This is a genomic window from Mesorhizobium sp. M0960 (assembly GCF_040319055.1).
Taxonomy (GTDB): domain Bacteria; phylum Pseudomonadota; class Alphaproteobacteria; order Rhizobiales; family Rhizobiaceae; genus Mesorhizobium.
The window spans coordinates 229,532-284,823 of sequence record NZ_JAMYNN010000005.1; the positions used below are offsets into that span (position 1 = coordinate 229,532).

At 63.5% G+C, this 55,292-nt stretch carries 57 protein-coding genes and 2 pseudogenes (2 of these 59 running past the window's edge); 35 read left to right on the forward strand and 24 right to left on the reverse strand.

Annotated elements, in window-relative coordinates; translation table 11 throughout:
• The 3 genes from NKH63_RS13435 to NKH63_RS13445 all read left to right on the forward strand — a co-directional run.
• Positions 1–843, forward strand: the final stretch of a protein-coding gene (locus tag NKH63_RS13435; protein ID WP_352484035.1) for a beta-galactosidase. The gene continues 1,299 nt to the left of window position 1, outside the view; 843 of the gene's 2,142 nt are visible here — the last part of the coding sequence; the start codon falls outside the window, past its left edge; it ends in the stop codon at positions 841–843.
• Positions 844–1,067: 224 nt separating this feature from the next.
• The gene (locus tag NKH63_RS13440) at positions 1,068–2,309 is read left to right on the forward strand and encodes an acyl-CoA dehydrogenase family protein (protein ID WP_352484065.1); all 1,242 of its coding nucleotides are present in this window, start codon (positions 1,068–1,070) and stop codon (positions 2,307–2,309) included.
• A gap of 7 nt (positions 2,310–2,316) precedes the next feature.
• Positions 2,317–3,333, forward strand: coding sequence for a phosphotransferase family protein (locus tag NKH63_RS13445; RefSeq protein WP_352484064.1), 1,017 nt, complete (start codon positions 2,317–2,319; stop codon positions 3,331–3,333).
• Positions 3,334–3,377: 44 nt separating this feature from the next.
• Here the strand turns inward: NKH63_RS13445 and ftsZ are convergent, their stop codons facing one another.
• Positions 3,378–4,385 carry a cell division protein FtsZ gene (gene ftsZ, locus NKH63_RS13450; RefSeq protein ID WP_352484034.1) on the reverse strand — a complete coding sequence of 336 codons (1,008 nt, stop codon included), beginning with the start codon at positions 4,383–4,385 and terminating at the stop codon, positions 3,378–3,380.
• Positions 4,386–4,595: 210 nt separating this feature from the next.
• Entirely contained in the window at positions 4,596–5,714 is a 1,119-nt protein-coding gene (locus NKH63_RS13455) for an NAD(P)/FAD-dependent oxidoreductase (protein ID WP_352484033.1), read from the reverse strand.
• A 167-nt stretch (positions 5,715–5,881) separates the two neighbouring features.
• Between NKH63_RS13455 and NKH63_RS13460 the strand changes: the two genes are divergently transcribed.
• Positions 5,882–7,258 carry an aspartate aminotransferase family protein gene (locus NKH63_RS13460; protein ID WP_352484032.1) on the forward strand — a complete coding sequence of 459 codons (1,377 nt, stop codon included), beginning with the start codon at positions 5,882–5,884 and terminating at the stop codon, positions 7,256–7,258.
• A 5-nt stretch (positions 7,259–7,263) separates the two neighbouring features.
• Here NKH63_RS13460 and NKH63_RS13465 read toward each other — a convergent pair whose 3' ends face one another.
• The 4 genes from NKH63_RS13465 to NKH63_RS13480 form a co-directional block, all read right to left on the reverse strand.
• Entirely contained in the window at positions 7,264–8,364 is a 1,101-nt protein-coding gene (locus tag NKH63_RS13465) for an alcohol dehydrogenase family protein (RefSeq protein ID WP_352484031.1), read from the reverse strand.
• A gap of 32 nt (positions 8,365–8,396) precedes the next feature.
• Positions 8,397–9,776: an aspartate aminotransferase family protein gene (locus tag NKH63_RS13470; protein WP_352484030.1), complete on the reverse strand. Its 1,380-nt coding sequence runs from the start codon at positions 9,774–9,776 to the stop codon at positions 8,397–8,399.
• A 35-nt stretch (positions 9,777–9,811) separates the two neighbouring features.
• A complete protein-coding gene (locus tag NKH63_RS13475; RefSeq protein WP_352484029.1) occupies positions 9,812–11,305 on the reverse strand; it encodes an NAD-dependent succinate-semialdehyde dehydrogenase in 1,494 nt (497 codons plus the stop codon).
• A 127-nt stretch (positions 11,306–11,432) separates the two neighbouring features.
• Positions 11,433–11,924, reverse strand: a complete 492-nt coding sequence (locus NKH63_RS13480; protein ID WP_352484028.1) for an Lrp/AsnC family transcriptional regulator — start codon at positions 11,922–11,924, stop codon at positions 11,433–11,435.
• Positions 11,925–12,006: 82 nt separating this feature from the next.
• On the opposite strand from NKH63_RS13480, the gene ehuR reads away from it, so the two are divergent.
• From ehuR to doeB, 10 genes are all read left to right on the forward strand, one after another.
• Positions 12,007–13,392: a MocR-like ectoine utilization transcription factor EhuR gene (gene ehuR / locus NKH63_RS13485; protein WP_352484027.1), complete on the forward strand. Its 1,386-nt coding sequence runs from the start codon at positions 12,007–12,009 to the stop codon at positions 13,390–13,392.
• 122 nt (positions 13,393–13,514) lie between these two features.
• The gene (gene ehuA, locus NKH63_RS13490) at positions 13,515–14,300 is read left to right on the forward strand and encodes an ectoine/hydroxyectoine ABC transporter ATP-binding protein EhuA (RefSeq protein WP_023720656.1); all 786 of its coding nucleotides are present in this window, start codon (positions 13,515–13,517) and stop codon (positions 14,298–14,300) included.
• Between the two features lie 65 nt (positions 14,301–14,365).
• Positions 14,366–15,217, forward strand: coding sequence for an ectoine/hydroxyectoine ABC transporter substrate-binding protein EhuB (gene ehuB, locus NKH63_RS13495; protein ID WP_352484026.1), 852 nt, complete (start codon positions 14,366–14,368; stop codon positions 15,215–15,217).
• Positions 15,218–15,405: 188 nt separating this feature from the next.
• Positions 15,406–16,065, forward strand: coding sequence for an ectoine/hydroxyectoine ABC transporter permease subunit EhuC (gene ehuC / locus NKH63_RS13500; RefSeq protein WP_023720654.1), 660 nt, complete (start codon positions 15,406–15,408; stop codon positions 16,063–16,065).
• 16 nt (positions 16,066–16,081) lie between these two features.
• On the forward strand, positions 16,082–16,741 hold the full coding sequence (gene ehuD, locus NKH63_RS13505) for an ectoine/hydroxyectoine ABC transporter permease subunit EhuD (RefSeq protein WP_023720653.1): 660 nt from the start codon (positions 16,082–16,084) through the stop codon (positions 16,739–16,741).
• Positions 16,738–17,511 (forward strand): ectoine utilization protein EutA, encoded by a 774-nt coding sequence (eutA, locus tag NKH63_RS13510; protein ID WP_352484025.1) that lies wholly within the window; start codon positions 16,738–16,740, stop codon positions 17,509–17,511. Before ehuD ends, eutA begins: the two co-directional genes overlap by 4 nt.
• Before the next feature lie 10 nt (positions 17,512–17,521).
• Positions 17,522–18,514 (forward strand): hydroxyectoine utilization dehydratase EutB, encoded by a 993-nt coding sequence (gene eutB, locus NKH63_RS13515; protein ID WP_352484024.1) that lies wholly within the window; start codon positions 17,522–17,524, stop codon positions 18,512–18,514.
• On the forward strand, positions 18,511–19,503 hold the full coding sequence (locus NKH63_RS13520; RefSeq protein WP_352484023.1) for a cyclodeaminase: 993 nt from the start codon (positions 18,511–18,513) through the stop codon (positions 19,501–19,503). Before eutB ends, NKH63_RS13520 begins: the two co-directional genes overlap by 4 nt.
• A gap of 38 nt (positions 19,504–19,541) precedes the next feature.
• Entirely contained in the window at positions 19,542–20,720 is a 1,179-nt protein-coding gene (gene doeA, locus NKH63_RS13525; RefSeq protein ID WP_352484022.1) for an ectoine hydrolase DoeA, read from the forward strand.
• Between the two features lie 5 nt (positions 20,721–20,725).
• Entirely contained in the window at positions 20,726–21,727 is a 1,002-nt protein-coding gene (gene doeB, locus NKH63_RS13530; protein WP_352484021.1) for a N(2)-acetyl-L-2,4-diaminobutanoate deacetylase DoeB, read from the forward strand.
• A gap of 2 nt (positions 21,728–21,729) precedes the next feature.
• Here the strand turns inward: doeB and NKH63_RS13535 are convergent, their stop codons facing one another.
• A complete protein-coding gene (locus tag NKH63_RS13535; RefSeq protein WP_352484063.1) occupies positions 21,730–22,389 on the reverse strand; it encodes a GntR family transcriptional regulator in 660 nt (219 codons plus the stop codon).
• Positions 22,390–22,711: 322 nt separating this feature from the next.
• On the opposite strand from NKH63_RS13535, the gene NKH63_RS13540 reads away from it, so the two are divergent.
• Genes NKH63_RS13540 through atzF form a run of 8 tightly spaced genes read left to right on the forward strand, consistent with a single transcriptional unit; the run spans position 22,712 to position 30,985 of the window.
• Entirely contained in the window at positions 22,712–23,839 is a 1,128-nt protein-coding gene (locus NKH63_RS13540; RefSeq protein ID WP_352484020.1) for a BMP family ABC transporter substrate-binding protein, read from the forward strand.
• Between the two features lie 20 nt (positions 23,840–23,859).
• On the forward strand, positions 23,860–24,984 hold the full coding sequence (locus NKH63_RS13545) for an ABC transporter permease (RefSeq protein ID WP_023720645.1): 1,125 nt from the start codon (positions 23,860–23,862) through the stop codon (positions 24,982–24,984).
• The gene (locus NKH63_RS13550) at positions 24,984–25,910 is read left to right on the forward strand and encodes an ABC transporter permease (protein ID WP_352484019.1); all 927 of its coding nucleotides are present in this window, start codon (positions 24,984–24,986) and stop codon (positions 25,908–25,910) included. The genes NKH63_RS13545 and NKH63_RS13550 overlap by 1 nt, the downstream gene beginning before the upstream one ends.
• Positions 25,911–25,924: 14 nt before the next feature.
• On the forward strand, positions 25,925–26,626 hold the full coding sequence (gene biuH, locus NKH63_RS13555; protein ID WP_023720643.1) for a biuret amidohydrolase: 702 nt from the start codon (positions 25,925–25,927) through the stop codon (positions 26,624–26,626).
• A gap of 10 nt (positions 26,627–26,636) precedes the next feature.
• Positions 26,637–28,169, forward strand: a complete 1,533-nt coding sequence (locus NKH63_RS13560; RefSeq protein ID WP_023720642.1) for an ABC transporter ATP-binding protein — start codon at positions 26,637–26,639, stop codon at positions 28,167–28,169.
• Positions 28,169–28,837, forward strand: a complete 669-nt coding sequence (locus tag NKH63_RS13565; protein WP_023720641.1) for a cysteine hydrolase family protein — start codon at positions 28,169–28,171, stop codon at positions 28,835–28,837. Before NKH63_RS13560 ends, NKH63_RS13565 begins: the two co-directional genes overlap by 1 nt.
• On the forward strand, positions 28,830–29,180 hold the full coding sequence (locus NKH63_RS13570) for a cupin domain-containing protein (RefSeq protein WP_352484017.1): 351 nt from the start codon (positions 28,830–28,832) through the stop codon (positions 29,178–29,180). The genes NKH63_RS13565 and NKH63_RS13570 overlap by 8 nt, the downstream gene beginning before the upstream one ends.
• Positions 29,177–30,985: an allophanate hydrolase gene (gene atzF, locus NKH63_RS13575; RefSeq protein ID WP_023720639.1), complete on the forward strand. Its 1,809-nt coding sequence runs from the start codon at positions 29,177–29,179 to the stop codon at positions 30,983–30,985. The genes NKH63_RS13570 and atzF overlap by 4 nt, the downstream gene beginning before the upstream one ends.
• Positions 30,986–30,990: 5 nt before the next feature.
• On the opposite strand, the gene NKH63_RS13580 is transcribed toward atzF, so the two are convergent.
• Positions 30,991–31,548 (reverse strand): cytochrome c, encoded by a 558-nt coding sequence (locus NKH63_RS13580; protein WP_023720638.1) that lies wholly within the window; start codon positions 31,546–31,548, stop codon positions 30,991–30,993.
• Positions 31,545–31,943 carry a Cu(I)-responsive transcriptional regulator gene (gene cueR, locus NKH63_RS13585; protein ID WP_031194477.1) on the reverse strand — a complete coding sequence of 133 codons (399 nt, stop codon included), beginning with the start codon at positions 31,941–31,943 and terminating at the stop codon, positions 31,545–31,547. Before cueR ends, NKH63_RS13580 begins: the two co-directional genes overlap by 4 nt.
• 263 nt (positions 31,944–32,206) lie before the next feature.
• Here cueR and NKH63_RS13590 point away from each other — a divergent pair, with 263 nt between their 5' ends.
• Genes NKH63_RS13590 through NKH63_RS13600 form a run of 3 tightly spaced genes read left to right on the forward strand, consistent with a single transcriptional unit; the run spans position 32,207 to position 35,201 of the window.
• Positions 32,207–33,274, forward strand: coding sequence for a type III polyketide synthase (locus tag NKH63_RS13590; RefSeq protein ID WP_023720636.1), 1,068 nt, complete (start codon positions 32,207–32,209; stop codon positions 33,272–33,274).
• Positions 33,271–33,984: a methyltransferase domain-containing protein gene (locus tag NKH63_RS13595; protein WP_023720635.1), complete on the forward strand. Its 714-nt coding sequence runs from the start codon at positions 33,271–33,273 to the stop codon at positions 33,982–33,984. The genes NKH63_RS13590 and NKH63_RS13595 overlap by 4 nt, the downstream gene beginning before the upstream one ends.
• A complete protein-coding gene (locus tag NKH63_RS13600; protein WP_352484016.1) occupies positions 33,981–35,201 on the forward strand; it encodes an NAD(P)/FAD-dependent oxidoreductase in 1,221 nt (406 codons plus the stop codon). The genes NKH63_RS13595 and NKH63_RS13600 overlap by 4 nt, the downstream gene beginning before the upstream one ends.
• A gap of 123 nt (positions 35,202–35,324) precedes the next feature.
• On the opposite strand, the gene NKH63_RS13605 is transcribed toward NKH63_RS13600, so the two are convergent.
• The 9 genes from NKH63_RS13605 to NKH63_RS13645 all read right to left on the reverse strand — a co-directional run bounded on the left by NKH63_RS13605 (position 35,325) and on the right by NKH63_RS13645 (position 41,238).
• A complete protein-coding gene (locus NKH63_RS13605; RefSeq protein WP_352589569.1) occupies positions 35,325–35,489 on the reverse strand; it encodes a hypothetical protein in 165 nt (54 codons plus the stop codon).
• A 113-nt stretch (positions 35,490–35,602) separates the two neighbouring features.
• Complete coding sequence (locus NKH63_RS13610) at positions 35,603–36,169, reverse strand: hypothetical protein (protein WP_023720632.1); 567 nt, start codon at positions 36,167–36,169, stop codon at positions 35,603–35,605.
• On the reverse strand, positions 36,166–36,945 hold the full coding sequence (locus NKH63_RS13615) for a DsbA family protein (RefSeq protein WP_352484015.1): 780 nt from the start codon (positions 36,943–36,945) through the stop codon (positions 36,166–36,168). Before NKH63_RS13615 ends, NKH63_RS13610 begins: the two co-directional genes overlap by 4 nt.
• A 51-nt stretch (positions 36,946–36,996) precedes the next feature.
• The gene (locus NKH63_RS13620; RefSeq protein ID WP_352484014.1) at positions 36,997–37,593 is read right to left on the reverse strand and encodes an SCO family protein; all 597 of its coding nucleotides are present in this window, start codon (positions 37,591–37,593) and stop codon (positions 36,997–36,999) included.
• Positions 37,594–37,746: 153 nt separating this feature from the next.
• Entirely contained in the window at positions 37,747–38,259 is a 513-nt protein-coding gene (locus tag NKH63_RS13625; protein WP_023720629.1) for a TlpA family protein disulfide reductase, read from the reverse strand.
• 22 nt (positions 38,260–38,281) lie between these two features.
• Positions 38,282–38,722, reverse strand: a complete 441-nt coding sequence (locus NKH63_RS13630; RefSeq protein ID WP_352484013.1) for a DUF411 domain-containing protein — start codon at positions 38,720–38,722, stop codon at positions 38,282–38,284.
• A 28-nt stretch (positions 38,723–38,750) separates the two neighbouring features.
• Positions 38,751–40,187 carry a multicopper oxidase family protein gene (locus NKH63_RS13635; protein WP_352484012.1) on the reverse strand — a complete coding sequence of 479 codons (1,437 nt, stop codon included), beginning with the start codon at positions 40,185–40,187 and terminating at the stop codon, positions 38,751–38,753.
• 130 nt (positions 40,188–40,317) lie between these two features.
• On the reverse strand, positions 40,318–40,725 hold the full coding sequence (locus NKH63_RS13640; RefSeq protein ID WP_352484011.1) for a hypothetical protein: 408 nt from the start codon (positions 40,723–40,725) through the stop codon (positions 40,318–40,320).
• Positions 40,726–40,812: 87 nt separating this feature from the next.
• Positions 40,813–41,238, reverse strand: a complete 426-nt coding sequence (locus NKH63_RS13645; protein ID WP_352484062.1) for a MerR family transcriptional regulator — start codon at positions 41,236–41,238, stop codon at positions 40,813–40,815.
• Between the two features lie 108 nt (positions 41,239–41,346).
• Here NKH63_RS13645 and NKH63_RS13650 point away from each other — a divergent pair, with 108 nt between their 5' ends.
• Positions 41,347–43,503, forward strand: a complete 2,157-nt coding sequence (locus NKH63_RS13650) for a heavy metal translocating P-type ATPase (protein ID WP_502895820.1) — start codon at positions 41,347–41,349, stop codon at positions 43,501–43,503.
• A gap of 31 nt (positions 43,504–43,534) precedes the next feature.
• Positions 43,535–44,131 carry a cation efflux transmembrane domain-containing protein gene (locus NKH63_RS13655; protein ID WP_023720625.1) on the forward strand — a complete coding sequence of 199 codons (597 nt, stop codon included), beginning with the start codon at positions 43,535–43,537 and terminating at the stop codon, positions 44,129–44,131.
• Positions 44,132–44,329: 198 nt separating this feature from the next.
• Here the strand turns inward: NKH63_RS13655 and NKH63_RS13660 are convergent, their stop codons facing one another.
• Positions 44,330–44,752: a hypothetical protein gene (locus NKH63_RS13660; protein ID WP_352484009.1), complete on the reverse strand. Its 423-nt coding sequence runs from the start codon at positions 44,750–44,752 to the stop codon at positions 44,330–44,332.
• A 188-nt stretch (positions 44,753–44,940) separates the two neighbouring features.
• On the opposite strand from NKH63_RS13660, the gene NKH63_RS13665 reads away from it, so the two are divergent.
• From NKH63_RS13665 to NKH63_RS13680, 4 genes are all read left to right on the forward strand, one after another.
• The gene (locus NKH63_RS13665; RefSeq protein WP_352484008.1) at positions 44,941–45,753 is read left to right on the forward strand and encodes a class I SAM-dependent methyltransferase; all 813 of its coding nucleotides are present in this window, start codon (positions 44,941–44,943) and stop codon (positions 45,751–45,753) included.
• Positions 45,754–46,364: 611 nt separating this feature from the next.
• Positions 46,365–47,894 carry a DUF2778 domain-containing protein gene (locus NKH63_RS13670; protein WP_352484007.1) on the forward strand — a complete coding sequence of 510 codons (1,530 nt, stop codon included), beginning with the start codon at positions 46,365–46,367 and terminating at the stop codon, positions 47,892–47,894.
• A gap of 196 nt (positions 47,895–48,090) precedes the next feature.
• Positions 48,091–48,876, forward strand: a complete 786-nt coding sequence (locus NKH63_RS13675) for a ThuA domain-containing protein (RefSeq protein ID WP_023720619.1) — start codon at positions 48,091–48,093, stop codon at positions 48,874–48,876.
• 55 nt (positions 48,877–48,931) lie between these two features.
• The gene (locus NKH63_RS13680) at positions 48,932–49,990 is read left to right on the forward strand and encodes a Gfo/Idh/MocA family protein (protein WP_352484006.1); all 1,059 of its coding nucleotides are present in this window, start codon (positions 48,932–48,934) and stop codon (positions 49,988–49,990) included.
• Positions 49,991–50,093: 103 nt separating this feature from the next.
• Here NKH63_RS13680 and NKH63_RS13685 read toward each other — a convergent pair whose 3' ends face one another.
• Entirely contained in the window at positions 50,094–50,792 is a 699-nt protein-coding gene (locus NKH63_RS13685) for a TetR/AcrR family transcriptional regulator (RefSeq protein ID WP_352484005.1), read from the reverse strand.
• A 183-nt stretch (positions 50,793–50,975) separates the two neighbouring features.
• Between NKH63_RS13685 and NKH63_RS13690 the strand changes: the two genes are divergently transcribed.
• Positions 50,976–51,452 (forward strand): RidA family protein, encoded by a 477-nt coding sequence (locus NKH63_RS13690; RefSeq protein WP_023720616.1) that lies wholly within the window; start codon positions 50,976–50,978, stop codon positions 51,450–51,452.
• A gap of 310 nt (positions 51,453–51,762) precedes the next feature.
• A complete protein-coding gene (locus tag NKH63_RS13695) occupies positions 51,763–52,194 on the forward strand; it encodes a DUF6841 family protein (protein ID WP_023720614.1) in 432 nt (143 codons plus the stop codon).
• A gap of 24 nt (positions 52,195–52,218) precedes the next feature.
• On the opposite strand, the pseudogene NKH63_RS13700 reads toward NKH63_RS13695, so the two are convergent.
• Positions 52,219–52,416 (reverse strand): annotated as a pseudogene (locus NKH63_RS13700) (polar amino acid ABC transporter ATP-binding protein); the annotation flags it as partial.
• Here NKH63_RS13700 and NKH63_RS13705 point away from each other — a divergent pair.
• Both NKH63_RS13705 and NKH63_RS13710 read left to right on the forward strand, forming a co-directional pair.
• Positions 52,390–52,605 (forward strand): annotated as a pseudogene (locus tag NKH63_RS13705) (Gfo/Idh/MocA family protein); the annotation flags it as partial. The pseudogenes NKH63_RS13700 and NKH63_RS13705 overlap by 27 nt on opposite strands.
• Before the next feature lie 303 nt (positions 52,606–52,908).
• A complete protein-coding gene (locus NKH63_RS13710; RefSeq protein WP_023720612.1) occupies positions 52,909–53,331 on the forward strand; it encodes a hypothetical protein in 423 nt (140 codons plus the stop codon).
• 143 nt (positions 53,332–53,474) lie between these two features.
• Here the strand turns inward: NKH63_RS13710 and NKH63_RS13715 are convergent, their stop codons facing one another.
• The 3 genes from NKH63_RS13715 to NKH63_RS13725 all read right to left on the reverse strand — a co-directional run.
• Entirely contained in the window at positions 53,475–54,203 is a 729-nt protein-coding gene (locus tag NKH63_RS13715) for an amino acid ABC transporter ATP-binding protein (RefSeq protein ID WP_376703691.1), read from the reverse strand.
• A 29-nt stretch (positions 54,204–54,232) separates the two neighbouring features.
• The gene (locus NKH63_RS13720) at positions 54,233–54,907 is read right to left on the reverse strand and encodes an amino acid ABC transporter permease (RefSeq protein WP_352484003.1); all 675 of its coding nucleotides are present in this window, start codon (positions 54,905–54,907) and stop codon (positions 54,233–54,235) included.
• Positions 54,904–55,292 carry part of the coding region annotated (locus NKH63_RS13725) for an amino acid ABC transporter permease (RefSeq protein WP_352917949.1) on the reverse strand (this coding region is incomplete at its 5' end). 400 nt of the annotated region lie beyond the right edge of the window, so 389 of the 789 annotated nt are shown. The genes NKH63_RS13720 and NKH63_RS13725, both read right to left, overlap by 4 nt.

Genomic DNA, 55,292 nt, shown 5'->3' on the forward strand with positions numbered 1-55,292 from the left:
TTGCCAAGCCCGCAGGACGACGCAACCTTGCTGCATCAGTATTGCTATGACCGCGGCATCGCCTGCGGCTTCATCCACCCGGAAGACGATCTGTCGAAGCTCAAGGTGTTCTACGTGCCGCATTGGGTGATCTGGAAGGACAGCTGGACCGAGCGGCTGCAAGTCTTTGCCGAAAATGGCGGTACCGTCATCGTTGGCGCGCGCACGGGAACCCGCGACGAAAACAACCACGTCATCCGCGAGACAGCGCCGGGCCGGTCGCTGTCGAAGCTGACCGGTGTTCGCGTCGAGGATTTCGGGCGGCTGGCGGCACCTGGGGCCAATGGCCTGTTCAACACCATGTCGCGCTCCGGCGGGCTCGTCATTCCCCCTGACAGACCGGCCGAATCCAGCCGCCGCATCCGTCGTTATACCTTCGGCAACCACGAGTTCGATGCCGGTTATTTCTATGAGAACCTCGCAGTCGAACCGGAAGTCGAAATTATCGGGGTTTGGTCGAACCGCTACGCGGTGGGAGCGCCTGCAATCACTTCCCGCGCCGTCGGCAAGGGCCGTGTGCTCTATGTCGGCACCTACCTGACTCCGGAACTGACGGCTCAGCTCGCAACCCGCACTTTCGCCGACGCGAACGTGGAGCCTCTGGTTCCGGATCTGCCGGACGGCGTCGAGGTGACGATGCGCGAGAATGATGAACGCCAGCTTCTGTTCATGCAAAACATCAAGGACACGCCGGTTGCGGTAACCGGCGTTCCCGCCGGCAGCAACCTGCTCGACGGCAAAAGGCCTGTCTCCGGAGTGCTGACCCTGGACGGCTATGGCTGTGCTATCATCGAATTGATCTGAGCGTTGTCGCGGACGTTAGCCATACGAAACCTGAGTACTCTTTTGATCCTGGAATTCGACCGGCATCGGCAGCACGCCGGCATCGATCCACATCGAACCGGCGCTTAGACATGCGCAAGGAACGGCCGGCGCACTGCTGTTGCTCCCATTCAACGACGGCAGTTACACTACGGGCGCGACCATCGAGATCGATGGCGGCATCTCGTTTCATCGTTGTGAGCGCCATGAATTTCGACATCCCCGTCCGCACCGAGGCCTTCCGCAGCCGGATCGCCGATTTCGTCGAGCGCGAAATCCTGCCGCTCGAGGCAGACAAGGCTTCCTATGACGGCCATGGCAACATCGCGCTGCCGCTGCTCGAAACGCTGCGGCCAAAGGCGAAGGCGGCTGGCCTGTGGTGCCTGCAGTTGAAACCCGAGACTGGCGGGGCGGGCCTTTCCAAGGTGGATATAGCTGTCTGCTATGAGGCGATGAACCGCTCGATCTTCGGTCCGGTCGTGTTCAATTCCGCGGCTCCCGACGACGGCAACATGATGGTGCTGGAACGGTTGGGGACGCCGGAGCAGAAACAGAGATGGCTGAAGCCGATCGTCGATGGCAAGGTGCGCTCGGCTTTCGCAATGACGGAACCGCATCCGGGCGGCGGGTCGGACCCGTCGATGATCATGACCAGAGCCGAGCGGCGCGGCGACAGATATGTCGTCAGCGGCCGCAAATGGTTTATCACCGGGGCGCAAGAGGCGAGCCATTTCATCCTTGTCGCACGCACCTCGCACGATCCGCGTCACGGCCTTTCGGCCTTGCTGTTCCACAAGGACCAGCCGGGCTGGCGGATCCTGCGGCGCATCGAGATCATGGGACCGGAGGAACATGGCGGCCATTGCGAGCTGGAATTCGACGGGCTTGAAATCCCGGTCGAGGACGTGCTTGCCGGCGAAGGCAGCGGCCTCAGGGTTACCCAGGTCCGGCTCGGTCCAGCGCGGCTCACCCATTGCATGCGCTGGCTCGGCCTTTCCAAGCGCTGCATCGAAATCGCGCGCGCTTATGCCGCCGAGCGTAGCGGCTTCGGGCAGCTTTTGGCCGACCGCGAGAGTATCCAGCTGATGCTCGGCGACCTTGCCATGCGCATCGAGATCGGTCGCTTGCTGGTGATGAAGGCGGCCTGGGAGCTCGATCGCGGCGGCTTTGCCCGCAAGGAGGTCTCCATGGCCAAGATCCAGGTCGCCAACGTGCTGCATGACGCTGCCGACGTGGCGATCCAGATCAACGGCGCCCGTGGCTATTCGAAAGACACTGTACTCGAATGGATCTACCGCTACGCCCGCCAGGCTCGCCTGGTCGACGGCGCCGACGAGGTTCACAAGATGGTGCTCAACCGCTTCCTCAACGAGGAAGGTACAGGCTTCTGGCGCTGGCATGTCGAAGCCGGCACGCAAGATGACACAGGTCGCGGCGGGAACCGCTGAGCCGGCAATGAGGACGGATTTCGATCCAGCAAGCCTGCAGGATTTTCTGAGAGCGCATTTTGGCGATGGCCAGATGTCGCTTGAGCGGATCGTCGGCGGCCAATCCAACCCGACCTATTTCGTCGACTACGGCGGCCGCCGCATGGTGCTGCGCAAGAAACCTCCGGGACCGATCCTGCGCGGCGCTCATGCCGTCGATCGCGAATATCGGGTGATCGAAGCGCTAGCGGCGACAGAGGTGCCGGTGCCACGGCCGGTGCTCTTTCACGACGGCGACGAGCCGCTCGGCACGCCGTTCTATCTGATGCAGCGGCTTGACGGCCGGGTGTTCCACGATGGCTCGTTGCCGGGACTGGCGCCGGACGAGCGGCGCGGCATCTATTTTGGCATGGCCGAGGCGCTGGCAAAGCTGCACGCAGTGCGGCCGGAAGAGGTCGGGCTCGGCGATTATGGCCGTCCCGGGAACTATTTTGAACGACAGATCGCGCGCTGGACCAGACAGTTGCGGGAATCGCCGAGCGAGCGCATCACCGCGCTCGAAGCCGTCGCCGAATGGCTGCCGCGACATCTTCCGCCAGATGACGGCCACGTCTCGATCGCGCATGGCGACTTCCGTTTCGGCAATCTCATCTTCCATCCCGAGCGGCCCGAAGTGATCGGCATACTCGACTGGGAGTTATCGACGCTTGGCAATCCGCTTGCCGATCTCGGCTTCTGCTCGATGCCCTGGCATTCCTCGCCTGACGAATATGGCGGCATCTTCGGTCTCGATCAGGCAGCGCTCGGCATTCCGACACAGCGCGAATTCCTCGATCATTACTTCGCCCACGCGGTGCCGACGGCGCCGCTGCAGCGGTTCCATCTGGTGTTTGCCATGTTCCGCTTTGCGGTGATCTTCGTCGGCATCGCCGACCGCGTGCTGGCCGGCAGCGCGGTTGCGGCCGATGCGGCCGACGTGGCACCGCTGGCCGGCCGTTTTGCTGCACGCGCCATGGAAGTCATCGACGGCGCGCGGCCCTGGTGAGGAGAGGCTGGCAATCGGCTAAGCGAGCCGCACGCGATACGCGTTCAGTTCATTCGAACTTCCGGTTCCGCCAGCAGCGGAATCTCCAGGCCACGCCGCAAGCCGGTGGCGACGACCGACACCCTGAATTTTCCGGCGAGTGCCTTGTCGAAGATGGCGCCGACGATGATGTCGGCATCGTTGTCGACCTCCTCGCGGATGCGGGTAGCCGCTTCATCGACCTCGAACAGCGTCATGTCCATGCCGCCCGATATCGAGACAAGGACGCCCTTGGCGCCCATCATCGAAGCTTCGTCGAGCAGCGGGTTGGCGATTGCCGCTTCCGCCGCCTTCCTGGCACGGCCTTCTCCGGCGGCCTCGCCGGTTCCCATCATGGCGCGGCCCATGTCGCGCATCACCGACTTCACATCGGCGAAGTCGAGATTGATCAGCCCTTCCTTGACGATCAGATCGGTGATGCAGCCGACACCTGCATAGAGAACCCGGTCGGCCATGGCGAATGCGTCGGCGAACGTGGTTCTGGCGTCGGCGATCCTGAACAGGTTCTGGTTGGGGATGACGATGACGGTATCGGCGCTTTCGCGCAGGCGCTCGATGCCGTCATCGGCAGCGTGCATGCGGCGCCTGCCTTCGAAGACGAATGGCTTGGTGACGACGGCGACGGTCAGTATTCCAGCTGCCCGCGCTGCCTGCGCTATAACAGGCGCGGCACCTGTTCCGGTTCCACCTCCCATGCCGGCGGTCACGAAGCACATATGCGTTCCAGCAAGGTGATCCATGATCTCGTCGATGGATTCCACGGCCGCGGCACGGCCGACCTCGGGCAGGGACCCGGCCCCCAGACCTTCGGTGATATGAGCGCCCAACTGGATCAGCCTCGTTGCCTTCGACATGGCAAGGGCCTGGGCATCGGTGTTGGCGACGATGAATTCCGCGCCCTGCAGGCCTTCGGCGATCATGTTGTTGACGGCGTTGCCGCCGCCGCCGCCGACCCCGACGACGGTGATCTTAGGCCTCATCTCCGAGATTACCGGCCTCGTCGCGGTGTTCATTGCCGTTCTCCCTGGATACGCCGAGTGGTCGCTGGAAGCTTGTCCCGGGCGCACTGCGAAAACTTTGAACCGGGCAGTGCGAATCAGAACAGCCCAGAATGCAGGGAATCAGAGCGCGGAGCGGGCTGCAAGTGCGCGATGTGCCTCTTAGGCGACTTGCGCCTGAAAGTTCACGCAATGCGCCTCAGATCGTGGCGCGGGCGCCGCACGCTACAACTTCGGCGCGAGGCGCTGCGCGACATGATCGGCAATCGCCAGGCAGGAGGTCAGGCCGGGGCTTTCGATGCCGAACAGGTTGAGCAGGCTGTCCACGCCATGCACCGCCACGTCCTGGATGACGAAGTCGGCATTGGCCTCACCGGGACCGGACAGTTTTGGCCGGATGCCGCTATAGGCGGGCTGCAGGCTGCCATCGGCCAGGTCCGGCCAGTATTTGCGGATCTCGCTGTAGAAGCGCTCGCCACGAGCTGGATCGACGCGATAGTCGAGTTGATCAGTCCATTCGACGTCCGGCCCGAAGCGGGTGACGCCGTCGAGATCGAGCGTCAGATGAACACCGAGTCCGCCTGGTTCGGGTACTGGATAGATCAGCCGCGAGAAGGGCGCCCGGCCGGCCACCGAAAAATAATTGCCTTTGGCGTAATGGAGCTTTGGCACGAACTGCTGATCTAGCCCTTCAAGCGAGCGGGCAAGCGCTGCGGCGCTAAGCCCGGCCGCATTGACGAAGCGTGTGGTAGCGATCTCGAAGCGCTCGCCGCCGGTAGCGTCCACCGTGTCGAGCACGACGCGGCCCGCTTCGATGCGGCCGGCGGCGACGCGGGTGTTGAGGCTGAGTGCCGCCCCGTGCTCCTCGGCATCAGCCAGCAAGGCAAGCATCAGGGCATGGCTGTCGACGATCCCGGTGGCCGGCGACAGCAGCGCCGCCGTACACTTGAGGCTGGGCTCCAGCGCATGTGCCTCGGCTTCGCGCAACGGCACCAGGTCGCCGGCGCCGCAAGCGCGCGCATTGGCCCGGATCGAGGCGAGCACCGGCTCCTGTTCGGCATTCGTAGCGACGATGAGCTTGCCGCAGCGCAAATGCGGGATCGCACGCTCGTCGCAGTAGCGATAGAGCCTTTCCCGGCCCGCCACGCAGAACCGGGCTTTCAGCGATCCAACTGGATAGTGGAGGCCGGCATGGATGACCTCGGAATTGCGCGAACTCGTCCCGGTGCCGATGGCGCTCTCGGCTTCCAGCACCAGCGTGTCGATGCCGCGCTGCGCCATCTCTCGCGCGATCGCCAGGCCAACGACGCCGGCGCCGACGACAATGCAGTCGACACGGTCCACGATCAGGTCAAGCCGAAGTTCTGCATGCGTCCATCCATCCGCTGGCCCTGTCGAAAGCGCTTGACACTATATCGTTCGAGAAAGATGCATCAAACCGCATAATGCACGGGGACCTGCCGAGCCGGACCGGCGGCGGAACTGTTTCTGCGTGCAGCACAGGAGCCGTCATGGACGCACGACCGAATTCGCCCGAAGCCCGCGACATAAGCTATCACATGCATGGCTACACCAACGCCCGCAAGCATCAGGAGGCAGGGCCGCTCGTCATCGAGAAGGGCGACGGCATCTATGTCGAGGACCTCGCCGGCAACCGCTATATCGAGGCAATGGCCGGGCTTTGGAGCGTCGCGGTCGGTTTTTCGGAGAGGCGGCTGGTCGATGCGGCGGTACGGCAAATGTCGAAGCTGCCTTACTATCACGACTTCGGCTCCAAATCGCATTCGCCGCTGATCGATCTCGCCGAGAGACTGGTGCAGATGGCGCCGGTGCCGATGAGCAAGGCGTATTTCACCAATTCCGGCTCCGAGGCCAACGATACGGCCATGAAGATGATCTGGTACCGGTCGAATGCGCTCGGCCAGCCGGCGCGCAAGAAGATCGTCAGCCGCAAGAAGGGCTATCACGGCGTCACCATTGCCTCGGCGAGCCTGACCGGACTGCCCAACAACCACATCTCGTTCGATCTGCCGATCGCCAATGTGCTGCATACCTCGACACCGCACCATTGGCGCGAGGCGCTGCCGGGTGAAAACGAAGAGCAGTTTTCGAGCCGGCTCGCCGACGAGCTGGAAAAGCTGATCCTGGCCGAAGGACCGGAAACCATCGCCGCCTTCTTCGGCGAACCGATCATGGGTGCTGGCGGCGTCATTGTTCCGCCTTCCGGCTACTGGGAAAAGATCCAGGCGGTGCTGTCGAGATACGACATCCTGCTGGTCGCCGACGAGGTGATCTGCGGCTTCGGCAGGACAGGTGAGATGTTCGGCTCGCAGACCTTCGGCATCAGGCCCGACATCATGGTGCTGTCGAAACAGATCTCTTCGTCCTATCTGCCGATCTCGGCCTTGCTGATCAACGACAAGGTGTTCCAGCCGATTGCCGACGAAAGCAATCGTATCGGCACCTTCGGCCACGGCTTCACCGGCGGCGGCCATCCTGTTGCGGCAGCGGTCGCGCTCGAGAACCTGAAGCTGATCGAGGAGCGCGACCTTGTCGGCAATGCGCGTGCGGTCGGCGCGCATATGCAGAAGCGGCTGCGCACGCTCGCTTCGCACCCGCTTGTCGGCGAGGTGCGCGGCATCGGCCTGATCGCGGCGGTCGAACTGGTCGGCGACAAGGCGAACAAGGCGCCGTGGGGGAAGACCGGTGAACTGGGCGGGCTCGTCAACGGCTTCATGCAGCAGAACGGCGTCATCTCGCGCAATATGGGCGATGCGCTGGCTTTCTGCCCGCCGCTGATCATCACCGAGCCGCAGGTCGACCAGGTGATCGACGCGTTTGAAAGATCGCTCGAGGCTGCCGTCAAGCAGGTCCGATCGCCAAGCTGATCGCGCTATTTAGCGATGCCGACCGCATCCGGCACGACGACCAGCTTGCCAACGAAATCCTTGGCGATGAAATCGGCTTGGGCGCGATGGAAATCGGACAGCTTGTAGACGCCGCCGACCAGCGGCCGGATCTTCTTCTCCTCGATGTAGCGCACGATGCGGCGGAAATCCGCCCGTGTGCCCTGGCTCGAGCCATGCAGTTGCAGCTGTTTCAGATACATGGTGCGCAGATCTAGCTGCACGACGGGGCCGGCAATTGCACCAGCCGTGGTGTAGCGGCCTTCCGGCCTCAAGATGCGCAGGAGGTCGTTGAAGATCGCGCCGCCGACCAGATCGGCGACGACGTCGATCGGCTGGCCCCCGGTCGCCGCGCGAACGGCGGCCGGCAGATCGGCAACGCCACGGGTGATCACCGCCTCGGCGCCGATATCACGCACCGCCTTTTCCTTGCCCTTGCCGGCAATGGCATAGGGAATGGCGCCGCGTGCCCGCGCCAGCTGCACGATGCCTGAGCCGACGCCGCCCGAGGCGCCGGTGACCAGCACCCGCTCGCCGGCTTTCAACGCGGCGCGTTCCAGCATCTGCTCGCCGGTGAGATAGGCGCAGCAGAAAGTGGCAAGCTCGACATCGGTCAGATCGGTATCGACGACATGGGCGTTTTCGGACGGTACTGCCTGGTATTCGGCATAGCCGCCGTCGCGGCCATGGCCCATATAGTCGATGTCGGCGAGTGAATCGTCGTCGCGATTGTAGATGGAGAAATCGACCATCACCCGCTCGCCGATGCGAGCCGGCGACACGCCGTCGCCGACGGCAACGATGTTGCCGACCGTGTCGGTGCCCTGGATGCGCGGGAAGGTCAGCGTATTGCCCTGTCGACGCCAGGTCGACACAGCGGCGGCATCCTCCTCAGTGCCATACGCGCCCTGTCGCACCCAGACATCGGTGTTGTTCATACCGCAAGCGGTGACCTTGACCAGCACCTCACCCGGGGCGGGCGAGGGTACTTTGACGTCGGTGCGGTAGACGAGCTTTTCCGGTCCGCCGTGCCCGATCAACTGCACGGCGGCCATGGTGGCGGGGATGGTCTTGGTCATGGCATTCATGTCGGTTCTTCAGATGTTGGCATGTCGGTTCTTCAGATGTTGGCAAACACGCTCTTCACCGCATCGGCCGTCTTGGAGACGACGATGTCTGCCTCTTCCCGCGTCAGGCAGAGCGGCGGCGCAAAACCGAGAATGTCGCCCTGCGGCATGGCGCGGCCGATGACGCCGCTTGCCGCAAGCGCGGTCGCGATCTGCGGACCGATCTTCTGCGAGGCATCGAAGAACACGCGATCGTTCTTGTCGGCGACGAACTCGATTGCCGCCAGCATGCCGTCGCCGCGCACCTCGCCGACGTTTTTGTGGCCACCGACGGCTTTCGTCAGCTCGGCGCGGAAATAGGCGCCGGTCTCGCCGGCGTTCCGTACCAGGTCCATCTCGTCGATCAGTTCCAGGTTGGCGACGCCGGCGGCGACGCAGATCGGATGCGCCGAATAGGTCCAGCCATGGCCGAGCGAGCCGAGCTTGTCGGAACCCTGCACCAGCACCTGCCAGACCTTGTCGGAGACGATGACTCCGGAGAGCGGCGCATAGGCCGAGGTCAGGCCTTTGGCGATGGTAATCAGGTCGGGCTTGATGCCGTAATGGTCGGAGCCGAACATGGTGCCCAGCCGGCCGAAGCCGGTGACGACCTCGTCGGCAACCAGCAGCACGTCGTACTTCTTCAGCACCGCCTGGATCTTCTCCCAGTAGCCGGCCGGCGGCGGCACGATGCCGCCGGTGCCGAGGATCGGCTCGCCGATGAAGGCGGCGACCGTTTCCGGCCCTTCGGCCAGGATCATCTCCTCGAGCTTGTCGGCGCAGTATTGCGAAAACTGCTCCTCGCTCAGCGAGCGGTCGGCGCGGCGGAAATAGTAGGGCGCCTCGGTGTGCAGGACCGGCGCACGCGGCAGGTCGAAGGCGTTGTGGAAAAGGTCGAGGCCGGTCAGCGATCCGGTCATGATGCCGGAGCCGTGATAACCGCGCCAGCGCGAGATGATCTTCTTCTTCTCGGGCCGGCCGAGCACGTTGTTGTAGTACCAGATCAGCTTGATGTTGGTTTCGTTGGCGTCGGAACCGGAGAGGCCGAAATAGACCCTCGACATGCCTTGCGGCGCGCGGTCGATGATCATCTTGGAAAGCGTGATCGATGCCTCGGTGCCGTGGCCGACATAGGCATGGTAATAGGCGAGGTTCTTGGCCTGTGCGGCGATGGCGTCGGCGATCTTCTGGCGGCCATAGCCGACATTGACGCAGTAGAGCCCGGCGAAGGCGTCGATGCTCTTCTTACCGGTATTGTCCCAGATGGTGACGCCTTCGCCACCGGCAATCACACGCGTCGGGCTCTCGCCACGCGCATGGGTGCCCATATTGGTCGAGGGATGGAAGAAGTGATCGCGATCCCAGGCGGCGAGTTCGTTTGACTGGTCGAGCATTTTTTTACTCCTGAGAAAAATGTGTCGGGCGCGGCTCACGCAACGTCGAGGCAGAGATATTTGAGATCGGTAAAGGCTTCGAGCCCGTGACGCGAGCCCTCGCGGCCGATGCCGGACTGCTTGACGCCGCCGAAGGGGATCGGCGCGCCGGTGATCTTGACGCGGTTGATGGCGACCATGCCATAGTCGAGCGCGCGACCCATGCGCAATTGCCTGCCGCCATTCTCAGTCACGACATAGGCAACCAGGCCGTATTCGGTGGCGTTGGCGCGGGCGATGACCTCGTCCTCGCTGTCGAAAGGCGTCACTGCCGCAACCGGACCGAAGGTCTCCTCGCGCATGATCAAAGCGTCGTCTCCAACGTCGGCAAGCACGGTCGGCTGGTAAAACAGCGGCCCGGCCGGATGGCGCTTGCCGCCGGTCAGGCAGCGCGCGCCTTTGGCGAGCGCATCGGCCACCTGCTCCTCGACCTTCTTGGCGGCGCGTTCATGCATCAAGGGTCCGATTTCGGTGTCGTCAGCCAGGCCATTGCCGGCCCGCAATGCCTGGACGCGTTTGGCGAAAGCAGCGCAGAACCGATCGTATAGCGGACGCTGGACATAGATGCGGTTGGCGGCGAGGCAGTCCTGGCCGGAGGTGGCGAATTTGGCGTCGACCGCGATGGCCACAGCCTTGTCGAAATCGGCGTCGGCGAAGACGATCAGCGGCGCATGACCGCCGAGCTCCATCACCAGACGCTTCATCGTCGGCGCACTCTGCGCGGCGATCAACCTGCCGACCTCGGTCGAGCCGGTGAAGCTCATGGCGCGAACGCGCGGGTCTTCGCACATCCGCCCAACGATGGTCGAAGCCTTGCCGGTGAGGACGTTGAACACGCCAGCCGGCAGGCCGGCACGTTCGCCAAGCTCGGCCAGCGCCAGTGCGGACAGCGGCGTTTCCGAGGAAGGGTGCGCGGCGATGGTACAGCCGGCGGCAAGAGCGGCTGCCGCCTTGCGGGTCAGCATGGCCGCTGGAAAATTCCACGGCGTGACCACGCCGACGACGCCGAGCGGCTCGCGCCGCACCATCATCTCCGCGCCCGGCAGATGACTGGTGACGCTTTCGGCGTTGAGGCGTTTGGTCTCCTCGGCATACCATTCGACAAAAGAGGCGGCGTAGTCTATCTCGCCGAGCGATTCCTTCAGCGGCTTGCCTTGTTCTAGCGTCATCAGCAGCGCCAGGTCATTTTTGGCGGCGATGATCAGATCGAACCATTTGCGCAAGATTTTCGAACGTTCCTGCGGCAGCAATGCGCGCCAGGCGGGAAAGGCGCGCGATGCCGCATCGATCGCCGACGTCGTCTGCCGGGCATCGAGCGCGGCAACGAAAGCGACGGTGGATCCGGTGGCCGGATCGGTCACCTCGAAACTCTCCGCGGTCTCGCTTGCCGTCCAGTGGCCATCGACATAGGCGAGTTCACGCAGCAGCCGTCGGTCGGCGAGGCGATCAAGCGCTTCATGGCGCTGCGAGCGGGCAAAATGTGCGGACATCATCGGGCTCCCGGTTCGGGTGACGCCGCAAGACTATCTCTGCCGCGCAAACAGAGAGGCTGTTTCGGTGCCTGCACGTAGAGAGATTGTCTCTATTGCATCGCCCGGGCAGACGATCTCTCCTGTATCAGGAAGATGCGGGCAGCAGATCGGCCACTGGCAGCACACTCTCCTCCTTCACCGTCTTGGTGACGATGTAGGTGAAATAGCGGTCTATGCCGATCTCGCGTTCGAGCAGAGTGTCAACCAGCCGCTGATAGGCGTCGATGTCGCGCGCCATCACCTTCAGCAGGTAATCGACGCCGCCACCGACAGACCAGCAGGCGACGATCTCGGGGATGTCGCGGATGACGCGCTCGAAACGGTCGAAATCGGCTTGGCGGTGGCTGGCCAGCGTCACCTCCATCAGCACGGTGGCGACCGGCGCGATGGCACGCATGGCGATCCTGGCGTGATAGCCGGAGACGATGCCGGCCTTTTCCAGCTTGCGCAGCCGCATCCAACACGGCGTCGGCGACAGGCCGACCTTCTCGGCCAGCGCCAGCTTGGTGATGCGCCCGTCGCGCTGGATGGCGTCGAGGATTTTCAGGTCGATCGGATCGAGTTTCGCTGCAGCCATGATCGTCCACTTCCAGTGCCGGACACCATGATGGCGCATTATTTCGATTGTCAATTGCACTGATTTCGATCTCTAATAAGTCATGACATTATGGCGACCAGATCCCGCTCTTATCCGGCGGCCGGCCTACCAATCGCTCGCCGACCAGTTCGCGCGGGCCATCCATGACGGGCGCCTGGCCAATGGCGCCCGGTTGCCGACGCACCGGCAGCTGGCCGACGATCTCAAACTTTCCGTGCAGACGGTCAGCCGCGCCTATGAGGAACTGATCCGCCGCGGGCTGGTGTCCGGCGAGGTCGGCCGCGGCAGCTTCGTGCAGACGCAGCGCCGCGAGCCGGAGCCGCCCTATTTGCCGGAGCGGCTGGGTGAGGTCATCGACCTCTCTATCCTGAAGCCGGTCTGCGAACCGATGCATCTGGAGCGGCTGAAGCAGGCGCTGGGCTGGCTCGCCGAAAACCTGCCGTCGAGCTCGGCGCTGTCGTTCAGGCCGAACATGGTGTTCCCGCGCCACCGCGCGGTGGGTGTCGAGTGGCTACGCTTCTGCGGCCTCGACGCGTCGCCGCAGAACATCAGCCTGACCAACGGCGCCACCGCAGGGATGACAGTGGCGCTGATGAGCGTGGCGCCGCCCGGTTCGACCGTCGCCACCGAGGCGATCGGCCATCACACACTGATCCCGCTGGCGCGTTATCTCGGTTTCAACCTCGAGGGTTTGCCGATCGACGACAATGGGCTGATCCCGGAAGCGCTGGACGAGGCCTGCCGGCTGTCGGACATCCGCGCGGTGTTCGTGCAGCCCTCGGTGATCAACCCTACGGCGACGCTGATGGACGCCGCCCGGCGCGAACAGATTGCCGCCGTTGCGCGCAGGCATGACATCGCCATTATCGAAAACGACGTCCTCGGCCCGCTGGTCGAGGACCGGCCGCCGCCGGTCGCGGCGTTTGCACCCGAGCGCACGCTCTACGTCACCTCCTTCACCAAGATCGTGGTGCCGGGCCTGCGCATCGGCTATCTCGCGGCACCCGATCGTTATGTCGCCGCGGTTGCCAACCGCCACCTCGTCTCGAACTGGATGGCGACGCCGCTGGTGGCCGAGATCGCCACCAAATGGGTGACCGACGGCACCGCGATGGAACTCGTTCGATGGCAGCGGATGGCTTTGCGGCGGCGTCTGGACATCGCCGCCGAGGCGCTCGCCGGAGTGGACTATCGGGCTCATCGCGACGGGCTGCATGTCTGGCTGCAACTGCCCGATGATCGCGGCGAGGAAGGCTTTGTTTCCCAGGCCCGCCTGCAGGGCGTGGCGATCGCGCCCGGCACGTCGTTTCGCATTTCGCAGATGCCTTGGCATCCAGCCGTGCGGATTTCGCTGGGCTCGACCACGGAGGGGGAACTGCGTGCCGGTCTCGGCGTTGTCACCAAGCTTCTGCTCGGCGATCCCGAGCATCTCCTGCTTGCGATCTAGGCAACAATTGGCGGGGAATTGTGCGGAGTCCGAAATATTGTCATGATATTATTTTCTTGATTGACATGATTTGCCGCGATCCGCATCGTTAAAGGTACAGCTTCTCCAGCACGGGAAATTCATTGTCGGCGCCCATCATCAAGATCGACGGCATTTCGAAAAGCTTCGGCACCTTCAAGGTGCTGGATGGCCTCTCGATGCAAGTCATGCCCGGCGAGAAGCTGGCGCTGATCGGCCCGTCGGGTTCGGGCAAGACGACGATCCTGCGCATCCTGATGACGCTCGAGCGCATTGACAGCGGCCACATCCAGGTCGACGGCGAGCAGTTGTACCATATGGAGCGCAACGGCCGGCTGCTGACGGCGGATGAACGGCATTTGGCAAAGATGCGCCAGAAGATCGGCATGGTCTTCCAACTGTTCAATCTGTTTCCGCACAAATGCGTCATCGACAATGTGACGCTGGCACCGATGCTGACCAAAGCCATGCCGCGGGCCGCCGCCGAAAAGCGGGCGATGGAGCTGCTCGACATGGTCGGCATGGTCGACAAGGCCAAGGCGATGCCGGCGCAGCTTTCCGGCGGCCAGAAGCAGCGCGTCGCGATTGCCCGGGCGCTGGCGCTGTCGCCGAAGATCATGCTGTTCGACGAGGTCACCTCGGCGCTCGACCCGGAACTCGTCGACGAGGTGCTCAACGTCATGCGCAAGCTCGCCGCCGAGACCGATATGACCATGCTGCTGGTCACCCACGAGATGGGTTTCGCCCATGACTTCGCCGACCGGGTGCTGTTCTTCGATCGCGGCAGAATAGTCGAGGAAGGCAAGCCCGACGAGATTTTCCGCCATCCCAAACAGGAGCGTACGCAAGGTTTCCTGAAGAAGATCATTGCGGCCGGACATCGGGTCTGACTGCCATGCGAGGCGGCGACGCCTCAAGCAAGCCAAGAAGACAGACAAACAAGGAGTTGGGAACAATGAAGAAATTTGCCATTTTGGCCGGCGTCGCCGGTATTGCGCTGACGGCGGTGCTGGCCGCCTCGACGACCGGCTCGGCCGATGACAGCAAGCTCGAAGAGCTCAAGGCGCAAGGCTTTGCCCGCGTCGCCATCGCCAACGAGCCGCCCTATACGGCGGTTGCCGCCGACGGCAAGGTCTCGGGTGCGGCGCCTGACGTTGCCCGTGAAATCTTCAAACGCCTTGGCGTCAACGACATCGTCGCCTCTATCTCGGAATATGGTGCCATGATCCCCGGCTTGCAGGCCGGCCGTTTCGACGTCGTCACCGCCGGCCTGTTCATGAAGCCGGAACGTTGTGCTGCGGTCGCCTATTCGGAACCGGTGCTGTGCGACGCCGAGGCGATGCTGGTGAAGAAGGGCAACCCGAAGGGCTTCAAGAGCTACGAGGACGTCGCCAAGGACACCAGCGCGACGATCGGCGCACCCGGTGGCGGCACAGAGGAAAAGCTGGCGCTCACCGCAGGTGTGCCGCGCGAGCGCGTCATCGTCGTGCCGGACGGCCAGAGCGGCCTGAAGATGCTGCAGGACGGCCGCATCGATGCCTATTCACTGCCAGTGCTGTCGATCAACGACCTGGTCAAGAAAGCCAATGATCCGAACCTCGAAGTCATCGCGCCGGTGGTCGGTGCGCCGGTCTATTGCGATGGCGCGGCCTTCAAAAAGGGCGACGAAGCGCTACGTGATGCCTATGATGTCGAGCTGGCGAAACTGAAGAAGTCCGGCGAGTTCGCCAAGATCATCGAACCCTACGGCTTCTCGGCGGCGGCGGCGATGTCGACGAGCCGCGACAAGCTCTGCTCGGCGAAGTAGGCGCGTTCTTCCTTCTCCCCGTTGACGGGGAGAAGGTGGCCCGAAGGGCCGGATGAGGGGCGACGCCCAGCTTTTGACAGATTGGCTCTGCCCCTCATCTGCCTGCCGGCATCTTCTCCCCGTGAACGGGGAGAAGGACGCTGAAGTGATCGCCTCGCCAAATATTCAATGCGGAGCCCTTTCGACCAATGACCCAATGGTCCGGCTATTTCGGCCTGATTTTGCAAGGAGCGCTTGTCACCATCGAGCTGACGCTGATGGGGTCGGTGCTGGCCTTGATCATGGCCTTTCTTGCCGGGCTGGGGCGGCTGTCGCGGTTTTTTGTGCTACGCGCGCTGGCCACCGCCTATATCGAGTTCTTCCGCGGCACCTCGATCTTCGTGCAGCTGTTCTGGGCCTATTTCGTGCTGCCTTTCGCCGGCATCTCGCTGACGCCGCTGCAGGCCGGCGTGCTGGCGCTGGGCCTGAATGTCGGGGCCTATGCGGCGGAAGTGGTGCGCGGCGCCATCAAGTCGATCGGCCGCGAACAATACGAGGCCTGCACCGCGCTCAATCTCGGCCGCTGGCAAGCCATGCGCCATATCATCCTGCCACAGGCACTGCTGGTGATGCTGCCGACCTTCGGCAACAACGCCATTGAATTGCTCAAGGCCACCGCCGTCGTCTCGCTGATCTCGCTTGCCGACCTGACCTTCCAGGCGCAGGTGGTGCGCTCGCAGACCGGCAACACGCTGGTGCCGTTCAGCACCATTCTCGTCATCTATTTCGTGCTGGCGCTACTCATCTCATGGGGCGTGCGGTCGCTGGAACGCCGCATGGCGCGCGGCCTCGACGGGGTGCGCGTCTGATGGATCGGGCTCTGTAATGGAATGGGATTGGGATTTTGTCCGGCAGATCCTGCCGACGCTGATCCAGGGGGTGAAGATCACCATCCTGGCGACGCTGCTCGGCTCGGTGCTGGCGGCCATCGTTGGGCTGGGCATCGCGTTGGCGCGCCGTTCGCCGAACAGGGCTCTGTCGCGCACGATCGGCTTCCTTGCCGAGTTCATCCGCGGCACGCCGCTATTGGTGCAGCTCTATTTCATCTTCTACGTGCTGCCGGATTTCGGCGTCCTGTTGCCGCCGCTGGTGGCGGGCGTCATCGGTCTCGGGCTGCATTACGGCACCTACACAGCCGAGGTCTACCGCGCCGGCATCGATAATGTGCCGCGCGGCCAATGGGAAGCGGCCAAGGCCTGCAATCTGAACGCCACGCAGACCTGGACGCACATCATCATGCCGCAGGCGATCCCGCCGATGATCCCGGCGCTTGCCAATTATTTCATCGCCATGTTCAAAGAGACGCCGCTGCTGTCGGCGATCACCGTGCTGGAACTGATGAACCAGGCCAAGAGCGTCGCCAATACCTATTATCGGTATATCGAACCGATCACCTTGGTCGGCGCCTTCTTCCTCGCCATCAGCCTGTTCTCGGTGGTGCTGCTGCGCTGGCTGGAACACCGTTATGGGCGGATCGAACGATGAGCGCTGCACCCGATATCCGCCTGCGCTCGGCCCGTCCAGCGCTCGATGCACGTCCGCTGGAAAAGCGGGTCGGCCTGATTATCCTTGCCACCGACCATACGAGCGAACCGGATTTTCACCGCATGGTGGCAAGCGATCGTATCGGCGTCTATGTCGCGCGTATTCCCTACGCCAACCCGACGACGCCGGAGAATTTGCGCAAGATGCAGCCGTCACTGACGGCGGGCGCGGCCCTGATCCTTCCTGACGAACCGCTCGATGCGATCTGCTATTCCTGCACCTCGGCCTCCGTCGTGATCGGCGATGCCGAAATCGAGGCGGCGGTGAAGGCCGCGAAACCCGGCGCGCCGGTGGTGACGCCGCCGATGGCCGGAGTGCGCGGCCTGAAGGCGCTGGGCGCCAGGACAATCAGCATCCTCACCCCCTATACGGTCGAGACGAGCCGGCCAATGGCGGCCTATTTCGCGGCACACGGTTTCGAGATCGCCAGCTTCACTTGCCTCGGCTTCGAGGATGACCGCGAGATGGCGCGGATTGCGCCGAAATCCTTGGTCGATCTGGCCCGCGAGGCGACGGCCCCGCAGGCCGACGCGCTGTTCGTGTCCTGCACGGCGCTGCGGTCGGCGCTGGCAGTTGTCGGTATGGAAGAAGCCATCGGCCGTCCCGTCGTCACCAGCAACCAGGCGACAGCCTGGAATTGCCTGCGGCTTTGCGGCGACGACGAGCCACGCCCCGAATTCGGCCGCCTGATGACGCTGCCGTTGAACTGATTGCAGAGCCATGACCACGTCCAGGATAAGCCTCTCCGACATCCGCGCCGCACGCGAGCGCATCGCAGGCAAGGTCGAGCGCACGCCGACCGTCACTTCCCCGAGTCTTTCCCAACACTTGGACGCTCCTGTTTATCTCAAGCTCGAACATCGGCAGACCACCGGCGCCTTCAAGTTGCGCGGTGCCTCGAACGCTATCGCCTCGTTGACAGAAGAGGAGAGCGCGCGCGGCGTCGTCGCGGCCTCGACCGGCAACCATGGCCGGGCGCTTGCCTATGCCGCTCGACTGCAAGGCATCCACGCGACGATCTGCATGTCGCGGCTGGTGCCTGAGAACAAGCTCGAGGAAATCCGTCGGCTCGGCGCCGAGATCCGCATCGTCGGCAACAGCCAGGACGATGCGCAGCGGGAGGTCGAACGGCTGGTCGCGGAAGAGGGGCTGATCATGCTGCCGCCTTTCGATCATCCTGCGGTCGTTGCCGGGCAAGGAACACTTGGGCTGGAGATCATGGAACAAGTTGCGGACGCCGCGCTGGTGTTGGTGCCGCTTTCCGGCGGTGGGCTGGCGGCTGGCGTTGCCGCTGCCGTCAAGGGCGTCAGCCCGGCAACGAGGGTCATCGGCGTTTCGATGGCGCGCGGTGCGGCGATGAAGGCAAGCCTCGACGCCGGGCATCCGGTGTCGGTCGAGGAACTGCCGACGCTGGCCGACTCGCTCGGCGGCGGCATTGGGCTCGACAACCGGCTGACCTTCGCCATGTGCCGTGATCTGCTCGATGATGTGATCCTGCTCAGCGAGGACGAGATCGCCGCCGGCATCCGCCATGCTTATGAGCAGGAGCGCGAGATCGTCGAAGGCGCCGGCGCGGTCGGCATTGCGGCTGTGCTTGCCGGCAAGGTCGGGGCGAACGGCCCGACGGTGCTCGTGCTGTCCGGCCGCAACATCGACATGACACTTCACCGCAAGATCATTTGCGGCGAAGCAATTGCGGAGAGCGCAGCATGAGCCGGATGACGATCCTCACCGAAGCTGAATTGCGCAAGATCGTGAAGCTCGATCTCGATGCCGTCGCCTGTGTCGAGAACGCGTTTCGCGCGCTCGCCACCTTGCCGGTGGCGATGCCGCCGATCCTGCGGCTCGACATTCCCGAGCATCGCGGCGAGGTCGATGTCAAGACCGCCTATGTGCCGGGCATCGACGGTTTTGCGATCAAGATCAGCCCCGGCTTTTTCGATAATCCGAAGCTCGGCCTGCCTAGCGTCAACGGCATGATGGTGCTGCTGTCGGCGAAGACCGGGCTGGTCGAGGCGCTGCTGCTCGACAATGGCTATCTCACCGACATCCGCACGGCGGCGGCCGGCGCGGTCGCCGCCAAACATCTGTCGCGTCCGGACTCCTCCGTTGCCGCAATCTTCGGCGCCGGTGTTCAGGCCGGACTGCAGCTCGAGGCGCTGATGCTGGTGCGGTCGATCACCGAGGCTCGGATCTGGGCAAGGGATGCCGCCAAGGCCGAAGCCGCGGCGGACGCATTGTCCGAAAGACTGGGCATCGCCGTTCACGCCGAGCCGGACGCGGCAAAGGCTGCGGCCGATGCCGACATCATCGTCACCACGACGCCGTCGACCGAGCCGCTGATCAAGGCCGGCTTCGTCTCCGCCGGCCAGCACATCACCGCGATGGGCTCGGACGCGGAGCACAAGAACGAGATCGCGCCGGCGATCCTGCGCATGGCCGACCTCTACGTCGCCGACAGTGCGAAACAGACGCGGCGCCTGGGCGAACTGCACCATGCCATCGTGGCGGGCGTGATGGCGGCCGATGCCGAGATCACCGAGCTTGGCCACATCATCGCCGGCGAAAGGCATGGCCGGCGTTCGGACAGCGACATCACCATTGCCGATCTGACCGGCACCGGCGTGCAGGACACGGCGATCGCCACGCTCGCCCGCGACCGTGCGCGTGCAGCCAAGACCGGTACGATTTTCGAAAGCTGATACCGGCCGCAAGGCCCAACAAACGAGGACCAAGAACAATGCAGCCTAATTTGAAATTCTCGCGCGGCGAATATGCGGAGCGCCTCGCCAAGACGCGGAAGGCGATGGCGGCCAAGGGCGTCGATCTGCTTGTTGTCAGCGATCCGTCCAACATGGCCTGGCTGACCGGCTATGACGGCTGGTCGTTCTACGTACACCAGGCGGTCGTCGTGCCACCGTCGGGCGAGCCGGTGTGGTACGGGCGCGGCCAGGACGCCAACGGCGCCAAGCGCACCGCCTATCTCGCGCACGACAACATCGTCGGCTATGCCGACAACTATGTGCAGTCGACCGAGCGCCATCCGATGGATTTTCTGTCCAGCGTGCTCGCCGATCGCGGCTGGGGCAAGCTCAGCATCGGTGTCGAGATGGACAATTACTGGTTCTCGGCCGCTGCCTTCGCATCGCTGCAGAGGCACTTGCCCAACGCCCGCTTCGTCGATGCCACGGCACTGGTCAACTGGCAGCGCGCGGTGAAGAGCCCGACCGAAATCGACTACATGCGCAAAGCCGCCCGCATCGTCGAAGCGATGCACCAGCGCATCGTCGACAAGATCGAAGTCGGCATGCGCAAATGCGACCTGGTCGCCGAGATCTATGATGCCGGCACGCGCGGCGTCGACGGCATTGGCGGCGACTATCCGGCGATCGTGCCGCTGCTGCCGTCAGGCACTGATGCATCGGCACCGCATCTGACCTGGGACGACAGGCCGATGAAATCGGGGGAGGGCACTTTCTTCGAGATCGCCGGCTGCTACAACCGCTACCATTGTCCGCTGTCGCGCACCGTCTTCCTCGGCAAACCGACGCAGGAATTCCTCGATGCCGAGAAGGCGACGCTGGAAGGCATGGAGGCGGGACTTGCCGCGGCCAAGCCCGGCAACACCTGCGAGGACATCGCCAACGCCTTCTTCGCGGTCCTGAAGAGATACGGCATCGTCAAGGACAACCGTACCGGCTATCCGATCGGGCTTTCCTATCCGCCGGACTGGGGCGAACGCACGATGAGCCTGCGCCCAGGCGACCGCACCGAGCTCAAGCCCGGCATGACCTTCCATTTCATGACCGGCCTGTGGCTGGAGACGATGGGGCTGGAGATCACCGAATCCATCCTGATCACCGAAACGGGCGTCGAGTGCCTGGCCAATGTGCCGCGCAAGCTGGTGGTAAAGAATTGAGCCCGATGTCCAGCCTTCGCCCATCACCGATCACGCCGAGCGTCGATTTCGAGCGCGACGGCGTGCAGCACGGTTTCTTGCGCCTGCCTTACAGCCGTGACGATTCCGCCTGGGGATCGGTGATGATCCCGATCTGCGTCATCCGCAACGGCAACGGGCCGAGTGCATTGCTCACCGGCGGTAATCATGGCGACGAATATGAGGGGCCGCTGGCGCTTTACGATCTCGCCCGCACGCTCGATCCGAAGCAGGTCAGCGGCACGGTCATCATCGTGCCGGCGATGAACTATCCGGCGTTCCGCGCCGGCACGCGCACCTCGCCGATCGACAAGGGCAATCTCAACCGCAGCTTTCCCGGCCGGCCCGACGGTACGGTGACCGAGAAGATCGCCGATTATTTCCAGCGCGAACTTCTGCCGCGCACCGACATCGCGCTCGATTTCCATTCCGGCGGCAAGACGCTCGACTTCGTGCCGTTCTGCGCCGCCCATATCCGGCCCGACAAGGTGCTGGAAGAGAAGGGGTTCGCTGCGGTTGAAGCTTTCTCGGCACCCTGGTCGATGAAGATGCTGGAGATCGACGCGGTCGGCATGTTCGACACTGCCGCCGAAGAGATGGGCAAGCTGTTCATCACCACCGAGCTCGGCGGCGGCGGAACTTCGCGCGCGGAAACGGTGCGGATCGCGCGTCGCGGCGTGCTCAATGTGCTGCGCCATGCCGGCATCGTCGCCGGCGCGGTCGAGATGCAGCCGACCCGCTGGCTCGACATGCCATCGGGAGATTGCTTCTCGTTCGCCGAGGACGACGGGATGATCGAAACCATGATCGATCTCGGCGAGCCGGTGGCAGAAAACCAGGTGCTGGCGCGCATCCATTCGATCGGCCGCACCGGCGGCGCTCCGCAGGAGATCCGGGCCAAAATGTCCGGTCTGTTGGCAGCGCGGCATTTTCCCGGATTGGTCAAGGCGGGCGACTGTGCTGCCGTGGTGGCCGTGCTGGTCGATTGAGGCTAGGAGGCCGATGTCGGAAACGGCTCGGCCTTGCCTTTAGGGCGGTCGCCGATGGCAAAGACGGCGCTCGCCTCGCTGACGATCGAGACATGGTCCTTGGCGGCTGTTCCGGCGGCCGTACTGTCGCCGCGCATGATTGCGGTAACGATGGCGTCATGCTCTTGCCAGGACTGGGCCAGCCGGCCGGGCAGCATGAATTGCGCGCGCCTGAACGGCGCCAGCCGGCCGCGGGTCATGACGGTCAACTCATAAATGTGCTTGCTGTGCGCGCCGCGATAGAGCCGGGTGTGGAATTCGGTGTTGAAAAGCTCATACTCTTCTTCGGCACCGAGCTGCACGAAGCGCGCCGAGGCCTGGTGCTCGGCCTCCAGGGTGCGGCGTTCGCCGGCTGTCATGCGCTCGGCCGAGAAGCGCGCGCAGATCGCTTCGAGCTCGGCCATGCTCTCGAACATCGAGGCGAGATGCTCCTGCGTCACCACCGCGACGGTGGCGCCGCGGTTCGGCCGCCTTTCGACCAGTCCCATGGCGCTGAGTCGGCTGAGCGCTTCCCTGATAGGCGTACGTGAGACGTCGAAGCGGGCGGCGAGCGAGGCTTCGTCGAGTTTTTCGCCGGGACGCAGGAAACCGGTAACGATCCGGTCGCTGATCGCCCTCACCATCTGATCGACGGTCGTGCCCGACCTGATCAAATTGCGCTTTGCCGACACGTCTCCTCCGTCCAGTCTCTTCGCGCAGCCATAAGCCACGCACCGGCTTCGATTCCTCCGCAGCTCTGTATGCCTATGTTTTAGCCTTCATGTCAAATTGGCCGTTTTATAGGCAAAAAGTGTATGCAATAGCTCCGGCTTTGTGCAGGCCACATCGGCACACTCGTTGATATTGCTTAATAAATCCCATTTCTGAAACTGGCACGCTGATTGCATACACTTCTTTCATTGAGGTGTTAACCGGCCCCAAAGGCCCCATAGAGGGAGCATTCACATGACCGAGCGATTCATGCTTAGCCGCCGCGACCTGCTCAAGACTTCCGCCGCCGGAGCGGCGCTCGGTCTTGCGTCCGCATCGTTTCCGATCAGCAGGGCCTTCGCCGCGACCGCAACCGTCGGCTTCATCTATGTCGGGCCAAAGGACGATTACGGCTACAACCAGGCGCATGCCGAAGGCGCCGCCACGCTGAAGGGGATCGAAGGCATTTCCGTCGTCGAAGAGGAGAACGTGCCGGAGACGGTCGACGTGCAGAAGACGATGGAATCGATGATCAATCTCGACGGTGCGTCGCTGATCTTCCCGACCTCGTTCGGCTATTTCGATCCGCATATGCTGGCCATGTGCGCGAAATTCCCCGACGTGCAGTTCCGCCATTGCGGCGGCATGTGGAACAAGGACAAGCATCCGATGAATGCCGGTTCCTATTTCGGCTATATCGGCATGGGCCAGTATCTGAACGGCGTCGTCGCCGGCCACACCAGCAAAACCAAGAAGCTCGGCTTCGTCGCGGCAAAGCCGATCCCGCAGGTGCTGCTCAACATCAATTCCTTCCTGCTCGGCGCGCGCTCGGTCGACCCGACCATCACCTGCCAGGTGATCTTCACCGGCGAGTGGTCGCTGGCGGTCAAGGAGGCGGAGGCCACCAATGCGCTGGTCGACCAGGGCGCCGACGTCATCACCTGTCATGTCGACAGCCCCAAGGTGGTGGTCGAGACGGCGGCCGGGCGTGGCGCCTTCATCTGCGGCTATCATGCCAACCAGAGCCCGCTGGCGCCGGAGAAATACCTGACCGGCGCGGAATGGAACTGGGCCAAGGTCTACAAGATGTTCGTCGACGATCTCGTGGCCGGCACGCCGCTTCCCAATTTCACGCGCGGCGGCCTGGCCGACGGTTTCGTCAAGATGAGCCCGCTCGGCCCCGCCGTCGGCGAGGCCGCCCGCAAGCAGTTCGACGGCACGCTGGCCGAAATGATGAAAGGCGGATTTTCGGTCATCAAGGGTCCGTTGAAGAGCAACAAGGGCGTCGTCGTCGCGACCGAAGGCCAGGCCTTCGTCGAGACCGCGCTCGAACTGGAAAGCATGGACTACCTCGTCGAGGGCGTGGTCGGTTCGACCGCCTGAACCGGATCGGAGACGGGGCCATGGCAGACACGGTCAGTACCGCGAGCGCACCAGCGCTGTTTGGCGCCAGGAATTATCCGGCGGCACTCGAATGGGTGGCACGGCGGGCGGAAGCCTTCGTCATACCGCTCGCGGCGCTGATCGTCGGCATGGCGCTGTTCAGCCTGTTCATCGCGCTGGTCGGCAAATCACCGGTGCAACTCTACGTGACGATGTGGCGCGGCGGCTTCGGCTCCTGGTTCTCGATCCAGAACTCGCTGTCGCGGGCCGCACCGCTTTTGCTGGCAGCGCTCTGCGTGGCGCTGCCGGCTCGGCTCGGCCTCGTCGTCATCGGCGGCGAAGGCGCGATCGTGCTGGGCGGCGTTGCCGCCGCCGCCATCGGCGTCGCGGCGAATGGCGCGCCGGCTTTCGTGGTCATCCTGTTGATGGGCGTGGCGGGCGTGGTCGCCGGCGGCATCTGGATAGGTGCCGTCGGCGCACTCCGCCACTACCGCGCCGTCAACGAAACCATATCCAGCCTGCTGATGGCCTATATCGCCATCGCGCTGATGAACCATCTGGTCGAAGGGCCGCTGCGCGATCCGGCCTCGCTCAACAAACCCTCGACCGAGCCGCTGGCGGATGCCTACCGCATCGGCAACATTCCAGGCATGGACGTGCACTGGGGCCTTGTCGTCGGCATCGTCGCCTGCGTCCTGTCCTGGCTGTTGATCGAAAAGACGCGCTGGGGGTTTGCCGCCCGCATTGCCGGCGGCAATGTCAGGGCGGCCCAGGTGCAAGGGCTTGCCGTCGGCCCGCTGATCGTCGGCTTTACCGGGCTCGCCGGCGGCTTTGCCGGACTGGCCGGCATGCTGGAAGTCGGCGCCGTGCAAGGCAGCGCCAACGCCTCTCTCGCCGCCGGCTACGGCTATACCGGCATCCTCGTCGCCTTCCTCGCCCGCCACAATCCGCTCGCCATCATCCCGGTCGCTTTCCTGCTCGGCGGCATCGGCGCTTCCGGCGGGCTGATCCAGCGCCGCATGGACCTGCCCGACGCCACCGTGCTGGTGCTGCAAGGCATGCTCTTCGTGGTCATCCTGTTCAGCGAAACCTTTTACGGCCGCTTCAAGGTTTTCAATCCCGATCTGTGGAAGAGGGGCTCCTGATGGACGCGACCGAGATCGGCCTGTGGGGCGTGCCGCTCGCCATTCTCGGCGGCGCCATCCGCGTCTCGACGCCGTTCATCTTCGTGTCGCTCGGCGAAGCCATCACCGAGCGCTCCGGCCGCATCAATCTCGGCCTCGAAGGCACGCTGGTCTTCGGCGCAATGACCGCCTATGCGGTAGCAGTGGTGACCGGCTCGCCATGCCTCGGCGTGCTGGCTGCCGCCGGTGCCGGTCTTTGCTTCGGGCTGTTCCATGGCTGGATCTGCAAATTCCGCGGGGTTAACGACATCGCCATCGGCATCGCGCTGATGCTGTTCGGCTCGGGTCTCGCCTTCTTCTTCGGCAAGCCGTTCATCCAGCCCTCGGCGCCAGACCTGCCGGCCATCGCCTTCGGTGGCTGGTCGAATATTCCGCAGGTGCAGGCGGCGCTCAACGTCAACGTGCTGTTCCTGATCGGGGCCGCACTTGCGCTGTTCCTGTGGTGGGCCTTCCGTAACACCCGCGCCGGCCTGATCGTACGCGTCGTCGGCGACAGCTCCGATGCGGCGCGCGCCATGGGCCTCAATCCCAACACCGTGCGCCTGCTTGCGACAGGCGTCGGCGGCGCGCTCGCCGGCATCGGCGGCGCCTATCTGTCGCTCTATTACCCCGGCAGCTGGACCGAACGCATCTCGTCGGGGCAGGGGCTGATGGCGGTGGCGCTGGTCATCTTCGCACGCTGGAACCCGCTCGGCTGCTTTGCCGCGGCACTGTTGTTCGGCGGCGCCGGGGCGCTAGGCCCGGCGTTGCAATCGGTCGGGGTAACGCAGGGCTACTATCTCTTCTACGCCGCACCTTACATCCTCACGCTCATCATCATGATCGCCACCTCGTCGCCGAGCCGCTCGCTTGCCGGCGCGCCGGGCGAGTTGTCGATCACCAAATGACTGGAGTTTTCCCGATGAACGCCAGAGCCGAGATCACCCAGCGCTACATCGACGCCGACCCTTATCCATGGCCCTACAATGGCGAGCTGCGGTCGGACAATACGGCTCTGATCATCATCGATATGCAGACCGATTTCTGCGGGCCGGGCGGCTATGTCGATCATATGGGCTACGATCTTTCGCTGGTGCGGGCGCCGATCGAGCCGATCAAGTCGGTGCTTGCAGCCATGCGGGCCCAGGGCTACACCATCATCCACACGCGCGAGGGCCACCGGCCCGATCTCGCCGACCTGCCGGCCAACAAGCGCTGGCGCTCACGCCGCATCAATGCCGGCATTGGCGACCCCGGACCTTGCGGGCGCATCCTGGTGCGCGGCGAACCAGGCTGGGATATCATCCCCGACCTCTATCCGGCGGCGGGCGAACCGATCATCGACAAGCCGGGCAAGGGCTCGTTCTGCGCCACCGATCTGGAGCTGATCCTGCACCAGCGCGGCATCGAAAACATCGTGCTGACCGGCATCACCACCGATGTCTGCGTCCACACGACCATGCGCGAGGCCAATGATCGCGGCTTCGAATGCGTGATGCTTGAGGACTGCTGCGGCGCGACCGACTACGGCAACCATCTCGCCGCGATCAAGATGATCAAGATGCAGGGCGGCGTGTTCGGCGCGGTGTCGAGCTCGGCGTCCTTCGTCGCGCAGCTGCCGTGAGGGGGCGATCTTGAGCGGAACCATCGTCAAGAAAGCCGTCGGCGTCGAGACTATCGGCATGACCATGCGCTTCGGCGCCTTCACCGCGCTGGACGATGTCTCGATCAAGGTGCCAGCGGGATCATTCCATGCGCTGCTTGGCGAAAACGGTGCCGGCAAGTCGACGCTGGTCAAATGCATGATGGGTTTTTACCGCCCGACCGCCGGCGACATGCTGGTCGATGCCCGCGAGGTCGCGATAGCCAGCCCGAAGGATGCCTCGGCGCTCGGGCTAGGCATGGTCTATCAGCATTTTACCCTCGTCCCGTCGCTGACCGGTGCGGAAAACCTGGTCATTTCCCGCGAGAAAGTGCCGGGCGTCATCGACTGGCGCAAGGAGCGCGCCGCACTTGCGCAATTCATGCAGCGGATGCCGTTCAAGCTGCCGCTCGACGTCAAGGTGGCGGAACTTGCGGCCGGCGAGAAGCAGAAGCTCGAAATCGTCAAGCAGCTCTATCTCGGCCGCAGTTTCCTGGTGCTCGACGAGCCGACTTCGGTGCTCACCCCTGGCGAGGCACAGGAAGTGCTTGGCCTGGTGCGCGACATGACCAGGACAGGCGACCTCACCGTGCTGATGATCTCGCACAAATTCCACGAGGTGACGGCCTTTGCCGACGACATCACCGTGTTGCGCAAGGGCAGGCTGACCGGAACCGGAAAGGTCTCCGAACTTTCGCACAAGCAGATGGCGGCGATGATGATCGGCGACCAACCGATTGCAGCACTCGACAGTCGCGCTCCGGTGCCGGCCGGCGCCAGGCAGGTGCTGACGGTAAAGTCGCTGAAGGCGCCTGACCGCACCGGCTTGAAAAGCATCGACATCGGCGAGCTCGACGTGAAGTCCGGCGAGATCGTCGGCATCGCCGGCATCTCCGGCAACGGCCAGAAGGAGTTTCTCGAAGTCCTTGCCGGACAGCGGGCACGCAATGCGGGCGACGTTCTGGTGAAAGGCTCGCCCTATGGTGCCAGCCGCAGCGAGGCGCGCACGCTCAATGTCCGCTTCATTCCGGAGGAGCCATTGCGCAATGCCTGCGCACCGCGGATGACGGTGGCCGAAAACATGGCCTTCCGGACCTTCGACCTCAACGAGGCCGGCAAGCCGGTCAACTGGATCAGGATGAGCGCGATCAGGGACTACGCGGCCCGTCTTGTCGAACAGTTCAAGGTCAAGACGGCCTCGCTCGCTTCGCCGATTTCATCATTGTCGGGCGGCAATGTGCAGCGCGCGGTGCTGGCGCGGGAACTGACCGGCGAGGTCGATTTGCTCATCGTGTCGAACCCCTGCTTCGGCCTCGACTTCTCCGCCGTCGCCGAAATACGCGCCCGCATCATGAAGGCGCGCAATGCCGGTGCTGCAGTGCTTTTGATGTCGGAGGACCTCGACGAGCTGCTTGAGCTCTCGGACCGCATCTTCGTCATGTCGGATGGCGCGCTGGTCTACGAGACGCCGATCGCGCAGGCGAGCGTGCAGACGATCGGCGAGCACATGGCGGGACATCATTGATGGCGGAGATCGAGGCGCTGCCGTTCCCGTTTGCCTTCAAGCCTGAGGCGATGGCGCTGGTCGTCATCGACATGCAGCGCGATTTCGCCGAGCCCGGCGGCTTCGGCGCCAGCCTCGGCAACGACGTCAGCCGGATCACGGCGATCGTGCCGACGGTGAAAAGGCTGCTCGAAGGGTTTCGCGCCGCTGGCCTGCCGGTGATCCACACGATGGAGTGCCACAAGGCAGATTTTTCGGATCTGCCGCCGGCCAAGCGCAATCGCGGCAATCCGTCGATCCGCATCGGCGATATCGGTCCCATGGGTCGCGTGCTGATCGTCGGCGAACCGGGAACGGCGATCCTCGATGAACTTGCACCATTGCCTGGCGAGATCGTCATCGAAAAACCCGGCAAGGGCGCGTTCTATGCCACCAGCTTCGGCGATGACCTCAAGCGGCTCGGCGCACAGCAACTGGTCTTTGCCGGGGTGACGACGGAGGTCTGCGTGCAGACGACGATGCGCGAGGCCAACGACCGCGGCTATGAATGCCTGCTGGCGGAGGATGCGACGGAGAGCTATTTTCCGGAGTTCAAGACGGCAGCCCTTGCCATGATCAGGGCGCAGGGCGCGATCGTCGGCTGGACGGCGACAACGGACCAGGTGCTCGAGGGAATTTCCAATGCCTAACATTGCATACCAGGCCCTCATCCAAGGGGGCTGGCGTGATCTGCCATTCGAGCCTTTTCGCGAAGGCATCACGGTGCATTGGCTGCTCAAGGGGGGATCGACGGAACCGTCGGTCGCGATTCTCAACTACCGGGCGGGCGCCGGCGTGCCGCGTCACCGCCACGCCGGGCTGGAAACGATCATCGTGCTGGAAGGCTCGCAGAGCGACGAGCACGGCGATTATGCAGCGGGCAGTGTGATCCTGAACCCGGTTGGAACCGAGCATTCGGTGTGGACAAAAGACGGCTGCGTCGTACTCATCCAGTGGAACCTGCCGGTCGTCATTCAGGGCGAGGCCGAATGAGCGACATCCGCTTCGACATAGCGAGCCTGCACGCCGCCTATCAGGCCGGCCTCAGTATTGGCGATATGATCGATACGGTCCATGCGCGGCTCGCGGCGGCCGATGACCCGGGCATCTTCATCCATCTGGCGAGCAGGGCGGAGATGCTTGCCGAGGCGGAAAAGCTCGGCCCGTTCGATCCGTTGGCAAAGCCACTGTGGGGCGTTCCGTTCGCGGTCAAGGACAACATCGATGTTGCCGGCATGCCGACCACGGCGGCCTGCGCGGAATATGCCTACTTGCCGGCGAACGACGCCACCGTCGTCGCGCGGCTCAAGGCCGCCGGCGCGCTGGTCGTCGGCAAGACCAATCTCGACCAGTTCGCTACCGGCCTGGTCGGCGTGCGCACGCCCTATCCAATCCCGAGGAATGCGATCGACCCGACACTGGTGCCGGGCGGCTCCTCATGCGGCTCGGCCGTGGCGACGGCGCGTGGCATCGTCTCGTTCGCGCTCGGCACCGACACCGCCGGTTCGGGCCGCATACCCGCCGGCCTCAACAACATCGTCGGGCTGAAGCCGAGCGTCGGCGCGCTGTCGGCCGCCGGCGTCGTGCCGGCCTGCCGCACGCTCGACTGCGTCTCCGTCTTCGCACTCAACGTCGACGACGCCTACAGCGTGTTCGAGGTCGCGGCGGCGAAGGACGACGCCGATCCCTATTCACGTGACCTCGGCATCCAACCGCTTGCCGCGCGCCCACCGGTGCTGACGGTTGGCGTGCCGGCCAAGGCCGATCGGACGTTCTTCGGCGACCAGGCGATGCAGGCGGGCTTCGAGGCCGCTCTTGCCTCGCTGGAGACGCTGGGCTGCAGGCTGGTCGAAATCCCGTTCGGCGATTTCTACGCCACCGCCAATCTGCTTTACGAGGGCGCCTGGGTGGCCGAGCGTTACACCGCGATCAGGGACTTCATGGATGCCAACGAGGCGGCCATGCATCCGGTGACGCGGCAGATCATCGGCGGTGCGCGAAAACTTTCCGCAGCGGACGCCTTCAACGGGCTCTATGCCTTGCAGGCCTACAAGGCCAAGCTTGCGCCGGTTATCGCCTCGGTCGATCTTTTCTGTGTGCCGACCGCGCCGACGCATTACACAGTCGAAGCGGTGTTGGCTGACCCTATCGTCACCAACAGCCGGCTCGGCACCTACACCAACTTCGTCAATCTGCTCGACATGTGCGGCATCGCCGTGCCGACCGGAACCCGCAGCGACGGTTTGCCGATGAGCGTCACCTTGCTTGCCGCGGCGGGCAAGGACCATCTGACGGCGTCGCTTGCGCGCGATGTCCATGCGGCAAGCGGCCTTGCGCTGGGCGCTACCGGCTGGCCGCTGCCGCCGCGTGGCGATATCCGCGTGGACGTGGATGAAGGCACGATCGAGCTGGCCGTGGTCGGCGCGCATCTATCGGGGATGGCGCTGAACGGCCAGTTGCAGCAGCTCGGCGCGATTTTCGCCCGGGCTGCGAGAACGGCGCCGCTCTACCGGCTTTACGCACTCGCCGGCCAGTCGGTGTCGAGACCGGGGCTCGAGCGCACCTGCAATGGCAAGGGCACAGCCATCGAGGTCGAAGTCTGGCGGCTGTCGCCGCAAGCCTTCGGTCGCTTCGTCGCGGCGATCCCGCCGCCGCTCGGCATCGGGACGCTTCTGCTCGACGACGGAACTTCGCCGAAAGGCTTCCTCGTTGAAAGTGCCGGCCTTACCGATGCAGAAGAGATTTCGCATTTCGGCGGCTGGCGCAATTTCATGGCGGATCAGCAGCTGCGGAGCTGACGCCATCACTCGACCTTTTGCCGGAACTTCGAGTGGCAGCTCGAGCAATCCTGCAAGATGAGATGCAGGAGGTGCTCCGCCGGCAATTTGGCGGGATCGGCTTCCGCCGTCCCCGGTCGCTTGCCAAGCAGGCTGCCACCGCCCATCGCCGGGCCGGAACCCATTCTCATGTCGTCGGTAATGCGCGGCGGCACCCGCTCGGCGTCGGAGGCCAGGGCGCTGGCCAGCGTCCCGATGTGGCGAGCCAGCCCTTCGAACTCCGCGCGGGCAGGGTCGATATCCAGCTTGGCGCCTGAAGGCGCACCCAATGTCGCGCTGGGGAATTCGGCAATGAGGGAAGGGCCGGTGCGGGCGCGGATGGCCTCGGCCGCCGCTTGGAAAGCCGCGGCGTCATACGCCCGCTTGCCGTCGAACATCCCGGCGATCGCCTTTGCCGCCGCAGCCATTTCCTTCATCGAGGCCTGGCGAGCCTCGATGACCGCATCACGGCTCGAATGGGCGGCAGCGAGCACGACAGAGACGCAGGCAAGCGACAGCACTGTTAGAGCGGCTGCGAGCCTCACTGGGCCACGCCTTGTCCCGCCAACTCGTCGATGATCGGGCACTCCGGCCGCTCGTCGCCGTGGCAGTGACTGACCAGATGGTGAAGCAAGCCACGCAATCCGACCAGTTCGGCGATCTTCCTGTCGATCTCCACCAACTTGGCTTTCGCGATCGCCTTCACGTCAGCGCTGTCACGTTCCCTGTCTTGGTACAGCGAGAGCAACTGGCGGCATTCGTCGACCGAAAACCCCAGGCTTCGCGAGCGCTGCAGGAAGCGCAGCCGGTGAATATCGGCCGTCGAGTAATCGCGATAGCCATTGTCTGTCCGGGCCGGGTGCAAGAGCCCGATGTCCTCGTAGTAGCGGATCGTCTTGGCCGGTAGGCCGGATTTTTCGGATGCGACGCCGATGTTCATATCGGAAATCTCCTTTATCGGAGGAAATAGACCTTCCAGTAGATGGAAGGTCAACATGATGTGGCGATTTTGGATGCCCGACGCAACCGCCCGCCGGCTCCAACCGTTTGCCTGCCAACAGCGCATACTGAACCTTCGGGAAGAAATCAGTTTTCGGAAACGTTTATCGAACAGCGCTCAAACTCGGCGCCCGGCACCAGGTACCGATCAGCAAGGACCCTCCGGCGGCACGTTACGCCGTGCAGACGCCGAGGAGATAGAACATGCCCGTCAAGGCCTATATCAACCGGATCGCGACAGCGGTGCCGGAGCACGAGGTTCATCAATTCTACCTGCGTTTTGCGGCCTCGATGCTCGCGGCCGATCGCCGGAGGATCTTCGAACGCATGGCCGATCTTGCCGGCATCGAGCACCGCTATTCCTGCTTTGCGCCGGCGTCCGATCCCGAAGGACCATCCGCCGACCTGGCCGGGACCTTCATTCGGGGCGCGTTTCCCGGAACGGCCATGAGAATGGCGATGTTCGACGATGCCGCACCTGTTCTGGCGCAAAAGGGCATCGACGGATTGCAACTTGGCGGCGACGCTTCCCGCATCACCCATCTTATCGTCACTACCTGCACCGGTTTTTCGGCGCCGGGCATCGATCTCGAGCTGGTTGCGCGTTGCGGGCTGCCGAACGGGGTCGAACGCACGATGATCGGTTTCATGGGTTGCTACGCGGCGATCAACGGCCTCAAGCTGGCGCGTCACATCGTCCGCTCCGACCCGCAGGCCAAGGTCCTGCTGGTCAATATCGAGCTCTGCACGATGCACCTGCGTCAAACCACCGAACTGGAAAAACTGCTGTCGTTCTGCCTCTGGGGAGACGGCTGTGCGGCTGCGCTCATCACTTCCGAGCCGCTCGGCATCGAGCTCGATAGCTTTCACTGTCTGGTGGCGAGGGAGCGGCGGGATCTGATGCGCTGGAATATTCGCGACCACGGATTCGAAATGGTTCTTTCCGGCCAAGTGCCGGCAGCGATTCATGAAGCGTTGCGGAGCAACCAGGCCGCCATCCTCGGTGGCCGGCCGACCGAGGCGATCGACCTTTGGGCCGTGCACCCGGGTGGGCGTTCGGTGCTCGATGCCGTCGAAAGGGCTCTGGAACTGGAGCCCACCGCGCTGGAACCATCGCGCGCGGTGTTGCGCCAATACGGGAACATGTCGTCGGCGACCGTCATGTTCGTGATGAAAGAGATGCTGAAGGCGCCTGCCGGCCTGCTCGGCTGCGGCATGTCGTTCGGACCCGGGCTGACGGCCGAAACCATGCTCTTTCGAACGGTGTCATGAGCGGCCTGGAGCATCGGCAGCTTGCGCCGGAAATCCTTGACGGCCTTGCGGCCGACGATCCGCGAGCGCTGACCGCGCGCCGCGACCTTCGGCGCATCAATATGCTGATGTTTCAGGTGCCGATCATGACGTCGTTGCTCAGGAGGTTTGTGCCAAAGCCGCCACGCCGCATTCTGGAGATCGGCGCCGGCGATGGCTCCTTCATGCTGGCGGTGGCGCGGCGCATGGCCAGGCATTGGCCTGGGGTCGAACTGATGATGCTCGACCGCGTCAGCCTCGTCACCGCGCAATTGCGCGGCGATTTTGACAGGCTGGGATGGAAGGCTGAAGGGATCACCGCCGATGTCTTCGACTGGGCAGGAAAGATCGAGGGCGCACGGTTCGACGCCGTCACGGTCAATCTGTTCCTGCATCATCTCGACGATGCGCAGCTCGTGCGTCTGTTTTCGCTGATCAGGCCGAAAGCCCCGTTGCTGCTGGCGACTGAGCCGTTGCGGGCGAAACTGGCGCTGGCCGCGACCCGTCTTCTCCCGGCAATCGGCGCCAATGACGTCACACGAAACGATGCGGCGCAAAGCGTGCGTGCCGGCTTTCGCGGCAGCGAGCTTTCCGGTCTCTGGCTTGCGGCCAACGGCAAACCGGTCGAGGAGCGGCGCGCCGGCCTCTTCTCCCACATCTTCGTCGGCGCCAGTGCCGGCAGCGACTCATGACGCGATTGTCGACTCATGACGCGATCGTCATCGGTGCCGGCCCGGCGGGGACGTCCGTCGCGCTCACGCTGGCCCGGCGCGGATGGGCCGTGGCAATTGTGGAAAAGACCGCATTTCCGCGCCGCAAGGTCTGCGGCGAATACATCTCGGCAAGCAATCTTGCGCTTCTCGACCAGCTGGAGATCGGCGATGCCTGGCGTACCGATGCCGGCCCCGAAATCCGCCGCGTCGGTTTGTTTTCCGGCGAAACCTGCGTCGAGGCGGCAATGCCACGTGCAGGAGCTGGGCCTCCTGCAAAAGACGGCTTCGGCCGGGCACTCGGCCGGGACATTCTCGACTCTCTGCTTTTGCAGACGGCGCGATCGGCGGGTGTCGAAATCTTCCAGCCCTGCCGCGCCGTCGCCATCGACCGGGACGGCGAGATGCAAAGGGTACGAATTCAAGCCGGGGACGAAACGGCGATGTTGCGCGCCCCGGTGATTGTCGCCGCACACGGCTCCTGGGAACCGGGGCCGCTGCCCAGCCAGCTCGCAAAGGCCAATCGCCCGTCGGACCTGCTCGGCTTCAAGGCGCATTTCACCGGGTCGTCGCTGGCGCCGGATTTGATGCCTCTGCTGGCCTTCCCCGGCGGCTATGGCGGCATGGTCTCGGCCGATCATGGCCGCTTGTCGATCTCGTGCTGCATTCGCCGCGATATGCTGGCGCGGTTGCGTAAACAACATGGCCCCAAACACCGGAGCCATGTGCCGGCCGCCGATGCGGTCTCCCGCCATCTCGTCGACTCATGCCGGGGCGTGCGGGACGCTCTGGAACCGGCGCTTCTCGACGGTCCGTGGCTTGCCGCAGGTCCGATCCGGCCGGGAATTCGCTCGTTCTACGAAGAGGACATCTTCCGCGTCGGCAACGCAGCCGGAGAGTCTCATCCTGTTATCGCCGAGGGTATCTCGATGGCGCTGCAGTCCGGCTGGCTGCTGGCTTGCGAACTCGCATGCGCGCCAGGTGGCCGAGCAGGGCGCGAGGCTGCCGCCAGGCGCTATGAGGCGGCCTGGAAAAGACTGTTTTCGACACGGGTCTACGCTGCCGCGGCCCTTGCCGGAATTGCCCTTCGCCCCGGCAGCGCCACCTTGATGGCGGCGATCGTCCGGAATTTCCCGCAGACACTGACACTGGGCGCGCAACTGAGCGGCAAGACCAAGCGGGTTCCCGGCTTTGCCTGACGAGTGACGCGGCGTCGTGCTGCCCTGGTCGCCTTACATGCCACCGCCACAGTTGGCAGCAGCTGGCTCCTTCTCCCCGGAATTTGTCATCGCATAGTCGTATACCTGACTGCGTCCGCGGCTTCAGGTTCGCAGGTATTTGACCAAGGCTGCAATCGCGAGCAAGAGGGCGACGAACACCAGGACCCAGACGAGTGCCATGCCGCCCATCATCCACGTATCCATTGGACCATTCATCATTGCAATCACCTTTACGGTCAGTGAAGGCCCGCCTTCGTCGGTAAGCATCGGCGACTGCGAAGGCAATTAGCTCGCCGGGGACTTCGGTCAAGACGACCAGGAAACCGATCGGCCGCCTGTCGCCTTGTCCCGCCAACCGGAAGTGTCCTGTCCTGTCCGTCTCACATACCTCCGCCGCAGCCGTCCGAGAGATCCCAGACGTCGACGACCTGCTTGCCGGTGAAACCTTGCTCGCGGATCAGGAACTTCGCCAATCCGCCATACACTTTCCAGCGCCAGCATTGGCAGCAGCAAGGGCCTTTCTCGTTGGAATTGGCCATCGCATAGTCATAGGCCTGCTGCTCGTCGCCGGAGAGTTTCACATCGTAGTAGGGCATCATCTTCTGTGCGATGCCGGCCGGAATATCGTACGGATCGTTCGGGATCATCGCGATCTCGCGGTACCTGGCCAAACCGTTCACCTGCTCGGCATAGCGCTTTGTCTCCATTGGGCTGCAGCACGAGCCCGTGATCCGCGACATCGCCGGCATGGTCGCAATCGACTCCGTGAACTTGGCCGAACACGTGCTGTTGCCGTTCTGGCTGAGATATTTGAAGCGGCGCACCAGATCGGAATCCTCCGCGGCGATCGTCAAATCCGGCCCCTTGAGCAAGCCGACGACCGCAGCGACGCCAAAGGCGCTGCCCAGAACAACCGTCCGTCGGGTTGGATGGCATATCCGGCTCATTTGCTGTTCCTCGCTTGCTCGATCAGTTTCTTCATCGTTGCGAGGTCGGTCGCGCCGGGGAAAATCTGCTCGCCAACGACGAAGCTTGGCGTTCCACTGATCTTCAGCGCCTGTGCCAGTTGCGTATTCCGGTCGATCGACGCCTGGATATCGGGCCGCTGCATGTCGGTCTTCAGCTTAGCCACATCGAGACCGACGTCGGCAGCAACCTTCAGCACGACCGCTTCGGTCACCCGCGTCTTCACCGCATACAAGGCCTTGTGGAATGCCATGTACTTGCCCTGGCGCATTGCGGCGAGAGCCGCCTTGGAAGCAAATACGGAATCCGTGCTGAGGATCGGGAATTCCTTGTAGACGATTTTGAGCTGCGGATCGTCGGCCACGGCTTGCGCCAGGATCGGCGCAACCTGGCGGCAATAGGGGCAGTTGTAGTCAAAGAACTCGACCATGATGACGTCGCCTTCGGCGTTGCCGCCGACCGGGCTCGCCGGGTCCCGGAAGATATCGTCGGCCTTGGCCGCCAGGGCAGCCTTCGCCTCTTTTGCCGCGGCCTCGCGCTGGCGGGCATCGAGGCTCTGCAGCGCCTCCATGACGACCTCGGGATGCGCGAGGATATAATCGTGGATGCGCTGGTCGAACTGGTCCTGGGACATCTCGCCCGCGGCGATCGCCTGACCGTGGATACCGAGCGCGAGCCAGGCCGTCGCACCGGCCAGGACGAAGGCACGGGCCATTTTGCCGATGGCTCCGCGCCATGAATTGGATTTGTGGATCACAGGGTTCTCCTTCCCTCTGTTTCGCCGGACCGCCGGCATGTGAATGGTGTCTCAGAACATGCCCTTGATCGTCGCCCACCATCCCGTTTCCGGCTCATGGTGCGGGCGCTCGACATTGTTGGTGAGCGCATTGACGAAGGTGACGAGATTGACCGCAGCGAAATTCAGGCCATGGAAATTCGCCCGCCAGCGGCCCTCTTTGTCGATCACATGGGTGACGGTGCCGTGCATCTGATAACCATCGTCCGTCAGTGTGAACTTGTGGCCGAAGGCCTCCGCCAGTCTGCGGGTCGCATCCTCCGGCTGATCCGCCGTCGTGGTCAGGAACAGCCAATTGACGGGATCGAGCCCGTGCGTCTGCCCGTAGCTGCGCAGCACGTCCGGCGTGTCCCTGGCGGGGTCGGTGGTGATGGTCACAAAGCTGACCTGGCCTCTCATCGGCGTGCCGTTCACCATTTTCTGGACCTCGGCGATCTTCTCGGCATGCAGGGGGCATACATCCGGACACGATGTGTAGATGAAGTGGAGGACGACCACCTTGCCGCGCAGATCTGCCGTTCGCACGACACGCCCATCGGCGGTGCGCAGCGTGAATTCAGGCGCCGGCTTGTCGATCGTTTGGAAATATTTCTCGTCGCCCTCAAGCATGGTGTCGATTTCGTCGAGCGAGTGGGCTTGCGCCCGATACGAAACCCCACGGTCAGCGCCGCAATGGCAATGGCGCCCAGCAGCAAACACCTCCACTCGTTCAAAGCCGATGCAAGGCAGTGAGCCTTCAACCCGGACATATCTGTTCCTTTCTCACTCGGCAGCGATGCGGCTGCCGATGAAGTCGACCATGTCGGGCGCGTCCCATTCGGCCGGCCCAATCAGCCGGCCGATCTCCTTGCCGTCGCGATTGATCAGCAGGGTTGCCGGAAGGCCGACGGAGCCGATGGCGAACATGGCCTTGCCCGAGGCATCGATGTTGAGGGCGAGGTGCTTGATGCCGATCTCGGCAAAGAACTTCTTCACAATCTCAGGACCGGCACGGTCCATGGACAGCGCGACGACCTCGAAATCCGGACCGCCCAGTTTGGCTTGCAGACGATCGAGCGTCGGCATCTCCTTGCGGCAGGGCGCGCACCATGTCGCCCAGATGTTGAGCAGCACGACCTTGCCGTGGAAATCCGCAAGCGTTTTCGGCTTGCCATTGCCATCCTCGAAGCTGATTTCCGGTACGGGGGCGGGCGCCTCGTGAACGACAAAGTTCTGCGTCGGCTCGGCGGCTGATACCGGCAGCGAAAATGCTAGCAGCATGCCAATCAGGACCATGGCCAGTTTGCTCACAATAGCCTCACTCGGTCGCGTAGACGGTGGGTGCCTTGCCGTCCTTGGTGAAGGCGTAGACGACGAAGGGGCCTTGCTTCTCACCACCCATGCCTGGAGCGCCCGTCGGCATGCCGGCCAGCGTTATGCCGGTGATGGCAGGGCGTTCGGTCAAAAGCTTCTTGACGATTTCGACCGGCACCAGGCCATCGACGACATAGCCGTCGACCATCAGCGTGTGGCAGCCTTCGAGGTCGGCCGGCACGCCGGCATCGCTGCTGATCTGAGAGAGATTGTTGACCGGCTTGATGTCGACCTTGAAGCCGTTGTGCTCGAGATAGTTGGCGTAGGATTCGCAGCAGCTGCATTGCGGGTTCTTGTACATGACGGCGTTGATCGTGCCGGCGAAGGCAGGCAGCGGCGTTGCGATCAGCAGGGACAGTGCGGCTAGGCGGTAGGTCAGTTTCATTGCAGTTCTCCTTGGTTGGACAAAACTTTCAGGTCACGCGGAACACTGTCATCAGGCCGGCCATCTGGTGATCGGCGACATGGCAGTGCAGCATCCAGTCACCGGGATTGTCGGCAACGAAGGCGCATTCGATCGTGTCCTTGGGGGCGAGCAGCACCGTGTCCTGCCATTGCCGGTGCGGTACCGGCGAGCCGTTGCGCGAAAGCACCGACAGGCTGAAGCCGTGAACGTGCATGGGGTGCCACCATGCGGTTTCGTTGCGCATGGTGAGACGGCAGGTGGCGCCGCGTTCCAGCGTGAACTGTGGCGCCATGCCCGCGTGGCCGTCGCCGGTCATCGACATGCCGTTGATTGCCCAGGCGGCGGCGCCGTTCATGCCGGGCATCGCCATGCTCATCATGCCGCCGACGCCGGCCAGCTTGCCGCCGCCCATCATGCCGCCCTGCAGGACGATCTCATGCCGTTCGGCCTTGGCCAGGTCGGGGGCCGGCAGCGGATTGGCCGGCAGGCGAAGCGGCGCATCGAGAGGATGATCGCGCAGCGGTGCTCCGGCGTCATAGGCGAGCGCGGTCAGGGAGTAGGCAAGGCCGTCGTAGAACTCATCGATCACCGCGTAGCGCTTGCCCGGGTCGCCCTGCATGTCGAGCACGACATCGATGCGCATGGCGGGCGCAAGCACCAAGCGTCCGCCCTCCGGCTCATGCGGGTCGCAGGGCTGGCCGTCGATGGCGACGATGACCGGACGGTGGCCTTCGAAACGCAAAGCCATGATGCGAGCGAGTGACGCATTGGCCAGCCGCAACCTGACGCGCTCGCCGGCCTTCACGGTCAGGTCGGCCGGCGGTGCACCGTTGACGGTGACGACATTGCCGACGCGGCCCGACATCGCTGCATCCATCATGTTGCCGAAGCCGGCAGCGATTTGCCCATCCTTGGTGAGCCGCCAGTCCTGCAGCAGCCATAGAAGCTCGCGGTCGACCGCGACCGGTTCGGCTTCCTCGACGATCAGTGCGCCTGCAAGGCCACGGCCAAGCTGAACCAGGCTGTCGGCATGCGGATGGTACCAGAAGGTGCCGGCATCGGGCGGGGTGAACTCGTACACGAAATTTTCGCCGGGCCTGATCGGCGGTTGGGTCAATCCCGGCACGCCGTCCATCGCGTTCGGCAGCCGGATGCCGTGCCAGTGAACCGTGGTGTCCTCGCCCAGTCCGTTCTCGACGATGATGCGAGCGGGCCGCCCCTGGCGCAAGCGCAGTGTCGGGCCGGGGACCGTGCCATCATAGGCCCATACCGGAGTGCGCGGACCATCGGGGCCGGTGAGCCGTGCCTGGCCCGGCGCCACCCCGATCCGGTGTTCGCCGGTAGCCAGCGCCAGTGCAGGGCGGATCGGCACGAAGGCAGCAATGCTCGCTGCCGCAAGCAGGAATTTGCGGCGCGTTATGAACGGACTTGAAACGGAATTCACCCTTGTGACCCCTGCGGTAACCGACGGCGAACGTCGCGACGTCGATTGGATTGCTGCCGCGCCCGCTGCGCATTGTGCGCAGCCGGACGATCAAACGCCGCCAATCAGCCGCGGAAGGGCAGAAACGGCGTCAGACGAGAGCGCTGGGTCTTGGAGGGAATGGCTCGGGCAACAGACTTCGCCCGTGCAGGAACTGGGCGGGAAGCGCCGGCGGCAGCTCGGCCAGCCGCAGTCCCGTCACGGGGAGAGCTTCCGGCAGCACCGCCAGAACCGGTGCGACGCAGGTCGGCGCACATTGCATCGGTTTGTCGTTGTCGGCCGAGCTCTTGAGGCAAGCGCTGCAGTCGCCGCCCTTGGCATCGGCCATCTTGGCCATGTCGGCGTCGGTGGTGCCGGCATCTGCGGCCATGATCATGCGGCTGTCGATCGCCATCCTGGCCGACATGACGGCAGCCTGAGCGGCGGACAGGCTGAACCCGGCGATCACGAGGACCGCGAGCAGCATAGTCAGGAGGTGTTTTGGTGACAGACGTGCCATCATCCGCTCAGGTTGACCGCAAAGCGCGGCTTTTGCAAGCTCGGCATGCTGCGACATCGGCGCTGGTGCGAGCTCTGGTCTGGCGAATCAATGATGAGGATGCTCACATTGATCGTGATCTGACAGCACCTCGATCACACGGCATTCGCAGACTTTCCCTTGCCGGCAGCCCTCAACCATCAGCTCCAGCTCGATCTTCAACGCGGCAAGGCTGCGTATTCGCTGGACGACCTCGGCCAGACGGGCTTGGGCGATGGCGTCGGCGGTTCCACAGGGCTGGTGGGGATTATCCTGCAACGTCAGCAGCGTCCTGATGGCCTCGATCTCGAACCCAAGCTCGCGCGCGTGCCTGATGAAGGCGAGCCGGCGCAAATCTGCCGCTTCATAATGCCGGCGATTGGCTTCGCTGCGGGCAGGGGCTGGAAGCAAATCGATCTGCTCATAGTAGCGGATGGTTGGAACCTTCACGCCGCTGCGTCGGGCTGCTTCACCGATGGTCACACCTGCTGGCATCTTTTCGCTTGTTCCTCTAGTCACTAGAGGATGTAGCGTCGCGATCGAAGATGCAAGAGGTTCACCTTGGCTGCGACCAAACAACAGACCCGCTACCGCGTTGAAGGCATGGATTGCGCGAGCTGTGCCAGCAAAATCGATACGGCTGTGCGGCGGATGCCTGGTGTGCAGGATGTTAACGTGTCCATTTCGGCGGGCACTCTGACGGTCCTTCATACTTCCGAAAGCAATCTTGACGCGATCGAGAGGAAAGTCACCGGTCTCGGCTACGCTGTTGCTCCGCTGACCGCCAAGTCTGGAGCGCCGGCCTCCGATCAATTGGCCGACCATGACCACAGAACGCACAGTCACGACAAGAAATTAGCGGGGTTGCACGGCAACGATGATGCGCCGATGTCGGGGCCGTGGTGGAACGGCGCCAAGGACCGCCTGACCATCGCCAGCGGCGTTGCCCTGGCGATGGCTTTCGCGGTTCATTACGCCTGGCCCGCGACTGGCCCATGGGCCTTCATCGCTGCCACGCTGCTCGGCTTGGTGCCGATCGCGCGCCGGGCGGTCATGGCCGCACTCGCCGGCATTCCGTTCACAATCGAAATGCTGATGACCGTGGCGGCCGCCGGCGCCGTCATTATCGGCGCCGGCGAGGAAGCGGCGACAGTGGTCTTCCTGTTCCTGATCGGCGAATTACTGGAAGGGGTGGCCGCTGGGAAGGCACGTTCTAGCATCCAGGCGCTCACCACACTGGTTCCCAAGACCGCGCTGGTCGAAGAGGATGGGAGGAGCCGCGAGGTGCCGGCCGAAAGCCTGGCCGTGGGGGACATCATTCTGGTGCGGCCCGGTGATCGGATTCCGGCTGATGGCGAGATCACCGAGGGTGACAGCGCCATTGATGAATCGCCTGTTTCGGGTGAAAGCATCCCGGTGGGCAAAAAGGTTGGCGACGAGGTTTTCGCCGGCACTATCAACGGCGACGGCGTGCTGCGCGTCAAGGTCACGGCGGCCGCCGCCGACAACACGATCGCACGAGTCGTCAAGCTGGTCGAGGAGGCGCAGGAAAGCAAGGCGCCCACCGAGCGTTTCATCGACCGGTTCTCACGCTGGTACATGCCCGGCGTGGTCGCCGTCGCGGCGCTCGTCGCGATCATGCCACCGCTGCTCCTTGGCGGCGATTGGAACGAATGGATTTACAAAGGTCTGGCGCTGCTGCTCATCGGCTGTCCGTGCGCGCTGGTCATTTCTGTGCCGGCGGCAATTGCGGCGTCGCTTTCGGCGGGCGCCCGGCGCGGCCTGCTGATGAAGGGCGGCGCGGTGCTGGAAGGGCTCGGCACCATCACTGCCGTGGCGCTCGACAAGACCGGCACGCTGACGCTCGGCAAGCCGCAGGTCACCGATGTCGTTGCAGTGGGCGTCCGTGAATGCGAGATTCTTTCCCTGGCGGCAGCGCTCGAGACCGGTTCCAGTCATCCGATGGCCCTGGCCATTCTGCAAAGGGCCAATGCTGACAAGGTTCCGGTGCCACCTGCTGCCGAGGCCAGGGCGATTGGCGGCAAGGGCGTCGTCGGTCGCGTCGGCGGCAAGAGCCTGTTTCTGGGCTCGCCGGCCGCTGCCGGCGAAAAGGCGCCGCTGCCGGCCGACCACGCTGCACGCATCGCGGCCTTCAACGATGAAGGAAAATCGGTGTCGGTGCTGGTCATCGACGACGCTCTTGGCGGCTTCATCGCCATGCGCGACGAACCACGGCCGGACGCATTGGCGGGTCTAAAGGCGCTGACCGATGCGGGCATCAAAACAGTTATGCTGACCGGTGACAACAAGCGCACCGCGGCTGCCATCGGCAAGCATCTCGGCATCGAGGCGCGCGCCGAATTGCTGCCCGAGGACAAGCAGCGCATTATCGGTGAGTTGAAGGGGCAGGGGTTCAGGATCGCCAAGGTCGGCGATGGCATCAACGATGCGCCGGCACTTGCCGCGGCCGATGTCGGCATCGCCATGGGCGGCGGCACGGACGTGGCTCTTGAAACGGCTGACGCAGCGGTGCTGCATGGGCGCGTCGGTGACGTCGCCGCCATGATCCGGCTGTCCCAAGCAACCATGGCCAACATCAAACAGAACATTACAATGGCATTGGGGCTGAAGGCAGTGTTCCTGGTGACGACGATCACCGGTATCACCGGCCTTTGGCCGGCCATTCTCGCCGACACCGGGGCGACGGTCCTGGTGACAGCCAATGCCATGCGGCTGTTGCGCTGGAAGAGCAGCTGGTAAGAGCATCAACACCATCACATCGGGACAGACCATGCAGCAAGCCATTACGTCGGACGGCCTTCGCCGGGTGGTGCTTGTCGTCGCGCTGCTGAACCTCGGTTATTTCGGCATTGAATTCGCCGTGGCGCTGGCGATCGGCTCGGTGTCGCTGTTCGCCGACAGCGTCGATTTTCTGGAAGATGCCTCGGTCAATCTCCTGATACTGCTCGCCATGGGATGGTCGCTGCGTGCCCGCTCGCGGGTCGGCATGGCGCTGGCACTTATCCTTTTGGTGCCGGGCCTGGCGACGCTGTGGACCGCGTGGGAAAAGTTCAACATGCCGGTGCCGCCGCAGCCAACGGCCCTGACGCTGGCGGGGTTGGGCGCCTTGGCGGTCAACCTGTCATGCGCCTACATGCTGGCGCGCTACCGCCACCACAGCGGCAGTCTTACCAGGGCGGCATTCCTCTCGGCCCGCAACGACGCCGTCGCCAACATCGCGATCATACTGGCCGGACTGGTGACGGCCTTCCTATGGCGCTCGGCATGGCCGGATCTGATCGTCGGGCTGGGAATCGCGGCACTGAATGCAGACGCGGCGCGCGAGGTCTGGGAGGCTGCCCGGGAAGAGCACCGAGCCGTTTCGTGAAGCCAAACGCTCAGCGCGCTGCCGGATTGCTAATCCGCCAATGCAGGCCGCATACCGGCCGGCAGTCATCCAGAAACTTGCGTGATCTCTAATATAAACGCACACTTGCAAAGCGGACCGAGAGAGAAACCGCCACGAACATCATCAAAAAGGCCCGCGTCCCGGACGAGGACGCGGGCCGGTTTTCGTTGGCATGCGCTAGGCAGGCATCAAGACGGCGATGCGGTGGATGCCGACCACCTTGCTGGTGTTGGCTGCCGCCTCGGTCTTGCCCTTGGAGCAGGTATACATGTCACCTTCCTTGAGCTTGAATTGCTTGTCGGCTTTCTTGACCGTGAATTCACCGGCGGCAATGGTGCATACCATGTCGTTGTCCATTACCATTGCGGGAGCGGCTGCTCCCGGCTGAAAGACCACATCGACAATTGAGATGCTCTTGTAGGCGGGGATATCGGAATTGCCGGTGCCGACCTCGACCACCCTGACGCCGGGGGCTATTTCCTTGCCTTCCTTCGGGCCGTATTTCTTGACCTTTGCAGCTGCCGCCAGCGTGAACAAAGGCGTTACCGCGGCCGCCGTCACGCCGAGCGCAATTGCAGACCTGCGATTTATGGTTTTCATCGCATCCTACCATTATGTTGGCGACGCACCAATGTGCATGGCCACTCTATGTTAGCACATTTGCAGATAACTGCAGAACGCCGTTTCGGAGGGTCCATGAGCGAGCCGCCTCCCGGTCGAATGCGACCGAATAACAAACAATTCCATGCTATGCTGGCGAGCCATCAAACGGACGGCGGGGGATAGCAATGTTGGAAACGGACAAGGTGTTCGCTGGCTCGATTCCGGAAAACTACGACCGCTATATGGTGCCGTTGATTTTCGAGCCGTTCGCCGCAGATCTTGCACGACGGGCCGCGTCCTTGTCGCCCAAGGCCGTTCTGGAAACCGCCGCGGGCACCGGGGTTGTCACCCGCGCATTGGCGCCAAAACTGGCCCCCAGTGCAAGCTATGTCGTAACCGACCTCAACCAGCCGATGCTCGACTACGCCGCTTCGCGGCAAGCTCCCGATGATCGCATCGAATGGCGTCAGGCCGATGCTCTGGCGCTGCCGTTTGAAAATGCGACCTTCGATCTCGTTTGTTGTCAGTTCGGTGCGATGTTCTTTCCCAACCGCTCATCTGCCTACCGCGAAGCCCGGCGAGTTCTGAAGCCTGGCGGACATTTCCTATTCAGCGTATGGGATCGCATCGAGGAGAATGTATTTGCCGACGATGTGACGAATGCTCTCGCAAGGATTTTTCCGAACGATCCGCCGCGCTTTCTGGCCCGCACGCCGCATGGCTACCACGATACGGCACTGATCCGTCGCGAACTGGAGGACGCAGGTTTTTCCGGTGTGGTGATCGAGACGAGGGCCGAACAAAGCCGTGCCTCCTCGCCGCGTCTTCCGGCCGTTGCTTATTGCCAGGGCACTCTGCTTCGCAACGAAATCGAGGCCAGGGAGGCGGGAAAACTGGATGCTGCAACCGACTACGCCGCAGCCGCGATTGCAGACAGGCATGGCAGCGGCGAGGTTGCTGCCAAAATCCAGGCTCACATAATCATGGCTGTGGTCTGAACGGTTCATCGTTTTCCGGGCGGAAAACCGTTTCACACTTTTCCTGGAATTTGCTTGAGGTGCTGGATATTCCGTTCCAGCGCTGAGCAGTAAACGTCTTGCCGCTATCCTGAATTCCCAGACGTTAATCGTTCATTCGCCCAAGTGGCAGGTCGACAAGTGGCAGGTCGATAACCGCCAGTTCGACCGATCGCCGGGGCTTGATGGCGGCGGCTGCCGGCGGCGCGATTCCGGTCGGCCTGGCTTCACTTTGGCAGCCGTCGCCGACTCCGCCCAGCAAGGTCTAGTCATTTCGCTTTCTTGACTCGGCCGACAAAAACGGGCAGCAAAGTCATCATTGGAGGGCAGTTTTGCCAACTATGCAGGTTTTGGAGGGCGTTTTTCGGTGTGACCGTCGCCCAATCGGCGGTCGGTAGAGGGATTGGTTAACCAACTTTGTCCATCTTTTGAATCAATCGGCAACAGACGCGAAGTGTGCTGGGGGCACCAGGCGAACTGTGAATGTCACGGCTGCGAAATCCGCTAGCCGGCAACGGCCGATTGAGAGTGGTTGAATGGCGTTTGTAAGTGCGAAAACCCGGGGTGACAGTCCTGCAACTGGATTGACTTCGATGAGGCCCGGCCTGCGCTGGGTCGCGGTTCCGGCCGTCGGCGCAGCCATTGCTTTATGGTCGGTGGCGACCTTGGCCGGCCTTTATTCGATGGGAACCTCGCTCACCGCTGCTTCCAACGGTCTCCCGCAAAGCCTGCTCGCGCCGCGCACCATCGCGCTCGCCGATCCTCGGCGCAGCCTTGCAAAGGCGCAGGCCCCGACATGGGCCGCGGCAAACGCAGCGCTGTCGGCCCAGCTGCTGCAGCACGGGTGCGATGCTAACTGCCTGCGGTCGGCGTCGAACTTCGTTCACCAGGGAAAATCGGCGCGTCTCAAGCGCAATACCGTGCCGCTTGTCGCCGATGCATCGCGGCAATCCAGCTTCGACGACGTGGTGGCCAAAGCCGCGCTGTCGCCGCAAAAGCTTGCCGCTGCCTTTGCCCGTGCCTCCTCCGGGTCACCCGTCATGCTCGCCAGCCTGCCGGCCGATGCCCGGTTCGCCGAGCCGGTACGCATACCCGACCCGAACGGCCCGGCATCGGTGCGCTTCGGGCCGGCGGTGGCGGAGATCGAACGCTCGTCGCGCCTGGCGCTGGCGCTGGCGAATACGTTGCCGGAGCAGATGATCGACGTGCTCCCGGCAGCCGTCATGGCAAGCGAGCCCGCGGCTTCACAAGAGCCGCAAGAACCTGAGGTCCAGTTGGCCTCGCTGCCGCCGCAGGACGACATGCCCGACAGCATTCCGCTGCCGACGCTGCGTCCGCGGGCGGTCATCGATCAGCCGGCGCCCCAGACTCAAGCCTCGAAAGACCGGGCGCCGAAAGACCGGACGCCAAAGGATCAGGCAGCAAAAACGGAGCCGCCCCAGGCATCCAAGGCCCAGGCATCGAAGACCCAGGCATCCAGGGCGAGCAAGGTCCAGACGGCCGATGCCCCGCCGGTCGAGACGCAACCCGGCAGCCTGTCGCCTCGCAATTCGTCACAAGCGGCAGTGCCGGCGGTGTCGGGCAAGCCGGGCAAACGGTCGAAGACGCAGGGCGGCGACATGCTGGCCTATGCCAAGCCCGACATGCCTTCCGGCGGACTCGGCGGGGCCTTCAGGAACCTGTTCACCACGCCTGGCATGGGCAGCGGCGTGGCCGTCTACGACATCTCGGCCAAGACCGTCTATATGCCCGACGGCTCGCGGCTGGAGGCACATTCGGGATACGGTTCGATGGTCGACCAGCCGCGCTACGTTCACAAGAAGAATGTCGGTCCGACGCCGCCCGACACCTACAATCTGACGCTGCGGGAATCGCGCTTCCACGGCGTCGAGGCACTGCGTCTCACCCCTGCCAGCGGCAGCAACAAATATGGCCGCGACGGCCTGCTCGCCCACACCTACATGCTGCGCGGCGGCCGCGCCGAATCCAATGGCTGCGTCGTCTTCAAGGACTATGCCCGCTTCCTCGCCGCCTACAAGAAAGGCAAGATCAAGCGCCTTGTCGTGGTGCCGCGGCTGTCGAAGCCGCTGACACGCGTCGCCCAAGAGGGCCGCGGCGCTTAGGTTATTCGCAGGCAGCGCAAACATGTGAGATGTCGGCGGGAACAGCGCCGGCATCGCTGGTTTTGCCGCGTGCACTTTCCCGCCCGATTTCCAACAGATTGTCAGCAGCCGGCCGCGAAACGGTTTTCATTCCCGGCCGGGGATATTATGACTGACCGGTCGGGCGGCTCCAGCTTCAAACAATCAAGAGGACATCATGACAATACGCGCTGTCGTTTGGGGCGAGAATATCCATGAGCGAACCAATGAGGTGGTCGCCGGCATCTATCCCGAGGGCATGCACGCGACGATTGCCAATGCGCTGAAGCTCGACCCCGAGATTTCGGTGTCGTGGGCAACCCTGGAGCAGCCGGAGCATGGGCTGCCGGCCGACCGTCTGGCCGAGACCGATGTCTTGCTGTGGTGGGGGCACAAGGACCATGGCGCCGTCGCCGACGAAGTGGTCGAGCGCGTGGCGCGCCGTGTCTGGGAGGGCATGGGGCTGATCGTTCTCCATTCCGGCCATTTCTCGAAGATTTTCAAGAAGCTGATGGGCACGCCCTGTACGCTGAAATGGCGCGAGGCGGGCGAGCGCGAGCGGCTTTGGGTGACCAGCCCCAACCACCCGATCGCAGCCGGGATCGGCGAGTATTTCGAGCTCGAGAACGAGGAGATGTATGGCGAGCAGTTCGCCGTGCCGGAGCCGCTCGAGACCGTGTTCATCTCGTGGTTCCAGGGCGGCGAAGTGTTCCGGTCGGGGCTGACCTATCGCCGCGGCGCCGGCAACATCTTCTATTTCAGGCCCGGCCACGAGACCTATCCGACCTATCACGATGCCAACGTCCACAAGGTGCTGCGCAATGCGGTGAAATGGGCGCACAACCCGCTCGGCTCCAATCCGGCCATCCTCGATGCGCCGAACGTGCCGGCGGAAAAGGCGCTCGAGCCGATCGTCGAGCGCGGCGGAAAACTTCATTCCGCCGGCGAAGCCGGCTTTCGCTAGACCACAAATCCATGGTCGAACAAGAAGATAAAGCCCTGTCCTAAGGATAAGAATCATGCGCCTCTTGATACTCGGCACCGGTTGGATGGCGGAGGAGCACGCCAGGCAGTTCGGCAAGATCGAGGGCGTCGAACTGATCGGCGCCGTCGATCTCGACCGTACGCGTGTCGACAAGTTTTCGGACATCTACGGTATCCCCAACCGGTTCGCGTCGTTGGACGAGGCGCTGGCATGGGGCAAGTTCGACGCGGTGGCGAACGTGACGCCGGATCGCATCCACCATCCGACCACCATGATGCTGATCGCGGCAGGCAAGCCGGTGCTGTGCGAGAAACCGCTGGCCGAAAATTTCGAGAAGGCCAGTGAGATGGCCAATGCCGCCGAGCGGGCCGGCATCATCAACATGGTCAACCTGACCTATCGCAACGTCGCGCCGCTGCAGAGAGCGCGCGCCATGGTGCTGGCCGGCGAGATCGGCACGGTCAGGCATGTCGAGGCGTCCTATCTGCAGAGCTGGCTGGTGTCCAAGTTCTGGGGCGACTGGCGCACCGATCCGAAATGGTTGTGGCGGCTGTCGCGCGGCCACGGCTCCAATGGCGTGCTGGGCGACGTCGGCATCCATATCCTCGATTTCGCCAGCTATGGCGCGGCGCTCGACATCGACCATGTGTTCTGCCGGCTGAGATCCTTCGACAAGGCGCCCGGCAACCGGATCGGCGAGTACGGGCTCGACGCCAATGACAGTTTCACCATGTCGCTGGATTTCAGCAATGGCGCTTTCGGCGTCGTCCATGCCAGCCGCTGGGCAACCGGCCATTTGAACGAACTCCGCCTGCGCATCTACGGCGACAAGGGCGGCATCGAAGTCGTGCACAATCTGACCGGCTCAGAGCTGAAAGCCTGCATCGGCGAAGATGTCGAGAACGCCAAATGGCAGGTTCTGGACGCCGGAACGGTGCAGACCAACTACCAGCGCTTCGTCGATGCAGTGCGCAACGGCGTCCAGGCCGAACCGTCGTTCCGGCATGCTGCCGAATTGCAGAAGGTCCTCGACCTCGCCGTCGTCTCGGATGAGAAGCGGGCTGAATTGAGCACGCACGCGGATGCGCAATAGGCCTGGGTTCCTCGCCGCGGGGCGGGGGCGGTCAGGGTCAAAACAAAACCGAGTTTGCATCTCCGCCATTCACGGCAGGAAGTCACGGCTCTGAAAGCAGAGTTCATTGTCTTCGAGAGAGGCCATCGAGCAGGAAGCCGAGGCCTTTCCGGAAAGCACCATCCCAATCGTTATCCAACAGCAGACGAGAGCGTTCGATCGTCGGATAGCGTTCGCTGAGCCCTGTAAGGCGCTGCTGCGTGTCGGCTCTGCCGTCGTCCGAGAGGTCGAAGTTCGCCCGGCTGATGGTGGCGCCCATCACATAGTTCCACAGCGACCATACCGCGACGTTCAAATCTGCGTCCGCCACACCGGCCCTGGACAAGGTCTTGCTCAGCAGTTCAAGGCGACTGAGGATGTTCGCGCCGAGCGCCCGGCGCGGCAACAGCGATGCCGACCAAGGATGGCGCAGCATGCTGGCGCGCCAGTCTTCGAGCATATGGACGACTTCTCCGCGCCAGTCTCGAGGCTCAACCAGTTGCGGCGGTCCGCCATATTCGAGCACCGAATCGAGCGCCAGATCAAAGACATCCTCTTTGTTGTCGACGTGCCAATATAGGCTCATCACGCCCGAGCCGAGGCGATCGGCCAGCCGACGCATCGTCAATCCGTCGACCCCTTGAGCGTCCAGCAGTTCTACCGCGGTCGCCACGATACGTTCCCGCGAGAGAGGCGGTTCACTGCGCGGCTCCTGCACGGGCTGGAGCGACCCGCTTGTCCGCTGAGATCGCGTGCTCCGGGCGCCGCTACGTTTGGCTGCCATCCGTCTTCCTCGCTGTTCGGGCCGTCGATTTTGACCGGCAACGCGACGAATGTCGATCCTGAACGATTGACTCGTACGACGTACTGTGCGACTGGCTCGTGCGGCGTACGAGTCGATCGCCGATATCAATCATGCCGGCCGCGAGGGTGTCTTGCTCGCAGTCGGCAGAGCCAAGAGAAAATCATGCCACGCGCCAAGCGCCTGCTTATCGGAGGGTTAATCGTGATGACCATGGGCGTTTCCACTGCCACAGCGAATGATCTCAAGCTGACCATCGTCAATCCACAAAACCTCTATGACCCATCGCCGAATGGCTACAGCACGGCGGTGATCACGCCCCGCGGAGCCCGGCTGGCCTACATCTCCGGACAGGGCGGCCAGGACAGCACGGGAGCCTTGTCGCCCGACTTCGCTGTCCAGGTTGCGCAGGCCTACGCAAATTTGCGCACCGCCCTCGATGCGCTCGGTGCCAGGCCGGATCAGGTCGCCAAGCTCACGGTCTTTGTGGTCGATCACGATATGTCCAAGCTTGGGGTCTTGACCAAGAACGTCAAGGAGATGTTCGGCGAGGCGCTGCCGGCGCAGACTCTAATTCCCGTTCCCAAGCTTGCAATCGACCCGATGCTCTTCGAGGTGGAGGCCGTGGTCGTGCTTGACTAGGGGCGCGGCTATAGCTCCGATCGCCCAAATTGAAATGGGTCGAGCGCGCCTCCGACAGCCGCGCGCTCGCCATCACGAGGGCCGAGCAACAGGGCTTCGCTTGTTGCGTCTGCGGCGACAAGGGTGGCATCGAAGTCGTGCACAATCGGGTCGCACCACGCATTCGTCATCCCAGGGTCTGCGCCGCGTCGCTTCGCTCCTTGCTCCACCCCCGGGACGAAGTCATCATGGCTGAGGCCATTGCGGATGTCGGAGATCGGCGGAGCGTTTCCTGCTCCCACCCAACATAGCCTCACCTGGAGATGAAATGATGGAAACCAGCGTAAGGAAGCTATTCGAGAGATATGAGCGCTTTTTCAACCAGTCCCTCGGCGGCGACATGGACATGGATGAAGTCGCATCGCTGTATGCTTCGGACTTCATAGCGGCTTCGCCCGCCGGGGTCATGACTGGAAAGAACGATGGGCAACTCAAGCAGGTCATGGCGCAAGGCTATGCGCACTATCGCGCGATAGGTACGAAGGAAATGCGGATACGCAACCTCAGGCTCTCGCCGATAGACGAACATCATTGCGTGGCCCATGTCGCCTGGACGGCAACCTATGCCCGCAGGGATCAATCGAAGGTGGCGATAGATTTTGACGTCCACTACCTCGTGCAGAAATTGGACGCGGAGCCGAAGGTTTTCGGCTGGATATCAGACGACGAGCAGGCGCTGTTGAGAAAGCACGGCATCGTCTGAGGTCCGCTTTGTCCTAATGCCCTCCTAATGCCGCAGGATCTTGCTCAGGAAAGCGCGGCTGCGGTCGGTCTTCGGGTTGGAGAAGAACTCGTCCGGGGTGCCGCTCTCGACGATGGCGCCGGCGTCCATGAACACGACGCGCTGGGCGACCTTGCGGGCAAAGCCCATCCCGTGCGTCACCACCATCATGGTCATGCCTTCCTCGGCGAAGACGTCGAGAACGCTAAATGGCAAGTTCTGGACGCCGGAACGGTGCCCACCAACTACCAGCGCTTCATCGATGCAGTCCGCAACGGCGTCCAGGCCGAACCGTCGTTCCGGCATGCTGCCGAATTGCAGAAGGTCCTCGACCTCGCCGTCGTCTCGGATGAGAAGAGGGCCGAATTGAGCACCCACGCCGATATGCAATAGGTTTGGCTTCCTCGCCCCCGCCAAGCGGGGGGAGATGTGGCCGCAAAGCGGCCGGAGAGGGGTCTTTGGCAGCGAGGGCGTTCGCAAGAATGAAATGTCTTTGATGTCGGGACAAGGTCGCACGCAATGACATGGTCAGCGCAATTCCCCCTCTCCGTCTCGGCGACTCGGGTGGTTTGTGAAACCTCGCTAGCCGCGAGCGAGACTGAACTAACTCGGAAGGTCAGTTGACACTTCGCCGCAACGGCCCATCCTTGATTGTTGGCCTGCCTTTCCGACCAACTTTTGAACAGGGAGGAAACAATGGAAGCCGTCAATCGTAGATCCACACTTGCACTCGGTCTTACACTGGCCGCAACGCCTCTGATCGCTTGGGGGACACCAGCAGCCGCCCAGACTTACGGCCCCGATGAGGGCAAGGAGGTCTCACCCGGCGTCAGAGTTGTAGCGCTTGGTGAGCGCAAGTCGGTCATACCAGCCTATGCAACGGTGAAGCTGCGCGATGTTGTCATTCAGCCCGGAGCGAAGACGGCTGACAACATGATGAAGAACGACATGCTCTGCCACATGACTGAGGGAGAACTTTCGGTCGTTCACAACAAACAAAAGTTCACAGTCAAGAAGGGCGATGTTTGGGCCTGCGCTAATGGCGCTACGACAGAAGGCACCCAGAACACGAGCAGTGCGGTCGCGATCATGCGGGTCATCGATTTGATGCCCGCATAAGGGAAGCGGCTGGTGGAAGTGCGGCAATGGCCGCCCTAAGAGGAAGCCCAGCGCGCATCTGTCGTATTAGGGAACGTCCAGCGAATGGCCGCTTTCCATCCATCTCGGCCATCGACGACAGCCAGCTGAGTTGAGTTTGAACCCTAATGCCGCAGGATCTTGCTCAGGAAGGCGCGGCTGCGATCGGTCTTCGGGTTGGAGAAGAACTCGTCCGGCGTGCCGCTCTCAACGATGGCGCCGGCGTCCATGAACACGACGCGCTGGGCGACCTTGCGGGCAAAGCCCATCTCGTGCGTCACCACCATCATCGTCATGCCTTCCTCGGCGACCGCGACCATGACGTCGAGCACTTCTGAGATCATCTCGGGATCGAGCGCCGAGGTCGGCTCGTCGAACAGCATGATCTTGGGGCGCATGCCGAGGCAGCGCGCGATCGCCACGCGCTGCTGCTGGCCGCCTGAGAGTTGCGCCGGATAGGCATCAACCTTGTCGGCGAGGCCGACCTTGGCGAGCAGTTCGCGCCCGGCCTTCTCGGCCTCGGTGCGCGGGATCTTGCGCACATGGATCGGCGCCAGCGTGACGTTCTCGAGCGCGGTCTTGTGCGGATAGAGGTTGAACGACTGGAAGACGAAGCCGATCTCGGTCCGCAGCCGCGTCATGTTGGTGGCGGGGTCGCCGAGGCGCTGGCCGTCGACCGTCAGGTCGCCGTCGCGGATCGTCTCCAGCCCGTTGATGCAGCGGATCAAGGTGCTCTTGCCCGAGCCGCTCGGGCCGCAGACGACGACCACTTCGCGCGGCTCGACGCTCAGCGTAATATCCCTGAGCACGTTGAGCTGGCCAAACCATTTGTTGACGCCGCGAAATTCGATCATGCCGGCACCATTCTTGCTGCTGAGGTTCGTCATATCTGCACCTCGCCATGGGCCGCGCCCATGCGCTGTTCCAGCCGTCGGGCCAGCATGATCAGGGGGTAGCAGACGATGAAATAACCGAGGCCGACGAGGAAGAAGACCAGCAGGCCGTTCGGCACACGCTGCACCACCAGCCAGCCGACGCGAGTGAGATCGGTGAGACCGATCGCCGAAACGACCGAGGAATCCTTGATCAGCAGCACATATTGCCCGACCAGCGGCGGCAGCACGATGCGCATCGCTTGCGGCAGCACCACCTGGCGCATGCGCTGCCAGCGCGACAGGCCGGACGCCAGCGCCGCCTCGACCTGGCCGGTCGGCACCGAGCGGATGCCGGCAACGACGATCTCGCAGATGAAGCAGGCGGCCAGATTGGTCAGCGCGATGATGCCGGCGGTGAAGGCGTCGAGCTCGATGCCGAGTTCCGGCAGGATGAAGAAGATCAGGAAAATCTGCACCAGGAACGGAGTGCCGCGGATCAGGTCGACCCAGCCGCCGATCGCGCTGCTGATCAGCCGGTTGCCGCCTGTGCGCAGGATGCCGAGGCCGAAGCCGAGCAAGGTGCCCAGCACCAGGCTGATCAACGACAGCACCACGGTCATGCCGAGGCCGCGCAAGGCGAGGGGATAGCTGCCGGCGATGCTTTGCAGTTGCTGCCAGATCATGTCCGTGCCCCCGCCAGGCCGAGCCAGCGCCCGGAGAGTGCCGCCAGTCCCTTCAGCCCGTAATAGAGCAGCAGGTAGAAGGCGGCGATGGTGATAAAGCCTTCGGCCGGCATGAAGCGGTCGGAAGCGAGCAGTTGTCCGGCGCGCGTCAATTCGGCGACCGAGATCAGCGACAACAGCGCGGAATCCTTGACCAGCACGATCGCCTGGCCGAGCAGCGGCGGGATCGTCACCTTAAACGCCTGCGGCAGGATGACCAGGCGCATGCGCTGGACATAGGTCATGCCCGAGGCGACGCCGGCCTCGACCTGGCCGCGCGGGATCGATAGGATGCCGGCGCGGATGATCTCGGCGACATAGGCGCCGCTGTTCAGCGACAGGGCCA

What these genes read in the sequence shown, in the direction of transcription:
- NKH63_RS13440 (WP_352484065.1), top strand. Translation starts at nt 1,068, where the DNA reads ATGAATTTCGACATCCCCGTCCGCACCGAGGCCTTCCGCAGCCGGATC.
- NKH63_RS13445 (WP_352484064.1), top strand. Translation starts at nt 2,317, where the DNA reads ATGAGGACGGATTTCGATCCAGCAAGCCTGCAGGATTTTCTGAGAGCG.
- ftsZ (WP_352484034.1), bottom strand. Translation starts at nt 4,385, where the DNA reads ATGAACACCGCGACGAGGCCGGTAATCTCGGAGATGAGGCCTAAGATC.
- NKH63_RS13460 (WP_352484032.1), top strand. Translation starts at nt 5,882, where the DNA reads ATGGACGCACGACCGAATTCGCCCGAAGCCCGCGACATAAGCTATCAC.
- NKH63_RS13465 (WP_352484031.1), bottom strand. Translation starts at nt 8,364, where the DNA reads ATGAATGCCATGACCAAGACCATCCCCGCCACCATGGCCGCCGTGCAG.
- NKH63_RS13470 (WP_352484030.1), bottom strand. Translation starts at nt 9,776, where the DNA reads ATGCTCGACCAGTCAAACGAACTCGCCGCCTGGGATCGCGATCACTTC.
- NKH63_RS13475 (WP_352484029.1), bottom strand. Translation starts at nt 11,305, where the DNA reads ATGTCCGCACATTTTGCCCGCTCGCAGCGCCATGAAGCGCTTGATCGC.
- NKH63_RS13480 (WP_352484028.1), bottom strand. Translation starts at nt 11,924, where the DNA reads ATGGCTGCAGCGAAACTCGATCCGATCGACCTGAAAATCCTCGACGCC.
- ehuR (WP_352484027.1), top strand. Translation starts at nt 12,007, where the DNA reads ATGACATTATGGCGACCAGATCCCGCTCTTATCCGGCGGCCGGCCTAC.
- ehuB (WP_352484026.1), top strand. Translation starts at nt 14,366, where the DNA reads ATGAAGAAATTTGCCATTTTGGCCGGCGTCGCCGGTATTGCGCTGACG.
- ehuC (WP_023720654.1), top strand. Translation starts at nt 15,406, where the DNA reads ATGACCCAATGGTCCGGCTATTTCGGCCTGATTTTGCAAGGAGCGCTT.
- ehuD (WP_023720653.1), top strand. Translation starts at nt 16,082, where the DNA reads ATGGAATGGGATTGGGATTTTGTCCGGCAGATCCTGCCGACGCTGATC.
- eutA (WP_352484025.1), top strand. Translation starts at nt 16,738, where the DNA reads ATGAGCGCTGCACCCGATATCCGCCTGCGCTCGGCCCGTCCAGCGCTC.
- eutB (WP_352484024.1), top strand. Translation starts at nt 17,522, where the DNA reads ATGACCACGTCCAGGATAAGCCTCTCCGACATCCGCGCCGCACGCGAG.
- NKH63_RS13520 (WP_352484023.1), top strand. Translation starts at nt 18,511, where the DNA reads ATGAGCCGGATGACGATCCTCACCGAAGCTGAATTGCGCAAGATCGTG.
- doeA (WP_352484022.1), top strand. Translation starts at nt 19,542, where the DNA reads ATGCAGCCTAATTTGAAATTCTCGCGCGGCGAATATGCGGAGCGCCTC.
- doeB (WP_352484021.1), top strand. Translation starts at nt 20,726, where the DNA reads ATGTCCAGCCTTCGCCCATCACCGATCACGCCGAGCGTCGATTTCGAG.
- NKH63_RS13535 (WP_352484063.1), bottom strand. Translation starts at nt 22,389, where the DNA reads ATGGTGAGGGCGATCAGCGACCGGATCGTTACCGGTTTCCTGCGTCCC.
- NKH63_RS13540 (WP_352484020.1), top strand. Translation starts at nt 22,712, where the DNA reads ATGACCGAGCGATTCATGCTTAGCCGCCGCGACCTGCTCAAGACTTCC.
- NKH63_RS13545 (WP_023720645.1), top strand. Translation starts at nt 23,860, where the DNA reads ATGGCAGACACGGTCAGTACCGCGAGCGCACCAGCGCTGTTTGGCGCC.
- NKH63_RS13550 (WP_352484019.1), top strand. Translation starts at nt 24,984, where the DNA reads ATGGACGCGACCGAGATCGGCCTGTGGGGCGTGCCGCTCGCCATTCTC.
- biuH (WP_023720643.1), top strand. Translation starts at nt 25,925, where the DNA reads ATGAACGCCAGAGCCGAGATCACCCAGCGCTACATCGACGCCGACCCT.
- NKH63_RS13565 (WP_023720641.1), top strand. Translation starts at nt 28,169, where the DNA reads ATGGCGGAGATCGAGGCGCTGCCGTTCCCGTTTGCCTTCAAGCCTGAG.
- NKH63_RS13570 (WP_352484017.1), top strand. Translation starts at nt 28,830, where the DNA reads ATGCCTAACATTGCATACCAGGCCCTCATCCAAGGGGGCTGGCGTGAT.
- atzF (WP_023720639.1), top strand. Translation starts at nt 29,177, where the DNA reads ATGAGCGACATCCGCTTCGACATAGCGAGCCTGCACGCCGCCTATCAG.
- cueR (WP_031194477.1), bottom strand. Translation starts at nt 31,943, where the DNA reads ATGAACATCGGCGTCGCATCCGAAAAATCCGGCCTACCGGCCAAGACG.
- NKH63_RS13590 (WP_023720636.1), top strand. Translation starts at nt 32,207, where the DNA reads ATGCCCGTCAAGGCCTATATCAACCGGATCGCGACAGCGGTGCCGGAG.
- NKH63_RS13595 (WP_023720635.1), top strand. Translation starts at nt 33,271, where the DNA reads ATGAGCGGCCTGGAGCATCGGCAGCTTGCGCCGGAAATCCTTGACGGC.
- NKH63_RS13600 (WP_352484016.1), top strand. Translation starts at nt 33,981, where the DNA reads ATGACGCGATTGTCGACTCATGACGCGATCGTCATCGGTGCCGGCCCG.
- NKH63_RS13605 (WP_352589569.1), bottom strand. Translation starts at nt 35,489, where the DNA reads ATGCTTACCGACGAAGGCGGGCCTTCACTGACCGTAAAGGTGATTGCA.
- NKH63_RS13610 (WP_023720632.1), bottom strand. Translation starts at nt 36,169, where the DNA reads ATGAGCCGGATATGCCATCCAACCCGACGGACGGTTGTTCTGGGCAGC.
- NKH63_RS13620 (WP_352484014.1), bottom strand. Translation starts at nt 37,593, where the DNA reads ATGCTTGAGGGCGACGAGAAATATTTCCAAACGATCGACAAGCCGGCG.
- NKH63_RS13625 (WP_023720629.1), bottom strand. Translation starts at nt 38,259, where the DNA reads ATGGTCCTGATTGGCATGCTGCTAGCATTTTCGCTGCCGGTATCAGCC.
- NKH63_RS13630 (WP_352484013.1), bottom strand. Translation starts at nt 38,722, where the DNA reads ATGAAACTGACCTACCGCCTAGCCGCACTGTCCCTGCTGATCGCAACG.
- NKH63_RS13640 (WP_352484011.1), bottom strand. Translation starts at nt 40,725, where the DNA reads ATGGCACGTCTGTCACCAAAACACCTCCTGACTATGCTGCTCGCGGTC.
- NKH63_RS13645 (WP_352484062.1), bottom strand. Translation starts at nt 41,238, where the DNA reads ATGCCAGCAGGTGTGACCATCGGTGAAGCAGCCCGACGCAGCGGCGTG.
- NKH63_RS13650 (WP_502895820.1), top strand. Translation starts at nt 41,347, where the DNA reads ATGGATTGCGCGAGCTGTGCCAGCAAAATCGATACGGCTGTGCGGCGG.
- NKH63_RS13655 (WP_023720625.1), top strand. Translation starts at nt 43,535, where the DNA reads ATGCAGCAAGCCATTACGTCGGACGGCCTTCGCCGGGTGGTGCTTGTC.
- NKH63_RS13660 (WP_352484009.1), bottom strand. Translation starts at nt 44,752, where the DNA reads ATGAAAACCATAAATCGCAGGTCTGCAATTGCGCTCGGCGTGACGGCG.
- NKH63_RS13665 (WP_352484008.1), top strand. Translation starts at nt 44,941, where the DNA reads ATGTTGGAAACGGACAAGGTGTTCGCTGGCTCGATTCCGGAAAACTAC.
- NKH63_RS13670 (WP_352484007.1), top strand. Translation starts at nt 46,365, where the DNA reads ATGAGGCCCGGCCTGCGCTGGGTCGCGGTTCCGGCCGTCGGCGCAGCC.
- NKH63_RS13675 (WP_023720619.1), top strand. Translation starts at nt 48,091, where the DNA reads ATGACAATACGCGCTGTCGTTTGGGGCGAGAATATCCATGAGCGAACC.
- NKH63_RS13680 (WP_352484006.1), top strand. Translation starts at nt 48,932, where the DNA reads ATGCGCCTCTTGATACTCGGCACCGGTTGGATGGCGGAGGAGCACGCC.
- NKH63_RS13685 (WP_352484005.1), bottom strand. Translation starts at nt 50,792, where the DNA reads ATGGCAGCCAAACGTAGCGGCGCCCGGAGCACGCGATCTCAGCGGACA.
- NKH63_RS13690 (WP_023720616.1), top strand. Translation starts at nt 50,976, where the DNA reads ATGCCACGCGCCAAGCGCCTGCTTATCGGAGGGTTAATCGTGATGACC.
- NKH63_RS13695 (WP_023720614.1), top strand. Translation starts at nt 51,763, where the DNA reads ATGGAAACCAGCGTAAGGAAGCTATTCGAGAGATATGAGCGCTTTTTC.
- NKH63_RS13710 (WP_023720612.1), top strand. Translation starts at nt 52,909, where the DNA reads ATGGAAGCCGTCAATCGTAGATCCACACTTGCACTCGGTCTTACACTG.
- NKH63_RS13715 (WP_376703691.1), bottom strand. Translation starts at nt 54,203, where the DNA reads ATGATCGAATTTCGCGGCGTCAACAAATGGTTTGGCCAGCTCAACGTG.
- NKH63_RS13720 (WP_352484003.1), bottom strand. Translation starts at nt 54,907, where the DNA reads ATGATCTGGCAGCAACTGCAAAGCATCGCCGGCAGCTATCCCCTCGCC.